At 65.8% G+C, this 56,335-nt stretch carries 55 protein-coding genes and 1 pseudogene (1 of these 56 cut by a window edge); 28 read left to right on the top strand and 28 right to left on the bottom strand.

Going from position 1 to position 56,335, the window contains the following annotated elements:
• From A9975_RS06570 to A9975_RS06540, 7 genes are all read left to right on the top strand, one after another.
• Positions 1–442, top strand: partial view of a MotA/TolQ/ExbB proton channel family protein gene (locus A9975_RS06570; RefSeq protein ID WP_006157938.1) — the 3' portion only. Its footprint begins 179 nt before the window's first position; the window shows 442 of its 621 coding nt (coding positions 180–621); its start codon lies beyond the left edge, outside the window; its stop codon occupies positions 440–442.
• 6 nt (positions 443–448) lie between these two features.
• A complete protein-coding gene (locus A9975_RS06565) occupies positions 449–877 on the top strand; it encodes a biopolymer transporter ExbD (protein WP_043344052.1) in 429 nt (142 codons plus the stop codon).
• 215 nt (positions 878–1,092) lie between these two features.
• Positions 1,093–2,202 carry a tetraacyldisaccharide 4'-kinase gene (gene lpxK / locus A9975_RS06560; protein ID WP_183031927.1) on the top strand — a complete coding sequence of 370 codons (1,110 nt, stop codon included), beginning with the start codon at positions 1,093–1,095 and terminating at the stop codon, positions 2,200–2,202.
• A complete protein-coding gene (locus A9975_RS06555) occupies positions 2,183–2,371 on the top strand; it encodes a Trm112 family protein (RefSeq protein WP_035860825.1) in 189 nt (62 codons plus the stop codon). Before lpxK ends, A9975_RS06555 begins: the two co-directional genes overlap by 20 nt.
• A 12-nt stretch (positions 2,372–2,383) precedes the next feature.
• The gene (kdsB, locus tag A9975_RS06550) at positions 2,384–3,193 is read left to right on the top strand and encodes a 3-deoxy-manno-octulosonate cytidylyltransferase (protein ID WP_183031926.1); all 810 of its coding nucleotides are present in this window, start codon (positions 2,384–2,386) and stop codon (positions 3,191–3,193) included.
• Positions 3,194–3,553: 360 nt separating this feature from the next.
• Positions 3,554–4,219: an adenylate kinase gene (gene adk, locus A9975_RS06545; RefSeq protein ID WP_183031925.1), complete on the top strand. Its 666-nt coding sequence runs from the start codon at positions 3,554–3,556 to the stop codon at positions 4,217–4,219.
• Positions 4,220–4,399: 180 nt separating this feature from the next.
• Positions 4,400–5,158, top strand: coding sequence for a 3-hydroxyacyl-CoA dehydrogenase (locus tag A9975_RS06540; protein ID WP_183031924.1), 759 nt, complete (start codon positions 4,400–4,402; stop codon positions 5,156–5,158).
• A 27-nt stretch (positions 5,159–5,185) separates the two neighbouring features.
• Here A9975_RS06540 and A9975_RS06535 read toward each other — a convergent pair whose 3' ends face one another.
• Positions 5,186–5,995, bottom strand: coding sequence for a helix-turn-helix transcriptional regulator (locus A9975_RS06535; RefSeq protein WP_183031923.1), 810 nt, complete (start codon positions 5,993–5,995; stop codon positions 5,186–5,188).
• Between the two features lie 203 nt (positions 5,996–6,198).
• On the opposite strand from A9975_RS06535, the gene A9975_RS06530 reads away from it, so the two are divergent.
• Positions 6,199–6,957 (top strand): class I SAM-dependent methyltransferase, encoded by a 759-nt coding sequence (locus tag A9975_RS06530; protein ID WP_183031922.1) that lies wholly within the window; start codon positions 6,199–6,201, stop codon positions 6,955–6,957.
• A 64-nt stretch (positions 6,958–7,021) separates the two neighbouring features.
• Here the strand turns inward: A9975_RS06530 and A9975_RS06525 are convergent, their stop codons facing one another.
• Complete coding sequence (locus tag A9975_RS06525; RefSeq protein ID WP_183031921.1) at positions 7,022–7,930, bottom strand: LysR family transcriptional regulator; 909 nt, start codon at positions 7,928–7,930, stop codon at positions 7,022–7,024.
• 95 nt (positions 7,931–8,025) lie between these two features.
• On the opposite strand from A9975_RS06525, the gene A9975_RS06520 reads away from it, so the two are divergent.
• Positions 8,026–9,048, top strand: a complete 1,023-nt coding sequence (locus A9975_RS06520) for a bile acid:sodium symporter family protein (RefSeq protein WP_043344030.1) — start codon at positions 8,026–8,028, stop codon at positions 9,046–9,048.
• Between the two features lie 77 nt (positions 9,049–9,125).
• On the opposite strand, the gene A9975_RS06515 is transcribed toward A9975_RS06520, so the two are convergent.
• The gene (locus A9975_RS06515; protein ID WP_150988779.1) at positions 9,126–10,631 is read right to left on the bottom strand and encodes an N-acetylmuramoyl-L-alanine amidase; all 1,506 of its coding nucleotides are present in this window, start codon (positions 10,629–10,631) and stop codon (positions 9,126–9,128) included.
• Positions 10,625–11,137 carry a tRNA (adenosine(37)-N6)-threonylcarbamoyltransferase complex ATPase subunit type 1 TsaE gene (gene tsaE / locus A9975_RS06510; protein ID WP_183031920.1) on the bottom strand — a complete coding sequence of 171 codons (513 nt, stop codon included), beginning with the start codon at positions 11,135–11,137 and terminating at the stop codon, positions 10,625–10,627. The genes A9975_RS06515 and tsaE overlap by 7 nt, the downstream gene beginning before the upstream one ends.
• A gap of 16 nt (positions 11,138–11,153) precedes the next feature.
• Here tsaE and queG point away from each other — a divergent pair, with 16 nt between their 5' ends.
• Positions 11,154–12,374, top strand: coding sequence for a tRNA epoxyqueuosine(34) reductase QueG (gene queG / locus A9975_RS06505; RefSeq protein WP_183031919.1), 1,221 nt, complete (start codon positions 11,154–11,156; stop codon positions 12,372–12,374).
• Between the two features lie 4 nt (positions 12,375–12,378).
• Here the strand turns inward: queG and A9975_RS06500 are convergent, their stop codons facing one another.
• Positions 12,379–13,272, bottom strand: coding sequence for an AEC family transporter (locus A9975_RS06500; RefSeq protein WP_183031918.1), 894 nt, complete (start codon positions 13,270–13,272; stop codon positions 12,379–12,381).
• 122 nt (positions 13,273–13,394) lie between these two features.
• On the opposite strand from A9975_RS06500, the gene A9975_RS06495 reads away from it, so the two are divergent.
• A complete protein-coding gene (locus tag A9975_RS06495) occupies positions 13,395–14,021 on the top strand; it encodes a chalcone isomerase family protein (RefSeq protein WP_370564016.1) in 627 nt (208 codons plus the stop codon).
• A 137-nt stretch (positions 14,022–14,158) separates the two neighbouring features.
• Entirely contained in the window at positions 14,159–15,127 is a 969-nt protein-coding gene (locus A9975_RS06490) for a tripartite tricarboxylate transporter substrate binding protein BugE (protein WP_183031917.1), read from the top strand.
• 269 nt (positions 15,128–15,396) lie between these two features.
• Here A9975_RS06490 and A9975_RS06485 read toward each other — a convergent pair whose 3' ends face one another.
• The 7 genes from A9975_RS06485 to A9975_RS06455 form a co-directional block, all read right to left on the bottom strand.
• Positions 15,397–16,335, bottom strand: a complete 939-nt coding sequence (locus tag A9975_RS06485; RefSeq protein WP_183031916.1) for a carbohydrate kinase — start codon at positions 16,333–16,335, stop codon at positions 15,397–15,399.
• Between the two features lie 44 nt (positions 16,336–16,379).
• The gene (gene pgi, locus A9975_RS06480; RefSeq protein WP_255503098.1) at positions 16,380–18,056 is read right to left on the bottom strand and encodes a glucose-6-phosphate isomerase; all 1,677 of its coding nucleotides are present in this window, start codon (positions 18,054–18,056) and stop codon (positions 16,380–16,382) included.
• Positions 18,057–18,157: 101 nt separating this feature from the next.
• A complete protein-coding gene (gene zwf / locus A9975_RS06475; protein ID WP_183031915.1) occupies positions 18,158–19,648 on the bottom strand; it encodes a glucose-6-phosphate dehydrogenase in 1,491 nt (496 codons plus the stop codon).
• An 89-nt stretch (positions 19,649–19,737) separates the two neighbouring features.
• Positions 19,738–20,676, bottom strand: coding sequence for an ABC transporter substrate-binding protein (locus tag A9975_RS06470; RefSeq protein WP_370564041.1), 939 nt, complete (start codon positions 20,674–20,676; stop codon positions 19,738–19,740).
• Between the two features lie 78 nt (positions 20,677–20,754).
• Complete coding sequence (locus A9975_RS06465) at positions 20,755–21,768, bottom strand: ribose ABC transporter permease (protein ID WP_183031913.1); 1,014 nt, start codon at positions 21,766–21,768, stop codon at positions 20,755–20,757.
• Positions 21,769–21,858: 90 nt separating this feature from the next.
• Positions 21,859–23,484: a sugar ABC transporter ATP-binding protein gene (locus A9975_RS06460; RefSeq protein WP_183031960.1), complete on the bottom strand. Its 1,626-nt coding sequence runs from the start codon at positions 23,482–23,484 to the stop codon at positions 21,859–21,861.
• A 37-nt stretch (positions 23,485–23,521) separates the two neighbouring features.
• Positions 23,522–24,781 (bottom strand): ROK family transcriptional regulator, encoded by a 1,260-nt coding sequence (locus tag A9975_RS06455; protein ID WP_183031912.1) that lies wholly within the window; start codon positions 24,779–24,781, stop codon positions 23,522–23,524.
• A gap of 249 nt (positions 24,782–25,030) precedes the next feature.
• On the opposite strand from A9975_RS06455, the gene A9975_RS06450 reads away from it, so the two are divergent.
• The 5 genes and pseudogenes from A9975_RS06450 to A9975_RS06430 all read left to right on the top strand — a co-directional run bounded on the left by A9975_RS06450 (position 25,031) and on the right by A9975_RS06430 (position 29,045).
• Positions 25,031–25,510 (top strand): methylated-DNA--[protein]-cysteine S-methyltransferase, encoded by a 480-nt coding sequence (locus A9975_RS06450; protein WP_183031911.1) that lies wholly within the window; start codon positions 25,031–25,033, stop codon positions 25,508–25,510.
• A complete protein-coding gene (gene xerD / locus A9975_RS06445) occupies positions 25,507–26,520 on the top strand; it encodes a site-specific tyrosine recombinase XerD (RefSeq protein WP_255503097.1) in 1,014 nt (337 codons plus the stop codon). The genes A9975_RS06450 and xerD overlap by 4 nt, the downstream gene beginning before the upstream one ends.
• Positions 26,521–26,555: 35 nt before the next feature.
• Positions 26,556–27,047: an aminoacyl-tRNA deacylase gene (locus tag A9975_RS06440; RefSeq protein ID WP_183031910.1), complete on the top strand. Its 492-nt coding sequence runs from the start codon at positions 26,556–26,558 to the stop codon at positions 27,045–27,047.
• A 967-nt stretch (positions 27,048–28,014) separates the two neighbouring features.
• Positions 28,015–28,221: pseudogene (locus A9975_RS37980) on the top strand (transposase); the annotation flags it as partial.
• A gap of 281 nt (positions 28,222–28,502) precedes the next feature.
• On the top strand, positions 28,503–29,045 hold the full coding sequence (locus A9975_RS06430; RefSeq protein ID WP_255503096.1) for a hypothetical protein: 543 nt from the start codon (positions 28,503–28,505) through the stop codon (positions 29,043–29,045).
• Between the two features lie 39 nt (positions 29,046–29,084).
• Here A9975_RS06430 and A9975_RS06425 read toward each other — a convergent pair whose 3' ends face one another.
• The 5 genes from A9975_RS06425 to A9975_RS06405 all read right to left on the bottom strand — a co-directional run bounded on the left by A9975_RS06425 (position 29,085) and on the right by A9975_RS06405 (position 37,205).
• Positions 29,085–29,624 (bottom strand): SRPBCC family protein, encoded by a 540-nt coding sequence (locus A9975_RS06425; RefSeq protein ID WP_183031958.1) that lies wholly within the window; start codon positions 29,622–29,624, stop codon positions 29,085–29,087.
• Positions 29,625–29,880: 256 nt separating this feature from the next.
• A complete protein-coding gene (locus A9975_RS06420; protein WP_255503095.1) occupies positions 29,881–31,404 on the bottom strand; it encodes an efflux transporter outer membrane subunit in 1,524 nt (507 codons plus the stop codon).
• 35 nt (positions 31,405–31,439) lie between these two features.
• Complete coding sequence (locus A9975_RS06415) at positions 31,440–34,631, bottom strand: efflux RND transporter permease subunit (RefSeq protein WP_183031907.1); 3,192 nt, start codon at positions 34,629–34,631, stop codon at positions 31,440–31,442.
• A 225-nt stretch (positions 34,632–34,856) separates the two neighbouring features.
• Positions 34,857–36,137, bottom strand: a complete 1,281-nt coding sequence (locus tag A9975_RS06410) for an efflux RND transporter periplasmic adaptor subunit (RefSeq protein ID WP_183031906.1) — start codon at positions 36,135–36,137, stop codon at positions 34,857–34,859.
• 144 nt (positions 36,138–36,281) lie between these two features.
• Positions 36,282–37,205: an alpha/beta hydrolase gene (locus A9975_RS06405; RefSeq protein WP_183031905.1), complete on the bottom strand. Its 924-nt coding sequence runs from the start codon at positions 37,203–37,205 to the stop codon at positions 36,282–36,284.
• 295 nt (positions 37,206–37,500) lie between these two features.
• Between A9975_RS06405 and A9975_RS06400 the strand changes: the two genes are divergently transcribed.
• On the top strand, positions 37,501–38,457 hold the full coding sequence (locus A9975_RS06400; RefSeq protein ID WP_183031904.1) for a LysR family transcriptional regulator: 957 nt from the start codon (positions 37,501–37,503) through the stop codon (positions 38,455–38,457).
• A gap of 33 nt (positions 38,458–38,490) precedes the next feature.
• Here the strand turns inward: A9975_RS06400 and A9975_RS06395 are convergent, their stop codons facing one another.
• Entirely contained in the window at positions 38,491–38,964 is a 474-nt protein-coding gene (locus A9975_RS06395; protein ID WP_183031903.1) for a RidA family protein, read from the bottom strand.
• 171 nt (positions 38,965–39,135) lie between these two features.
• Between A9975_RS06395 and A9975_RS06390 the strand changes: the two genes are divergently transcribed.
• The 3 genes from A9975_RS06390 (at position 39,136) to pstS (ending at position 42,043) form a co-directional block, all read left to right on the top strand.
• Complete coding sequence (locus A9975_RS06390) at positions 39,136–39,795, top strand: metalloregulator ArsR/SmtB family transcription factor (RefSeq protein WP_183031902.1); 660 nt, start codon at positions 39,136–39,138, stop codon at positions 39,793–39,795.
• A 139-nt stretch (positions 39,796–39,934) separates the two neighbouring features.
• The gene (locus A9975_RS06385; protein ID WP_255503094.1) at positions 39,935–40,753 is read left to right on the top strand and encodes an alpha/beta hydrolase; all 819 of its coding nucleotides are present in this window, start codon (positions 39,935–39,937) and stop codon (positions 40,751–40,753) included.
• A 246-nt stretch (positions 40,754–40,999) separates the two neighbouring features.
• Positions 41,000–42,043, top strand: a complete 1,044-nt coding sequence (gene pstS / locus A9975_RS06380; protein WP_183031901.1) for a phosphate ABC transporter substrate-binding protein PstS — start codon at positions 41,000–41,002, stop codon at positions 42,041–42,043.
• A gap of 54 nt (positions 42,044–42,097) precedes the next feature.
• Here pstS and A9975_RS06375 read toward each other — a convergent pair whose 3' ends face one another.
• Together A9975_RS06375 and A9975_RS06370 are read right to left on the bottom strand one after the other, a co-directional pair.
• Positions 42,098–42,352: a hypothetical protein gene (locus tag A9975_RS06375; RefSeq protein ID WP_183031900.1), complete on the bottom strand. Its 255-nt coding sequence runs from the start codon at positions 42,350–42,352 to the stop codon at positions 42,098–42,100.
• A gap of 89 nt (positions 42,353–42,441) precedes the next feature.
• Positions 42,442–43,218, bottom strand: coding sequence for a CDP-diacylglycerol diphosphatase (locus tag A9975_RS06370; protein ID WP_183031899.1), 777 nt, complete (start codon positions 43,216–43,218; stop codon positions 42,442–42,444).
• Positions 43,219–43,671: 453 nt separating this feature from the next.
• Here A9975_RS06370 and A9975_RS06365 point away from each other — a divergent pair, with 453 nt between their 5' ends.
• Both A9975_RS06365 and yjjJ read left to right on the top strand, forming a co-directional pair.
• Positions 43,672–43,893 carry a DUF3562 domain-containing protein gene (locus tag A9975_RS06365; protein WP_183031898.1) on the top strand — a complete coding sequence of 74 codons (222 nt, stop codon included), beginning with the start codon at positions 43,672–43,674 and terminating at the stop codon, positions 43,891–43,893.
• Between the two features lie 360 nt (positions 43,894–44,253).
• Positions 44,254–45,579 carry a type II toxin-antitoxin system HipA family toxin YjjJ gene (gene yjjJ / locus A9975_RS06360; RefSeq protein WP_183031897.1) on the top strand — a complete coding sequence of 442 codons (1,326 nt, stop codon included), beginning with the start codon at positions 44,254–44,256 and terminating at the stop codon, positions 45,577–45,579.
• Positions 45,580–45,642: 63 nt separating this feature from the next.
• Here the strand turns inward: yjjJ and A9975_RS06355 are convergent, their stop codons facing one another.
• The gene (locus A9975_RS06355) at positions 45,643–45,978 is read right to left on the bottom strand and encodes an alpha/beta fold hydrolase (protein ID WP_183031896.1); all 336 of its coding nucleotides are present in this window, start codon (positions 45,976–45,978) and stop codon (positions 45,643–45,645) included.
• A gap of 395 nt (positions 45,979–46,373) precedes the next feature.
• Here A9975_RS06355 and A9975_RS06350 point away from each other — a divergent pair, with 395 nt between their 5' ends.
• The gene (locus A9975_RS06350; protein WP_183031895.1) at positions 46,374–46,883 is read left to right on the top strand and encodes a M48 family metallopeptidase; all 510 of its coding nucleotides are present in this window, start codon (positions 46,374–46,376) and stop codon (positions 46,881–46,883) included.
• Positions 46,884–46,999: 116 nt separating this feature from the next.
• Here A9975_RS06350 and A9975_RS06345 read toward each other — a convergent pair whose 3' ends face one another.
• Both A9975_RS06345 and A9975_RS06340 read right to left on the bottom strand, forming a co-directional pair.
• Positions 47,000–48,028: an SGNH/GDSL hydrolase family protein gene (locus tag A9975_RS06345; protein ID WP_183031894.1), complete on the bottom strand. Its 1,029-nt coding sequence runs from the start codon at positions 48,026–48,028 to the stop codon at positions 47,000–47,002.
• Positions 48,029–48,430: 402 nt separating this feature from the next.
• The gene (locus A9975_RS06340) at positions 48,431–49,000 is read right to left on the bottom strand and encodes a TetR/AcrR family transcriptional regulator (RefSeq protein WP_255503092.1); all 570 of its coding nucleotides are present in this window, start codon (positions 48,998–49,000) and stop codon (positions 48,431–48,433) included.
• A 174-nt stretch (positions 49,001–49,174) separates the two neighbouring features.
• Between A9975_RS06340 and A9975_RS06335 the strand changes: the two genes are divergently transcribed.
• The 4 genes from A9975_RS06335 (at position 49,175) to A9975_RS06320 (ending at position 53,699) form a co-directional block, all read left to right on the top strand.
• The gene (locus A9975_RS06335; protein ID WP_183031893.1) at positions 49,175–50,230 is read left to right on the top strand and encodes a sugar phosphate isomerase/epimerase; all 1,056 of its coding nucleotides are present in this window, start codon (positions 49,175–49,177) and stop codon (positions 50,228–50,230) included.
• A gap of 47 nt (positions 50,231–50,277) precedes the next feature.
• The gene (locus tag A9975_RS06330) at positions 50,278–51,159 is read left to right on the top strand and encodes an alpha/beta fold hydrolase (RefSeq protein WP_255503091.1); all 882 of its coding nucleotides are present in this window, start codon (positions 50,278–50,280) and stop codon (positions 51,157–51,159) included.
• Entirely contained in the window at positions 51,149–52,087 is a 939-nt protein-coding gene (locus A9975_RS06325) for an alpha/beta hydrolase (protein WP_183031891.1), read from the top strand. Before A9975_RS06330 ends, A9975_RS06325 begins: the two co-directional genes overlap by 11 nt.
• A 277-nt stretch (positions 52,088–52,364) precedes the next feature.
• Entirely contained in the window at positions 52,365–53,699 is a 1,335-nt protein-coding gene (locus A9975_RS06320) for an MFS transporter (RefSeq protein ID WP_183031890.1), read from the top strand.
• Here the strand turns inward: A9975_RS06320 and A9975_RS38495 are convergent.
• The 5 genes from A9975_RS38495 to A9975_RS06295 form a co-directional block, all read right to left on the bottom strand.
• Positions 53,632–53,907, bottom strand: coding sequence for a DJ-1/PfpI family protein (locus A9975_RS38495; protein ID WP_370564038.1), 276 nt, complete (start codon positions 53,905–53,907; stop codon positions 53,632–53,634). The two genes, A9975_RS06320 and A9975_RS38495, sit on opposite strands and share 68 nt — an antisense overlap.
• Before the next feature lie 135 nt (positions 53,908–54,042).
• The gene (locus tag A9975_RS06310; protein WP_183031889.1) at positions 54,043–54,567 is read right to left on the bottom strand and encodes an AAA family ATPase; all 525 of its coding nucleotides are present in this window, start codon (positions 54,565–54,567) and stop codon (positions 54,043–54,045) included.
• Between the two features lie 38 nt (positions 54,568–54,605).
• On the bottom strand, positions 54,606–55,337 hold the full coding sequence (locus A9975_RS06305; RefSeq protein WP_183031888.1) for a hypothetical protein: 732 nt from the start codon (positions 55,335–55,337) through the stop codon (positions 54,606–54,608).
• Positions 55,338–55,496: 159 nt separating this feature from the next.
• Positions 55,497–55,835 (bottom strand): hypothetical protein, encoded by a 339-nt coding sequence (locus A9975_RS37750; protein ID WP_220810648.1) that lies wholly within the window; start codon positions 55,833–55,835, stop codon positions 55,497–55,499.
• Positions 55,836–56,129: 294 nt separating this feature from the next.
• Positions 56,130–56,335 (bottom strand): IS3 family transposase (locus A9975_RS06295; RefSeq protein WP_183031472.1); only part of this gene is annotated, 206 nt, incomplete at its 5' end.

Raw genomic sequence — 56,335 nt, 5'->3', positions numbered from 1 at the left:
GGTCAACACGCTGGAGCAGAACTCCCCGCTGGGCCGCGTGCTGGCCGCTGGCCTGCGCCATGTGGTGCTGCAGCCCCATACGTCCCGCGATGCCGCCAAGGAAGTGGTCGAGGAAGCCGGGCGCGCGGTGGCGCACGAGCTGGAGCGCTACCTGAACGCACTAGGCACGATCGCCTCGGTGGCGCCGCTGATGGGCCTGCTGGGCACCGTGATCGGCATGATCGAGATCTTCGGCAGCCAGGGCGGCGCCGGCGCCAGCCCCGAGCAGCTGGCACATGGCATCTCGGTGGCGCTCTATAACACCGCCTTCGGCCTGATCATCGCGATTCCGGCACTGATCTTCTGGCGCTATTTCCGCCGGCGCGTGGACGACTACGTGGCCGAGCTGGAATTCCGCGCCACCGCCTTCCTGGACGCCATCCTGCCGCAGCGCCGCGCCTGATACGCCATGCACTTCCGATCCCGCCAGCGGCGTGAAGAACCGGAGATCAACCTCATCCCGTTGATCGACGTCCTGCTCGTGATCCTGATCTTCCTGATGATCACGACCACGTACTCGCGCTATACCGAGCTGCAGATCCAGCTGCCGACCGCCGACGCCGAAAAGGCGCAGCAGCGCCCCGGCGAGATCGTGGTATCCGTATCCGCCAAGGGTGTCTATTCGATCAACAAGCAGGTCATGGACCAGCAGGACGTGACCAGCCTGGCCCAGCGCCTGCGCGAAGTAGCCGGCCCGGCCGATGGCCAGCCGCCCGTGCTGATCGTCAATGCGGACGCACAGGCCACGCACCAGTCCGTGATCAACGTCATGGAAGCCGCCCGCTTGGCCGGGCTGCCCCGCCTGACCTTCGCCACGCAGAGCTCGCAGGCGCGCTGAGCGGCCCGGCGCGGGGATGCAATCCCCCGCCGCGAGCCGCACCTTGCGGCGGGCGCCGCAAGGTGCCCATAATGACCGGGTAGCTCGCTTGCGTTCCCCCGCCATGAGGCAATGAGGCGATGACGCCATCGTGCCGGCGCGCCGAGCTACCGTCCCCGGCCCCACCCCTGCTCTTTTCAACGCAGCCTTACCGCCCAGCCCTGCCTACCACGCCCATGCCCGCTCCCCGCAACGCCCTTGCCGACTTCGTGACCGCCCAGTGGCAACGCCGCGGCTGGTTCGCCTGGCTGATGCTGCCGCTGTCGTGGGTGTTCGGCCTGGTCAGCGGCTGGCGGCGCCTGGCATACCGGCGCGGCTGGTACAGCTCGACGCGCCTGCCAATGCCAGTGGTGGTGGTCGGCAACGTCACCGTGGGCGGCACCGGCAAGACCCCCGCGGTGATCGCGCTGGCCCATGCACTGGCCGAGTCCGGCCTGCGCCCGGGCGTGGTCTCGCGCGGCTACGGCGTCAAGCTCAAGCATCCGCGCCGGGTCAAGCCGACCTCGCAGGCCAAGGACGTGGGTGACGAGCCGCTCTTGATCGCGCGCGCCACCGACGTGCCGGTCTGGGTCTTCCCCGACCGGGCGCTGTGCGCGCAGACGATGCTGGTCTCGCATCCCGGCGTCAACGTGCTGCTGCTCGACGATGGCCTGCAGCACTACAAGCTGCAACGCGACTTCGAGATCGTGATGTTCGATTCGCGCATGGGCGGCAACGGCCTGCTGCTGCCAGCCGGCCCGCTGCGCGAATCGCTCTCGCGCCGTCGCGACGCCACCCTGATCAACGACCCGGACTTCCGCCCCAGCCCGGACCAGCCGGATGTCTATGGCATGCGCCTGGTGCTGGACGACGCCTGGCAACTGGCTGACCCGACCATGGCCAAGCCGCTGTCGGCATTTGCCGGGCAACGCGTGCTGGCCGCCGCCGGCATCGGCAACCCCGAGCGCTTCTTCGCCAGCCTGCGCGCAGCCGGCCTCGCGCCGGACACCATGCCCCTGCCGGACCACTATGACTTCGCCGAAGACCCGTTCGCCGGCGATCCTGTCGCGCAGGCGGCCAATGCGATCCTGATCACCGAGAAGGATGCCGTAAAATGCGAGCGCCTCAGTGACCCGCTGGACCCGCGGATCTGGGTCGTCCCCACCACGCCCGTGATCGACGCGGGCCTGATCGAAAAAATTCGCCGCGCCGTCGCCGCGCATGCCCAGGCCGCTCCCACAGCGCCGGGCGCCGCGACCGCCGCTGGCCACACCAAGGAAACCCGAGATGGACAACCGGCTGCTTGAAATCCTGGTCTGCCCGCTGTGCAAGAGCAAGCTGGAATATGACCGCGCCGCCCAGGAACTGATCTGCCAGGTCGACAAACTGGCCTATCCGATCCGCGACGGCATTCCCATCATGCTGGCCGATGAAGCACGCCAGACCGTGCCGGGCCGGCTGGTCTCGCCGGAATAAGCGGCTAGCACCATGTCGCTGCCCGCTTTTACCGTCGTCATCCCGGCGCGCCTGGCTTCCACCCGGCTGCCCAACAAGCCGCTGGCCGATATCGGCGGCAAGCCCATGATCGTGCGCGTGGCCGAGCGCGCCCATGCCTCGTCGGCGCAGCGCACGGTGGTCGCCACCGACGCGCCCGAAGTGGCGGCAGCCTGCGCGGCGCACGGCATCGAAGCCGTGATCACGCGTGCCGACCACCCCTCGGGCACCGACCGCCTGGCCGAAGTGGCTACCTTGCTAGGCCTGCCGGACGACGCCATCGTGGTCAATGTGCAGGGCGATGAGCCGCTGATCGAGCCCAGCCTGATCGACGAGGTGGCACTGCACCTGGCTCACCATGCCGATTGCGCCATCGCCACCGCCGCGCATCCGATCAGCGAGATTGCCGAGGTGTTCAACCCCAATGTGGTGAAAGTGGTGTGCGACGCCGCCGGCCGCGCGCTGTATTTCTCCCGCGCGCCGATCCCCTGGGCCCGCGACGCCTGGGCCGGCGTGCCGGCCGCGGCGGCAGCCACCGCCCAGGTGGCCTTGCCAGCCATGCCGGTACTGCGCCACATTGGCCTGTATGCTTACCGCGCCGGATTCCTGCGGCGCTTTCCCACGCTGGCGCTGTCGCCGGTGGAGCAGACGGAAGCGCTGGAGCAGTTGCGTGCGATGTGGCATGGCGAGCGCATCGGCGTGCTGGAAACAGCGGCTGTGCCCGCGCCTGGCGTTGACACGCAGGCCGACCTGGACCGCGTGCGTGCGCTGTGGGCGCAGGCCATGGCGCAGGAAGGCCCCTGAGAGCACTTGGCGACGGCCGCCGGCTGCGGCGGTCATCGCATGACTTACGACATAAGTCATGATAGATGTCACCGCAGCGGCAAGCCGATTTCGCGCCGCCTCATGGCATAATGCTTGACGATACAGAGCCGTCGGGCGCCCGGGCGCCCGGCCAAGGCTCGGTGGGGAGATGAAAAGTGAGCCCGACCGGTACCCGCCCGCCGCCAGCGGCAGAGGCGTCAGCGTGCCGGCCGTCAACAGACCAGACTCCGACCTGAGGCGCGCCGTCCCGACGGCGTTGGTAAGCCTCGCGTCAAGTTTCGGCGTTACCCTCCTTCCATTCCCCCTGCCATACAAGATTCAAAACTCTGAGGACCCGTAATGCGTTTGATCCTGTTGGGCGCGCCTGGCGCCGGCAAAGGCACGCAAGCCCAGTTCATCTGCGAGAAGTTCGGCATCCCCCAAATCTCCACCGGCGACATGCTGCGCGCCGCGGTGAAGGCTGGCACGCCGCTAGGCGTGGCCGCCAAGAAGGTGATGGACGCAGGTGGCCTGGTGTCGGACGACATCATCATCGGCCTGGTCAAGGACCGCCTGCAGGCGGCCGATTGCAAGGACGGCTATCTGTTCGATGGCTTCCCGCGCACCATTCCGCAGGCCGAGGCCATGAAAGAAGCCGGCGTGGCGATCGACTACGTGCTGGAAATCGACGTGCCGTTCGATGCCATCATCGAGCGCATGAGCGGGCGCCGCGTGCACGTGGCATCGGGCCGCACCTACCACGTCAAGTACAACCCGCCCAAGGTGGAAGGCGTGGACGACATCACCGGCGAAGCGCTGATCCAGCGCGACGACGACAAGGAAGAGACCGTCAAGAAGCGCCTCGACGTCTACTCCCAGCAAACCCGTCCGCTGGTGGATTACTACTCCAAGTGGGCCGCCAATGGCGACGCCACCGCCAAGGTAGCACCGCCGCAGTACCGCAAGATCGCGGGCGTTGGCAGCGTGGAAGACATCACTTCGCGTGTGTTCGAAGCACTGAAGTAAGCCGCGCGCCTCCGGCGCCGCAGGTGGAAAAGGCGACCCTCGGGTCGCCTTTTTTTATTGCCGCCACCATCCGCGGAGATAGCATCGCTGAATTGACGTTTACGTAAACGTTATGCCAACATGCCGTACCTGCTCCGCCAGAAAACCAAAAGACCACACATCCAAGCGAGGAAGACAAAGATGGAAATCCGCGACAACGTATTTATCGTCACCGGCGGCGCCTCCGGGCTCGGCGAGGGCAGCGCCCGCATGCTGGCCGCCGCGGGCGGCAAGGTGGTGATCGCCGACCTCAACGAAGCCGCCGGCACCGCGCTGGCCGCCGAGCTGGGCGGGAAGTTCGTGCGCTGCGACGTCAGCAGCGAGGCCGACGGGCAAGCCACCGTGGCGGCAGCCACCGCGCTGGGCCGCCTGGCCGGGCTGGTCAATTGCGCCGGCATTGCCACCGCCAACAAGACGGTGGGCAAGAACGGCCCGCACCCGCTCGACGCCTTCGACAAGACCATCCGCGTCAACCTGATCGGCACCTTCAACATGATCCGGCTGGCTGCCGCGGCCATGGTGCAGAACACGCCCGACGCGGAAGGCGAGCGTGGCGTGATCATCAACACGGCATCGGTGGCGGCCTTCGACGGCCAGATCGGGCAGGCCGCTTACGCGGCCTCCAAGGGTGGCGTGGTCGCCATGACGCTGGCCATCGCGCGCGACCTGTCGCGCGACGGCGTGCGCTGCATGACGATTGCCCCGGGGCTGTTCGAGACGCCGATGCTGCTGGGCATGCCGCAGGAAGTGCAGGACGCGCTCGGCAAGATGGTGCCGTTCCCGCCGCGCCTGGGCCGCCCGGCCGAGTACGCGAAGCTGGTGGGATCCATCATCACCAACCCCATGCTCAACGGCGAAGTGATCCGGCTCGACGGCGCCATCCGCATGCAGCCGAAGTAACGCCGTCCGGGCCGTTGCCGGCGGCTTTCACGCCGGCATCAGCATCACCAGCGTCAGGCCCGGCGCGGCGGCCGGCACCAGCGTGAGCTGCTCGAAATGCAACAGCCCGCGCAATGGATGCTGAAAGCCGCGGCGCCCGCCCTGCCGCTCTTCCACATCCTGCGACATCCAGTCAGCCCGGAACACCGGGCTCTGGGCAATGAGCCCCTCCACCAGCGCGCGCATCGGCGGATCGTCGGCATGGCGGATGCTGTGCGCGCGAAACTCCGACACCAGCCGTGCCGCCCGGTGCGGCCAGTCCTCCACCAAGGCCTGCAAACCCGGCGACAGGAACATGCTGCGCAGCAGGTTGCGGTCTTCGCTGGCGGGATCGAGCCAGCCCACGAACAGGTCGGCTGCGGCGGCATTCCAAGCCAGCGCGCTCCATTGCCGGTCAAGCAGGTAGGCCGGGCCGTTGATGGCCTCCACGCTGGCGAGGACGGCTGCTGGCGCGTGTTCGTCCTGCGCCTGCATAGGGTCGCGCCGGCCTGCCAGCTCGAACAGGTAGGCCCGTTCCGCGCGCGACAGCCGCAGTGCGCCGGCCAGGCTGGCCAGCGCGCGGGCCGATAGCGCCACCGGCCTGCCTTGTTCCAGCCACGTCACCCAGGTAGCGCTCAGGCCGGCGAGCTGCGCCAGCTCCTCGCGGCGCAAGCCCGGCGTGCGCCGCCGCCGGCCGGGTGCCAGGCCAACTTCGGCCGGGGCCAGGCGCTCGCGGTGCGCCCGCAGGAAGCGGCCCAGCACGGCTTCGCGCGTGAGTTCGTGTGGCTTGGCGGGATCGGGGGGCGCGTATTCTGTCATGGAGGGCTGAGCGGGCAATGCAGGTAGCCAGGCAAAAGCTCGAAAGCTCAAAAGCTGGTGCGTTTTATACCAGGATAAAACCCTGACTTGTACCGGGAAAACAGGCTGCTACAGTACGTCGAACCCGTTACGCGGGCAAGCCCCCGCCACCAATCCCCCGGTCACCAGAACCCACTAGCGGCCATTGCCGCCAGGAGAGCCACATGCAACAACAAGAACTCGTTGCCGCCCAGTTCGGCGCCACCGCCAGCGCCTACCTCACCAGCGCGGTCCACGCCCAGGGCGCGGACCTGCAGCAGCTTGCACAGGAACTGGCGGCGCTGCCGGCGGCGCGGGTGCTCGACCTGGGTTGCGGTGCGGGCCACGCCAGCTTTGCCGCAGCGGGGGTCGCAGCGCAAGTGACGGCTTACGATCTGTCGGCGGAAATGCTGGCGGTAGTGGAAGGCGCGGCGCGCGACAAGGGGCTGGCGAACATCCGTACCCGCCAGGGCGCCGCGGAATCGCTGCCCTTTGACGATGCCAGCTTCGACGCGGTGATCTCGCGCATGAGCGCGCACCACTGGCGCAACGTGCCGGCGGCGCTGGCGGAGATGTACCGGGTGCTCAAGCCGGACGGCAAGGTCGTGCTGATCGATATCGCCGGCTCGGATGACCCGCTGCCCGACACCTGGCTGCAAGCGGTGGAGTTGCTGCGCGATCCGTCGCATATCCGTGACTACACCGCTACCGAGTGGAAAGCGATGCTGGAGACTGCGGGCTTCACGGCCAGCGTTTCGCCTGCCTGGCGCATCGAACTGGAGTTCGCCACCTGGGTGCAGCGCATGCGCACGCCGCCCGTGGCGGTAGCCGCCATCCAGCACCTGTGGCAACTGGCACCGGCCGAAGTACGCGACCACTACCTCGTCAAGGCCGACGGGAGTTTTGCGCTGGAAGCGGTGATGGTCACGGCAACGCGCGCTTAAGCCGCTAAGCCGCTAAGCCGCTAAGCCGCTAAGCTGCTCAGCAGCCAAGCCAGGCGGGCGTCCGTCATTGCGCCATGGCCGGCTCGTCCGGCAATGGCAGGCTCTGCACCATCTGCCACACGGCGGCGGCAGAGGGCGACAAGGAGCGGTCCTCCCGGCAGACCATGACAATGCGCCGCTCCTCGCGCGGCGTGAGCGGCCGCCAGACCAGAGGAGACGCCGCCGGCAACGGCAGCGAGAACGAGGGCAGGACCGAAGCGCCGATGCCGGCCTCGACCATGCCAAACACGCTGGCCGAATGCCCCAGCTCCTGCACCACGCTGGGCGCCACGCCATGGCTGGCGAAAATGCGGTCGATCAGGGGCCGGCTGCCCGAGGCGAAATCCAGCAGCACCAGCGGCATGCCGTCCAGCGCGGACCACGGCACCGAGTCGGCATTGGCCAGCGGGTGATCGCGCCGGCACACAAAGCAAAACGGATCGGTCGCCAGCGGCGCGATGGTCAAGCCTTCATGCGCCAAAGGATCGATCAAGACGCCAAAGTCCACGGCCCCCGCGCGGATCTGCTCGAGGCCATCGGCCTGCACGTTGTCGCGCACGCTGAGGCGGATATCCGGATACTGGCGCGCGCAGGTCGACACATACAGCGGCATCAGCCGCGCGGAAATCGTGGGTGCACTGGCAATCACAACCCGGCCACGATAGCGCTCGCCAAGCTGGCGCGTTTCTTCCAGCGTATCGTCGAGCTGGCCAAGCAGGCGCTCGATGGCAGGCGCCAGGGCCTGGCCCGCGTCGGTCACCAGCACCTCCCGCGTGGTGCGGTCGAGCAAGCGCACGCCAAGTGCCTCTTCCAGCTCGGCAACGCCCCGGCTGACCGCGGGCTGCGTCAGGCCAACCGCGTCCGCGGCCCGGCTGAAACTGCCATGCCCGACCACGGCGAGGAAGACCCGCAACTGGCGCAATGTGTAATTCATGCGTCTATGAGATGAATGGATGCGATAAATGAATTTGCATTCTAGGCTTCGGTGGCGTCCAATGCTAGGCGAAACCCTTATCCAACCTTGCTGTCATGTCCGCCATCCTCTCACCCTTCAAGAAAATCTACGACCTGATCGACGGGTTCGTATTGATCATGCTGAGCGCCATCGGCATTGCGCTGCTGGCCCCGCAAATCGGCGCCGGCGACGGCCCGCTGCACCTGGGCATGGTCACCAACCTGGGCGTGGCCCTGGTGTTCTTCCTGCACGGCGCCGCGCTGTCGCGCGACAAGCTGGTGGCCGGCGCGCGCCACTGGCGCCTGCATGCCTTCGTGCAGAGCTTCACCTACATCGTCTTCCCGGTGGTCGGGCTGGCGTTGATGTTTGGCCTGCGCAACATGCTGCCTGCCGAGCTGCTGCTGGGCGTGTTCTACCTGTGCGCGCTGCCGTCCACCGTGTCGTCGTCCGTGGCGATGACCTCGATGGCGCGCGGCAACGTGCCCGGCGCAATCTTCAATGCCACCATCTCGGGCCTGATCGGCATGGCCGTCACGCCGCTGCTGATGGGCCTGGTGATCAGCGCCAGCGGCGCCTCGATGCCGCTGGGCAAGGCGCTGACCGGCGTGGCGCTGCAACTGCTGCTGCCGTTCGCGCTCGGCCAGCTGGCCCGCCCGCTGATCGGCAGCTGGCTGGCCAAGAAAAAGCAGATTACCAACAAGATCGACCGCGGCGTGATCGTGCTGATCGTGTATTCGTCGTTCTGCGACGCCACCGCCGCCGGCCTGTGGCACAAGTACAGCTGGGAAACCATCGGTGCCGTGATGGCGCTCGCCGCCGTGTTGCTGGTGGTGATCCTGGCCACCACCACCTTTACCGCGCGCCGCCTCGGCTTCTCGGTGGAAGATGAGATCACCGCGGTGTTCTGCGGCTCCAAGAAGAGCCTGGCCAATGGCATCCCGATGGCCAAGATCTTGTTTGCCGGCCACCCGGCGCTGGGCCTGCTGGTGCTGCCGCTGATGGTCTACCACCAGTTGCAACTGATCGTGTGCTCGGTGATTGCCTCGCGTTACGCCAGCCGCGACGCGCTGCCCGACGGGGCTACCGCCCGCGCCTGAGTCTCGGCGCGCGGCACGGCAAACGGAAAACGGCCGGCAACGATGTTGCCGGCCGTTTTGCTTTCAGGCGCCGCCGCTTACACCGACGGATTCTTCGCCAGCGGCGGATTGCGCGCGAAGTAGTTCTTGATGCCACGCAGGATGGCGTTGGCCAGTTGCTCCTGGTGGCTCTCGTCGTTGAGCTTGCGCTCTTCCTCGGGATTGCTGATGAAAGCGGTCTCGACCAGGATCGACGGGATATCCGGCGCCTTGAGCACGGCAAAGCCCGCCTGCTCCACGCTGCCTTTGTGCAGCCGGTTGACGCCGCCGATCTCCGCCAGCACGGCCTTGCCCACCTGCAAGCTGTCGTTGATCTGCGCGGTCGTGGACAAGTCCAGCAGCACCCGCGCCACCTGCGCATCCTTGTTGCCCATGTTGGCGCCGCCGATCAGGTCTGAGGCGTTCTCCTTGTTGGCCATCCAGCGCGCGGCGGTGCTGGACGCGCCGCGCTCGGACAAGGCGAACACCGAGGCGCCCTTGGCTTCCGGCGAGAGGAAAGCATCGGCGTGGATGGACACGAACAGGTCGGCCTGCACCCGGCGCGCCTTCTGCACGCGCACGTTGAGCGGCACGAAGAAGTCCGCGTCGCGCGTCATCATGGCGCGCATATTGGGCTGGGAGTCGATCTTGGCGCGCAGCCGCTGCGCGATCTGCAGCACCACGTCTTTCTCGCGCGAGCCGGACGCACCGGTGGCGCCGGGATCCTCGCCGCCATGGCCGGGATCGATCGCGACGGTCAGCAGGCGGCGCATCTTGAAGGAACGGTCCGCCGGCGGGTTGTTGGCAGGCAGGGCCGCAGGCGGGTTGTTCTGCGCCAGCGGCGGCGCCGACGGCACCGCTGGTGAGGAAGGTGCCGGCGGCCTGGGCTTGACGGCTGCCATCGGCGGCAGGGCCGGCACCGGGTTGGCGCCCTTGTCCTCGAACTTGCGCACCAGTGCGCCAATGGCGTCTTCCTCGCCGGAGGCGGGCGCGCCGGACACGCCGTCCGCGCCGGCCGGGGGCTGCGTGGCGGCAAACCTGCGCTGCTTGTCCTCGGTGTCGCGCACCAGCGTCCACAAGGGATCCGGCGGATTGACGGGGTACAGGTCAAACACCAGGCGATTGCGGTAACTGCCGATCGGCGCCAGCGTGAACACCTGCGGCGAGACGTTTTCCTTCAGGTCGAACACCAGCCGCACCACGCGCGGCCGGTTCTGGCCCACGCGCACGGTCTGGATATAAGGATCGTTGGAGGTGATCTTGGCCACCAGCTCGCGCAGGGTGGGCGAGAGATCGAGGCCATCGATGTCCACCACCAGCCGGTCGGGGCCGTGGATCATCTGGTGGACGGCGGCTAGCGGCTCATCGGATTCGATGGTGACGCGGGTGTATTCCTCGGCGGGCCAGACCCGCACCGCGACGATGCCGGCGCCAAAGGCGATCTGTGGCCCGGCCAGCGTGAGCACCACGCTGCCGGCGCCGGCCTTGAGGCACTGCGCCAGCCATTTGCGGCGGGCCAGCTGGATATCGTCGGGTCGGTCGGTGGCGAGTCGCTTGATCAGCATGCGCAAAGCAGGATAAGTCCAGTCTGAGTATAGGCACGAAGCGTAACGATACGGCGTTCGGCCGCGTCGTCGGCGTCGCTGATGTCCGATTGGAGCAACAAGTGAAGGTCCGGTTCCCCAAGCAAGCGCCCGGCTTTCTCCGGCCATTCCACCAGGCTCACGGCCGGTTCGGCAAAACAATCACGAAAACCGGCATCGGCCCACTCCTCCGGATCGGCGAATCGGTACAGGTCAAAGTGGTAGGCGGTCAGCGGCGAGCCATCGGCGCGCGTGACCGAATACGGCTCGCACAGCGTGTAGGTGGGGCTGCGCACCTTGCCCGCGTGGCCTAGCGCGCGCAGGATGGCGCGCGACAGCGTGGTCTTGCCGGCGCCAAGGTCACCCGAGAGCTGCAGGTGCACGGTCTGGGGCGGCAGGTTGCGCACGGCCTCGGCCAGCGCCGCGCCCAGCCGGGCGGTGGCCGCTTCGTCGGGCAGGTTGAGTGTGCGTTCTTGGAGCAGGGGCATTGCGTACAATTCGGGAATGATCGACCGAGCAGCCCAGGCGCCAACCGCCTCGCCCCCTCCCGCCAGCAGCGCCGCCCACGGGGCAGCGCCTGGCCTTGCGCCGCCCCTGGCGTCGTCCGTTGTGCATGCAGGCACGGACGACGCCGGGCTGGAGGCGCTGGTGGGCTCGATCCGGGCCTGGGGCACGGAACTCGGCTTCGATGCGCTCAGCATTGCCGACGTGGATCTGAGCCGGGCTGAAGCAGGATTGTTGGCGTGGCTGGCGCAGGGCTACCACGGCGACATGGATTATATGGCGAACCACGGCTTGCGGCGCGCCCGTCCCGCCGAACTCGTGCCCGGCACGGTGCGCGCCATCGTGGCACGCATGCCGTACCTGCCCGCCGCGCTCCCGCACGACTGGCGCGCCCATGAACTCGCCCGGCTCGACGACCCCGCCACCGCCGTGGTCTCGCTTTACGCGCGGGGCCGCGATTATCACAAGGTGCTGCGCAACCGCCTGCAGCAGCTCGCCAGCCGCATCGAAGCCGCCATCGGCCCGTTCGGCTATCGTGTGTTCACCGACTCGGCGCCGGTGATGGAGGTGGCGCTGGCCGCGCAGGGCGGGCTGGGCTGGCGCGGCAAGCACACGCTGCTGCTCGACCGCGATGGCGGCTCGATGTTCTTCCTCGGCGAGATCCTGGTCGATGTGCCCTTCCCCGCCGATGCGCCGGAGCCAGGCCACTGCGGCAATTGCCGCCGCTGCATCGATATCTGCCCGACCCAGGCCATCCTGGAGCCCTACCGGATCGACGCGCGCCGCTGCATCTCCTACCTGACCATCGAGCACAAGGGCGCCATCCCCGAGGCACTGCGCGCGCCAATGGGCAACCGCGTGTACGGCTGCGACGACTGCCAGCTGGCGTGCCCGTGGAACAAGTTCGCCCACCGCGCCACGCTGCCGGACTTCGACGTGCGCAATGGCTTCGACGCGCCCGACATGGCCGAGCTGTTCGGCTGGACGGAGGCGCAATTCAACCAGCGGCTGGAAGGCAGCCCGATCCGCCGCATCGGCCATGAACGCTGGCTGCGCAACCTGGCGGTGGGGCTGGGCAACAGCCTGCGCGCGGCGATGGCCAGCGGCGACACGGCGCTGGCCACGCGCATCCGCGCGGCGCTCGGCGCGCGCCAGGCCGAGGCCAGCCCGCTGGTGCGCGAGCATATCGACTGGGCGCTGGCCCACGCGCCCGCTAACTGACGAGTTAACTGACCAGAGACAGCCAGAACGGCGTGGTGACGATGGCCGCCACGGTCATCACCGAGATCGTCGCCGCCACCATCGGCCCGTTGCCGCCCATGCGCACGGCCAGGATATACGCGCTCGAGGCCGTCGGCAGCGAGGCGAACAGCACCGCGATCTGCGACTGCAGCTCGGTCAGCGGCAGCATGCGCCCCACTGCCCAGGCAAAGCAGGGCATGGCCACCAGCTTGACGCCGCTCCACCATGCCACCGGCCCGACCGCCCCCGTCACCCCGCTCATCTGCAGGCCCGCGCCGACCGTCATCAGCCCCAGCGCGGTGGACGCGGAGCCCAGCCGGGCCAGCGTCATGCCCACCACCTCGGGCGGGTGCAGGCCCACCAGGTTGGTCAGCAAGCCCCCTGCGGTGGCGAGGATCAGCGGGTTGCGCGCCAGCTCGCGCCACAGGCGGGTCTCGCCGTGACGGGCCAGCGCCCATACCGCGGCCACATTGCACAGCGGCACCGTGCAGCCGACGATCACCGCCATCATGGCCAGCCCCTCGCTGCCGCCCAGGCGCGCGGCCAGCGCCAGCCCGATATAGGAATTGAAGCGGAATGCAGTCTGCAGGCCGGAGGCGAAATCGAGCGGCGCCAGCCGCATCGTCCATTTGACGGCGTAGCCGCCCACCATGCCGAAGGCGGTGGTCAACAGCGCCAGGCCGAGCATGGCCGACGTGGAGGAGAAATCGAATTTGGCGCTGTTGGTGGACTGCAACAGCAGCGCGGGGAAGAGCACGAAGTACACCAGGCGCTCCACGCCGGCCCAGAACGCGCGGTCGAACGGGGAATAGCGCACCAGCAGCCAGCCGATCAGGATCAGGCTGAAATCCGGCACCAACAAGAGAGCAGAAGACATCGGTTGGTTCTAGTTATTGTGATGGCCGCTGCGCACGCCAAGTGCAGCCTAGGGCAGATACCAATTGGTATTGTTTCAGAAATCGCGGACTATGACACGTTCCGTCGTACCGCCCAGCCTTTATGTTTTCCCGTCGTACCCCGTTCGCGTGCGAACCGCTCGTCCGCCGCGCAAGCCTGCTGGCGCTCACCCTCTGCGTGGGCGCCGCCCTGGCTATGGCGCCGGAGCCCGCGCGCGCCAACGAAATCGAGGGCATGCGGATCGACGACGCCACCCGGGTCGGCGGCAAGGAGCTGCAGTTGAACGGCACCGGCCTGCGCTCGATGTTCATCATCAAGGGCTATGTGGCCGCCCTTTACCTGCCGGAGAAGGCGCGCAACGCGACCGTGGTGCTGGGCGCCCACGGCCCAAAGCGCCTGCAGATCCGGCCGCTGCGCGAGGTGCCATCCGATGCCTTTATCAAGGCCCTGAACGAAGGGATCCGCGAAAACCACAGCGAGGTCCAGTTCCAGAGGCTGTCCGAGCGCCTGCTCCAACTGCGCCAGGCCATGGAGCAGATGGGCACCGCCCGCAAGGGCGATGTGATCAATTTTGACTTTTCGCCCGATGGCGGCACCGTGATCGCCATCAACGGCACGCCGCGCGGCAAGCCGATCCCGGGCGAGGATTTCTACCAGGCCGTGCTGCGCATCTTCCTTGGCGACCATCCGGTCGACCGGGATCTCAAGCGCGGGCTCCTGGGCGGTTAGCCCCCGGGCGGCCTCCAGGCCCGCCCGCCAGAACTCACGCCGCCGGCTTCAAAGCCCCGCCACCGCGGATGCGTCGCCGGCGTTCTTTACCTTGGGCGGATATCCCCGCCCGGTCCTTTGACGGGAGACACGATCTCATGCAAACCAGCAAAATCGCCCTGGCCCTAGGCCTGGCAGCAGCGGCCTCCGTGGCGCAGGCGCAAAGCTTCCCGACCAAGCCGATCCGGCTGATCATCCCGTTTGCGCCCGGCGGCACGACGGACATCGTGGGCCGCGGCGCGGCCGACCAGATGAGCCGCATCCTGGGCCAGCCCGTAGTGGTGGAAAACCGCGCCGGCGGGGGCGGCTCGATCGGCGCCGACGCCATCGCCAAGGCCGCGCCCGATGGCTACACCATCGGCATTTCCACGGTCTCCACCATGGCGGTCAACCCGGCCTGCAACCCCAAGCTGTCGTACGACCCGATCAAGGACTTCAAGCCCGTCACCAACCTGGCCAACGTGGCCAACGTCATCGCGGTCAACCCGAACTTCCCGGCCAAGGACTACAAGGAGTTCCTGGCCGTGCTCAAGGCCAACCCGGGCAAGTATTCGTACGCGACCTCCGGCACCTGCGCCTTCGGCCACATGCTGGGCGAGCAGTTCAAGGTCTCGACCAAGACCTTCATGGTCCATATCCCCTACCGCGGCGCGGGCCCGGCGCTGAACGACGTGCTGGCCGGCCAGGTGCCGATCATGGTCGACAACCTGCCCTCCTCGATGCCCTACATCAAGGCCGGCAAGCTGCGCCCGATCGTGGTGGCCTGGAACAAGCGCCTCGACTCCCTGCCGAACGTGCCGACCTTCGGCGAGCTCGGCCTGAAGGAGCCGAACGACCCGGCCTGGTACGGCCTGGTGGCCCCGGCCGGCACGCCTGACGAAGTCATCAAGAAGCTGAACGAAGCCGCGGTCAAGGCACTGCAGGACAAGGACTTCCAGCAGCGCCTGCGCACTGCCGGCGCGGAACCTTCGGGCAACACCCCGGCAGAGCATGCGGCGGAGATCAAGAAGGAATTCGAGAAGATGAAGACGCTGGTGAAGGTGCAGAACATCAAGCTGGAGCAGTGATCTCGGTGTCAAACCCGCGTCACTAGCCGAAGCCGGCGAGCGGGCCAAAGCCGCGCGCCATGACGACGGCTCTCCCTCTCCCCTCATGGGGAGAGGGCCGGGGAGAGGGGTGGCTTAGCTAGGAGCCACTTGAAACGAAGCCCGCGGTGTTTTCCAGCACGACGGCGTAACGAGCGCCCGCCCTCTCCCCCAGCCCCTCTCCCGCACGCGGGAGAGGGGTGCATGGCAGCGAACACGGCAGGGAGCACGGCAACGCCGATCCAACGCGATCAGCCCAAAGAGGCCAAAACCACCGCCTCCCCCAGCAGCACACTCACCTCAGCCGCCGTCGGCGAATACGCCCCCGCACGCGTGGCCGCCACCGCCGCGGTAGCGGCAGCCCATCGCGCCTGCCGCGCCAGCGTCGCCTCGGGGTCCAGCAGCAATCCCGCCATCCATCCGCCCATTGCAGCGTCGCCGCAGCCAACGGTATCCACCACATCGACGGCGAAAACCGGCTGCTCACAAGCACCATCCCCGTGCAACAGCGTCATGCCGTCCGCGCCGCGCGTCAGCAGCACGCGTGCCTGCGGCGCCAGCGCCCTGAGCGCGGCAAGCGCGGCGTGTTCGTCCAGTGCGGGGTACAGGCCGCGCAGGTCTTCGTCCGATACCTTGATGTAGTCGGCCAGGCCAGCCATATGCGCAAAGACGGCCTGATACTCCGGCGCGCGCATGGGCGTGCGGAAGTTGGGATCGAAGGCGATGCGCTTGCCCGCGGCGCTGGCCTGCGTGGCTTCCGTGCACAGGCGCGCGGCGAGCGGCTGGCGCGCGAGGCTGAGCGAGCCGAAGTGCACGGTGCGCGCGGCCTGGCGCCAGCCCGCCGGCAAGCGCTCGGGATCGAAGTAGAGGTCGGCGCTGTCGTCGCCGACGAAGAAGTACTGCGGCGGGTGCTGCGCGCCGACAAACGCCAGCAGCGGCGAGCGCTCCACGCGCTGCAGGAAGCGCAGGTCCAGGCCGGCCTCGGCACTGGCCTCGGCTAGCTGGTCGCCCAGCGTGTCGGCGCTGATCGCCCCGGCAAAGGCGGTGGGCACGCCCAGCCGCGCGCCCACGCGGGCCACATTCCAGCACGAGCCGCCGGGCAGGCCGAGCCAGTCCTGCCCGCCCTGGTGGACCATATCGGTCAATGCCTCGCCGAAGACGACGTAGGCTGGCCATGATGTCGTTGTCATTGCATCCTCTTTCTCGTATTTCCCAGTGCGTGCGCTGCCGCGCGTCAGCCTTGCCAGGCCGATGCAGCGGCCAATGCGCGCCGGATCAGGCCGGCGGTGGAAGCATCATGCGGGCGGGCTGGCCCGCCGTCGAGCTCGCAGGCGATCGGCGCGGCAAGCTGCTTGCCGAGCTCCACGCCCCACTGGTCGAACGAGTTGATATTCCACAGCACGCCCTGCACGAAGGTGCGGTGCTCCGAGAGCGCGATCAATGCGCCCAGGTGATACGGATCGAGCCGCTGCAGCAACAGCGTGTTGCTGGGGCGGTTGCCCTCGAACACCATGTGCGGCACCAGCGCTTCGTCCTGCACGCCGAGCGCCCTGACCTCTTGCGCGGTGCGCCCGCGCAGCAATGCCTCGCCTTGCGCAAAACAGTTGGCGAGCAGCTTGCCGTGGTGGCCCGGCATCGGGTGCACCGGCTCCAGCGCGGCGATGAAATCCACCGGCATCCAGTGCGAGCCCTGGTGCACCATCTGGAAGTAGGCGTGCTGTCCGTTGGTGCCGGTGGTGCCCCACACCACCGGCGCGGTGCCTTGCGCGGCGGCGGTGCCATCGAGCTGCACGGACTTGCCGTTGCTCTCCATCTCGAGCTGCTGCAAGAAGGCCGGCAGCAGTTCGAGCGGCTCGCAGTACGGCGCCACGCAGCGGCTGCCGGTGCCCAGGAAGCTGCGATACCACACGTCGAGCAGGCCGAGGATCATCGGCATGTTTTGCGGCGCGTCGGCCTCGGCAAAATGCCGGTCCATGGCGCGGGCGCCGTCGAGCAACTGGCGAAAGCGCGCAAAGCCAACAGCCAGCGCAATCGACAACCCCACCGCGGACCACAGCGAGAAGCGCCCGCCCACCCAGTCCCAGAACGGGAACATATTGGCGGGGTCGATACCGAACGCGGCCACCGCTTGCCGGTTGGTGGAAACCGCGACGAAGTGGCTGGCCAACTGTGCCTGCGGCACGCCGTGGCGCAGGAACCAGGTGCACGCGGTGTGCGCGTTGGCCATGGTCTCCAGCGTGGTGAAGGTCTTGGAGCAAACCACCACCAGCGTGCTGGCGGCGTCCAGCCGCGCGAGCACGGCGGCCAGATCGCTGCCATCCACATTGGCGACAAAATGCAGGCGCGGCCCTTCGGTGTCCAGGTGCGCGAGCGCGCGGCAGACCATGCGCGGGCCGAGGTCCGAGCCGCCGATGCCGATATTGATCACGTCGGTGATCCGGCGGCCATTCCAGCCGCGCCACGTGCCGCCGCGCACCGCGTCGGCAAAACGCTCCATCTGAGAGAGCACCGCAGCCACGTCGTCGGCCACCGCCACGCCCTGCGCGTGAAAGCCGTCCTGCGGCCACGCGCGCAGCGCCATATGCAGCGCGGCGCGGCGCTCAGTGGTGTTGACGGCTTCGCCGCGGTACATGGCATCGCGCCGCGCGCTCACGCCGGCCTCGTCGGCCAGCGCGAAGAGCAGCGCCATGGTGGTGTCGGTGACACGGTTCTTGGCGTAGTCCAGCGTCAGGCCAGCCGCCTCGGCCACGAAGCCGGCGCTACGGGCTTCGCCCTGCTGGCCGTCGAACCAGTCGCGCAGGTGAGCATGGCGAATGGTTTGCGCATGCGCTTGCAGCCGCTGCCAGGTCGGCAGGGAACGAGACCTTTCGGACCTCGGGGACGTCGGGGACACCGGGAACATCGCGGACATCGAATCAACTCCTGTACTCGCCGCCGCGCGGGCAACTGCTGGCGCGGCGCCATGCTTCAGACTGGCTTCACAAGGCGTCTTACAGACGTCTCACAGAGACCTCACAGCTCTTCATGCCACACCGCGCCATCGCGCGAGGGCAGCGCGCTCGACGCCGCCGGCCCCCAGGTGCCGGCGGTGTAGAGCTTGGGCGCGAGATTGCTCTGCGCCCAGGCCTGCTGGATCGGCGCGACCCAGCGCCAGGCCTGTGCCTGCTCGTCGCGCCGCACGAACAGCCCGAGCCGCCCCCGGATCACGTCAAGCAGCAGCCGCTCGTAAGCGCCGGTCTTGCGCTCGTGGCGATTGCCCTGCCCGCGCGGCAGCATGCGTTGCAGGTCCAGCGTGGCGGGCTGCAGCGCCTGCGTGTCGCCGGGATGCTTGACCAGGAAATGCAGGCGGATGCTTTCCTCCGGCTGCAGGGTGATCACCAGCCGGTTGCCGGGCTCGTGGTCCAGCGGACGCGGGAACAGCGAATACGGCACGTCGCGGAACTGGATCACGATCTCGGCCAGGCGCGATTGCATGCGCTTGCCGGTGCGCAGGTAGAACGGCACGCCGGCCCAGCGCCAGTTGGCGATCTCCGCCTTGATCGCGACGAAGGTCTCGGTCTGGCTGTCGGGCGCGACGGCCGGCTCGTTCACATAGCCCGGCACGGCGTCGCCGGCCGCCGCGCCACGGCAGTATTGCCCGCGCACCACCTTCTCGGCGACCTCGTTCAACTCGATGGGCTTGAGCGCCTTGAGGATCTTCAGCTTCTCATCGCGGATCGCGTCCTCCGACAAGCTGGCAGGCGGCTCCATCGCCACCATGCACAGCAGTTGCAGCAGGTGGTTCTGCACCATGTCGCGCAGCGCGCCGATGCCGTCGTAGAATGCACCGCGCTTTTCCACGCCGATTTCCTCGGCGATGGTGATCTGCACGTCGCGCACCCATTCGCGCCGCCACAGCGGTTCGAACAGTACGTTGCCAAAGCGCATCGCCATCAGGTTCTGCACCGACTCCTTACCCAGGTAATGGTCGATGCGGTAGATCTGGTCTTCGGCGAAGTGTTGCGCCACCGCGGAGTTGATCGCGTCGGACGACGCCAGATCGTGGCCCAGCGGCTTTTCCAGCACGATGCGCACGCCCGCGTGGTTCAGGCCGGTGCGGGCCAGTTGCTCGCAGATCGGCACGAACAGGTGCGGGCCGGTGGCCAGGTAGAACACCACCACCGGCGCGGCGCGGGCACGGACCAGCTCGGCGAGTGCATCGAACCCCTCCGGCGCGTTGGCGTCCACCTGCAGGTAGAGGATGCGCGCGACAAAGGCCTGCCAGACTTCGGCCGCCGCGGCGGCCGGCAGCGCCGGACGCACCTTGGACTCCAGCATGGCCAGGTAGGCATCCTGGCCGAGCGGCTGGCTGCCGAGTGCGAGGATGCGCCCGCGCGGGTGCAGCGAGCCCACGCAGTGCGCGTCGAACAGCGCCGGCAGCAGCTTGCGTGTGGCCAGGTCGCCGGTGCCGCCGAACAGCACGAAGTCGAATTCGGGGACTGCGCCTACAGCATTGTTTGGCATGGTTTCACCAGTCGGATGGTCGGTTGGTAGGTTGGTAGGTTCATCGGCTATCAGGGAATTCGGTTGTAAGTTGAGCGCGGGCCGCCCGGCTAGCGCGGCGCCGCCCAGCCCTTGTACTCGTTCACATTGGCTCGCGTCACCAGTGTGGGCGGCAACAACACGGTGCGGTTTACGGGCGCCTGGCCATGCATCAGCCCCACGCCGATCTCCACCGCGGTGCGGGCGATGGCCCACGGGTCCTGGCTGGCCGAGGCCTGCACCAGCGTGTTGGCCTTGAGCGCGGCCTCGATATCGGGCGCGCCGTCGACAGACGCGATCAGGATGCCACGGCGGTTCAGCTGACGCGCGGCCAGGTCGGCGCCGACAGCCTGCGGGTCGTTGATGGTGAAGACCGCGTCGATCCTGGGGAAGCGGGTCAGGTAAAGCTGCATGACATTGAGACCGCCCTCGCGCGAGCCCTTGCCATCCTGGTCATCGGAGAGCACGTGGATGCCAGGGTGCTTGCCCAGCACCGTCTTGCAGCCCTTCACGCGATCCAGCACGGCAGACACCGGCGGGCCATTCTGGATGATGAGGTTCCCGCGCCCGCCCATCTGCTCGGCGAGGAAGGCGCAGGCCAGTTCGCCGGCCTGCGTGTTGTCGGTCTGCACGGTGGCGTCGGCGCCCGCCGCCGCCACGTCTACCGCCACCACCACGATGCCGGCCTTGCGGGCCTTCTTCACCGCGGGCTCGATGGCGCGCGCGTCGGCCGCGTTGATCAGGATCAGGTCCACCTTCGACACGATAAAGCTATCGATATGCGAGAACTGCTTGTTGAGGTCATAGTCGGCGGACAGCACCGTGACCTTGGCATCCGGGTTGATCTTCTTGGCGGCGGCTTCGGCGCCGTGCGCCAGCGCGACGAAGTACGGGTTGCCGAGCGAGCCGAGCGTGACGCCGACTTTTTTCAGCGGCCGTTGCGCGGCCGCGCCCGCCGATGCGGCGTCGGGCGCGCTCTGTGCGGCTGCGCCGGCGCACAGCAGGCTCATTGCCGCCATCGCCAGTGCCGCCAGGTATTGCTTGGACATATCGTGTCTCCAGTAGCCGGTGGTCAGGTCACGCACGCCTCACGTGCGCGCCGAGCCCTTGCGGCGATAGCTGTCGAGCGCCACCGCGCCAATGATCACCAGCCCCTTGATGATGTATTGCCAGATATCGGACACGCCCAGCAGCACCAGTCCGTTGGACAGCACCGCGATGATCAGCGCCCCGACCAGCGTGCCGACGATGGAGCCGGTGCCGCCCACAAAGCTGGTGCCGCCCAGGATGACCGCGGCGATGGCATCGAGCTCGTACGACTGGCCAAGCTGCAGCCCGTTGGCCGCGTACAGGCGCGCGGAAGACATCACGCCGCCCAGCCCCGCCAGCAGCCCGGACACCGCGTACACGAACAGCAGCACGACCCACACCTTGATGCCGGACAGGCGCGCCGCCTCGGCATTGCCGCCCACCGCGTAGATCTGCAAGCCCAGCACGGTACGGCGCAGCACAAACCACGACACCGCCACCACGGCAAAGGCGATGATCACCAGCCAGGGCACGCCCAATACTTCGCCGTTGCCGATAAAGGCAAAGCCGATATCCGGGTTGTAGATCGTGCTGTCGTTGCCGACCAGCCGCGCCAGCCCGCGCACCGCCGTCAGCGTGCCCAGTGTGACGATGAACGGCGGCAGTTTCATGAAAGCGACCAGCGCGCCGTTGACGATGCCGAACAGCAGGCCGCACAAAAGCGCGGCCGGCACGCTCAGCATGCCGAGCTGCGGCATCAGCGACACCAGCATCGCCACCACCGCCGAGATCGACAGGATGGAGCCCACCGACAAATCGATGCCGCCGGTCAGGATCACGAAGGTCATGCCCGCGGCCAGCACCATGTTGATGGAGGCTTGCTGCGCAATGATCGACAGGTTCTGCCAGCCGGCGAAGTTCTCGGTCAGCACCGAGAAGCCGACGCACAGCAGCACCAGCACGGGCAGCATGCCAAGCGCGCGCAGGCGCTCCTGGGTGGTGAGGCGGCCAAGGGTGGCCGCGGGCAATGCAGCGCCAGTGGAAGCGGCGGGACGCGTAATGGATTCATGCATGGTTGTCTCCTGCGCCGGCGGCTGCGCAACGTTGCGGGCCGGCGTCGATGGTTCTGTCTCTTGCGGGCGGCGCACAGGCTGCGCCCTGCCTCACTGCAGCGTGATGCCGGTTGCGTGGCCGGCGGCAGCGTGCGGCCGCGCAGCCCACGCGGGCGCCGGCTGCGCGGCCGCGCCGGTGGCCAGCGCGATGATGCGTTCCTGAGTCTCGGCCGCGCTGCCGGCGGGGCGCACCTCGCCGGCCAGCACGCCCTCGCGCATGACCAGCACGCGGTCGCACAGGCCCACCACTTCGGGCAGCTCGCTGGAGATCATCAGGATCGCCACGCCGCTCTGGGCCAGCGCGTTGATCAGCCGGTAGATCTCCGACTTGGCGCCGATGTCCACGCCACGCGTGGGCTCATCCAGGATCAGCACGCGCGGCTGGATTTCCAGCAGCCGCGACAGCATCACCTTCTGCTGGTTGCCGCCGGACAGCGCGCCCACGTTGACCTGCGCATGCGCCACGCGGATGCCCAGCGTGTCGATGGCCTCGGCCGTGCGGCGGCGCGCGGCGCGCCGGTTCAGGCGGCCCAGGCCTAGTGCGTCGCGCGCGGCCACGATCAGGTTGATGTTCTCGTGCACGCTCTGGTCCAGGAACAAGCCCTGCAGCTTGCGGTCTTCGGTCAGGTAGGCAATGCCGGCATCGATGGCCTGGCGCGGGCCGCCGGCCGGTAGCGTGACCAGCCCGCCGGCGCCGGCCGGGTTGGCCGGGTCGGCAATCCGGACCTCGCCGCGCGTGCGCACGTCGGCGCCGAAGACCAGCCGCGCCAGCTCCGTGCGGCCCGCGCCGACCAGGCCCGCCAGCCCCAGCACCTCGCCGGCGCGCAGGTCAAAGCTGCAGCCCCTGACGCGCCGGCCATCGGCGACGTCGCGCACGGACAGCATCACCTCGCGCTCGACCGCCTGGCCGTGCGTCTTGGTGTAAAAGCCTGACAGGTCGCGCCCCACCATCATCTTGACCAGCGCCGCCTGCGACAGGTGCGCGCGGTCCAGCGTGCCGACGAAGCAGCCGTCGCGCAACACGGTCACGCGATCGGCCAGCTCATCGATCTCGGCCATGCGGTGGCTGATATAGAGAATCGCCATGCCTTCGCCGCGCAACTGGCGGATCAGCGCGAACAGGCGATCCGTCTCGTGCGTGGACAGCGGCGTGGTGGGCTCGTCCATCACCAGGATGCGCGCCTCGAAGTGCACGGCCCGTGCGATCTCCACCAGTTGGCGCTGCGCGATCGACAGGCTCGCCACGTTCGCCGCGGGCGAGAAATCCGCGCCGAGCCTGGCCAGCGTGGGCGCGCAGGCGCGCACCATGTCGCCGCGCGCCACCAGCCCGCGCCGCTGCAGGGCGCGGCCCAGGTAGATGTTCTCGGCCACGCTCAGGTTGGGCGCCAGGCTCAGCTCCTGGTAGATCACCGCCACGCCAAGGTCGCGCGCCGATTGCGGCCCATCGATCTGCACCCGTTGCCCGCCGATATGGCATTCGCCGCCGGGGTCCGCGGTGTAGGCGCCGGACAGGATCTTCATCAGCGTCGACTTGCCGGCGCCGTTCTCGCCCATCAGGGCGTGGACCTCGCCGGCGTAGGCCGTGAGCTCGACGTTGCGCAGCGCGCGCACGCCGGGGAAGGTCTTGCAGATATTGCGCAGCGCCAGCAGCGGCGCCTTGGTGGACGTATCGGACAAAGCAGCCGAAGTTGCTGAAATAGCCGAAGCGGACAGATCAGACGATGGCATGGTTGGCCTCCGGAATCATGGCGGATGCGCCTTTGAGCATGTCGGCCCGCGGCGAGAAATTCATGAACATCGGCAGCGAGGCGGCACCGACCGCGCCGGCGTTGGCGCCAAAGCAGCCACGCACCACGCGTGGCGCTCGCCGTGCCTCGGGCGCGCCGTCGTCCAGTTCGCCTTGCAGGCGCTCGATCAGCGCCTGCACCAGGCCACCGTCGATATCGGCGTCAAGGATGATCAGCGGCACGTCGAGCACCGCCAGCGCGGATTGCATGGCGGGCGCCAGCGCATCGATGCAGTCGTCCAGCCACTGCGCCACCGCCGGGTGCTGGACGCGCACCTGCGCTTCCAGGTCGGCGTGGCCGTCGATGGCCACGCCGTGGTAGCGCAGGTGGCGCGTCAGCGCGTTGAGCGAGGCGCGCGCCAGCAGGATGTCGCGCCGCTTGCCAGTGCGCGGCGCGGAGGCCAGGGTGCTGGGCTGCACCGGCATCATGCCGATGTCGCCGGCATTGCCCGACACGCCGCGCACGCAGTCACCGTTGAGCGCCACGCCGCCGCCGATGGCCGGGCCGACGAAGACATAGAGGAAGCTCTGCGCGTGATGGCTGCCGTAGAACAGCTCGGCCACGGCGGCGGCGGTGCCGTCGTTCTCGCCAAACACCGGCAGGCCGGTGGCATCCGACAGCGCCGCGGCAAAGTCCACGGCATCCCAGGCGCGGAAGGTGGCCTGCGATGCCTCGTCCTGCAGGTCCAGCTCGCGCAGCCAGGCGCCCAGGTTGTAAGGCTGGGCCACGCCGATGCCAAGCAGGCGCTTGCGCTCGGCCGGCGTGAGCAGCGCGCGCAGTTCGGCCACGTCTTCGCGCACCAGCGCCAGTGCTTGCTCCGGGTGGGGCAGGACCATCTGGTGGGCACGGCTGGCGAGGATCTCGCCGCCAAAGTCCACCATCACGCACTCGATGCTGCCGCGGTCCAGCCGGACCCCGATGCCGAACGCGCCCTTGGGCTGCAGGCGGATCAGGCTGGCCGGCTGGCCGCGCTGCCCGTCCTGGCGGCGGCCGGCCACATGGATCAGGCCATCCTCGGTGAGCGTCTGCACGATGCTGCCCACTGCCGTGTTGGTGAGCTGCGCGATGCGGGCGAGATCCGCCTTGGACGCCTCCCCGGCATGCCGCAGCGCCAGCAGCAGGGCACGCTCGTTGTACAGCCGCAAACTGGCGGAATTCACGCCGCGGCCGGCCTTGGCACTGTTCATGTCGTCTCCGAATGCTGTTATGAGTGCCGCCTGCGTCATGTTACGCACCGGGTGGCGGCGGTGGTGCGCCTGGCTGCGGCATTAATTAATTCATATTGAATTAAATAATAAGCGAGACCAGAACTCAAGGAAGGGGAAACCCCAGTCAAACTGGTTGCATGGCCCCTGGCGATGCGCCCCGCACGCCACCGCGCATCCCGGCGCCGCCGCCATGCTCTAAAATCCAGGCTCGCGCTTCCCACCCCTGCCATGGACTCCATCTTCGACGCCATCCTCCCAGCCCCTTTCGGCAAGATCGGCGTGCGCACCGACGGCGAATTCGTCCGCGAGATCGTCTACCTGCCCGCGAGCATGCGGCTCGTCGAGCCGGCCAACGCGGTCACGCAACGCCTGGCGCGGCAGCTGGAGGCCTACTACGCCGATCCGGATGCACGCTTCGATATTGCGCTGGCGCCGGTCGGCAGCGCGTTCCAGCGCCGGGTCTGGCAAGCGATCTCGAACGTGCCGCGTGGCAAGGTCACCACCTATGGCGCGGTGGCGCGGCAGATCGCCAGCGCGCCGCGCGCGGTCGGGCAGGCATGCGGCGCAAATTTCTTCCCGCTGGTGATTCCCTGCCATCGCGTGGTTGGCGCCAGCGGCATCGGCGGCTTTGCCAACCATGACGGCGACGGCTTCTTCCTTGACATCAAACGCTGGCTGCTGCGCCATGAAGGGGTGATGCTGGCATGAACGACATTGCGCAGACTGACGGCGGTGACGACGGCGACGACAGCGGCCATTTCGACGACATCGAAGACGGCAACGCCGCCATCGACACCGTCGGCACCGAGGACAGCCCTGCCCTGCTCGCCGACCTGGCCCTGGTCGACCGCTTCTGCGACGCGCTGTGGCTCGAAGACGGCCTCGCGCAGAACACCATCGACGCCTACCGGCGCGACCTGGCGCTGCTGTCGCGCTGGCTGCACGCATCGGGCACCTGCGCGCTGCTGGCGGTGGACGACACCGCCCTCAACGGCTACTTCGCCTCGCGCCACCTGGAAACCCGCGCCTCGTCCGCCAACCGGCGGCTGACCGTGTTCAAGCGCTTTTTCCAGTGGGCGCTGCGCGAGCACATGATCACGGCCGACCCCTGCCTGCTGCTGCGCCCGGCCAAGCAGCCGCCGCGCTTTCCCAAGACGCTGACCGAAGCCCAGGTCGAGGCGCTGCTGGAGACACCCGACACCGCCACGCCGCTTGGCCTGCGCGACCGCACCATGCTGGAGCTGATGTATGCCAGCGGCCTGCGTGTGTCCGAACTGACGCAGATGAAGACCATCGAGATCAGCCTGAACGAAGGCGTGGCGCGCGTGGTCGGCGGCAAGGGCAACAAGGAGCGCCTGGTGCCGTTTGGCACCGAAGCCGGCGACTGGCTGCGCCGCTACCTGGCCGAAGGCCGGCCTGCGCTGTTGGGCGAGCGTGCCTGCGAAGCGCTGTTCGTCACCCAACGCGGCGACGGCATGACGCGCCAGGCCTTCTGGCACCTGATCAAGCGCCACGCGCGCGAAGCCGAGATCTACGCGCCGCTGTCACCGCACACCTTGCGGCATGCCTTTGCCACCCATCTGCTCAACCACGGCGCGGACCTGCGCGTGGTGCAGTTGCTGCTGGGGCACGCCGATATCTCCACCACGCAGATCTACACGCACGTGGCGCGCGAGCGCCTGCGCGAGCTGCACCAGCACCACCATCCGCGCGGCTAGGTTGCCCGTGCGGTCATTGCGATCCGTCATCCATCATGAGCAAGTCCAAACACGTTTCGGAAACCCCGGCCACCCAGTTCCTCAAGCGGCATGGCGTTGCCTTTGGCGAGCATGCCTATGACTACGTCGAGCATGGCGGCACGGGGGAGTCCGCCCGCCAGCTCGGCGTGGACGAGCATGCGGTGATCAAGACCCTGGTCATGGAAGACGAGCGTGCGCAGCCGCTGATCGTGCTGATGCATGGCGACTGTTCGGTGTCTACCAAGAACCTGGCGCGGCAAACCGGGCACAAGAGCGTGCAGCCCTGCAAGCCCGAGGTGGCGCAGCGGCATAGCGGGTATCTGGTGGGCGGGACGTCGCCGTTCGGGACGCGCAAGCGGATGCCGGTTTTTGTTGAGGCAGGTGTGTTGGCGCTGGAGCGGATCTATATCAATGGGGGCCGCAGGGGGTATCTGGTTAGTATTGATCCGCAGGTTTTGAAGACGTTGGTGGGGGCGGAGGTGGTGGAGTGTGGGTTGAGGGATTGAGGGGATGGGATGATGGGATGATGGGTTGGTTAGCTGGCGTTTTTGGTCGGTTTTGCTGCGGCGTTGGCTTTTGCACCCAAGGGCCATACGACATCCCCCTGCGGGGGCTGCCGGTCACTTTTCTTTGACCGGCAAAGAAAACTAACGAAAAGAAAACCGCCCTGCCGGGAGCAGAGCAATAAGGCTTGTGGGCCTCGGCGGTTGCGTCGTACGGCCCGGAGTGTTGGCTAGCGAATCCTACCGGCCCCAAGGACATCATTTCTGCATGACCTATGGGTTACGTCGTGCAGCCCCTGACCTCGCTTGCGGTGACCATTCACACATCTGCCGTTCGCGGGGCGAAGTGCTGCGCCGTTTCGGGGGTGGCTGGTTTCGTGGTTTTGTCGCGGAGGGCGAGCGCCGTGGGGGGGAGGTCTGAGCACGGCCCTCGCGGACGAGCCACGGTGCCCACCACGAAACCAGGGGAGTTGGTAGCAAGGTGCCGCTCGCGCCGGTACGGCAGGGCATCAAATGGCCGGGCGTCCGCCGCCAGAGACAAAACCACGAAACCACCAAGGCAGGCAGGATCGTGGCGCTGCGCACCGCGAACGGCAGATGCCCGAACGCGCACCGAGCAAAGCGATCAGGGGCACCACCACGTGACCATTGGGTCATGCTATAGAGATGACCTACAAGCCGGTTGGACACGCCAGCCAACACTCCGGGCCGTACGACGCAACCACCGAGGCAAAAACAGCCTGATTGCTCTGCTCCCGGCAGGGCGGCTTTCTTTTCGTTAGTTTTCTTTGCCGGTCAAAGAAAAGTGACCGGCAGCCCCCGCAGGGGGATGTCGTATGGCCCTTGGGTGCAAAAACCATCGCCGCTCAAAGAAACAGCAACCAACCCCGCAAGGGCGATGTTGAGCTTCCCCCGAAATTTCGCCTTCCAAGAGGTGAGGTATAACCTCAACTAGTTGGAAGGAAGCGAAATGCGAAAGATACCGAAACAGGAATTCACTGCGGAGTTCAAGGAACAGGCGGTCAGGCAACTGCGTGCCGGGAAGACGACAGGAGAGCTGGCTGCGGAATTGGGCGTGTCTGATCAGACACTGCGCAACTGGCGCAAGGCCGCCGAGGCGGGCAAGCTCAATGGGGCCGGTGCCAAGCCTGTGACTCCTGAACAAATGGAGCTTTCGGGCGAAGCTGATCTCGCCATTCCGGAGCAACCGAATATGCCTCGCCTCGCACAATTGATGAACCAACATATCAGCCAAAATCGGAGGGATGATTGGGATGACGTCTATGCCTACGTCCGTCAGCAACAAAACGCCATCGTGCTGGAAGTCCGCGCCATCGTGAGCCAATCCACCCAAGTTAAGCAGCCCCAAAAAAACCGCGATTGAGCGGCGCAAGGTATTGACAGGCAAGCAGGGCGGCGGCCAATAGAGGAACGTTTCTCTATCTTCGCTTGGCTCTCATGCTCCTGCCTAATCTGTTCGCTGCGCTTTCCCAATACCTGCATACCAAGGTCTTTCAAGACCATGCCCGCCATCCTGAGTGTCCCGCCGCTTTCACCCGTCATCGCAAGCTCACCCTGCCCACCCTGATCGCATTCATGCTTGGCAACTTGCGCATGGGCATGCAAGCCGAACTCGATCAATTCTTTGCCGCTCTCGCCCGCCAGAACACCTTGCGCCGCTGCGTCAGTGAACAAGCCTTCGCCCAGGCTCGGAGCAAACTCAGCAGTGATATCTGCGCTCACCTCAATGACTGGCTGCTTGAGCACATATCCAACCAGTTGCCACGCTGGCACGGCTTTCGGCTAATCGCCGCGGATGCCTCACATCTGCGTTTCGCCATCCGCCAAAGCCATCTCCTTCGAGCCGCCACCCGCGATCAACTCGCCTTCGGCCTGTACCTCCCCGGGGCCGAGATCATGCTCGCTGCTTCACTGCACAGCGTGCACGAGAACGAACGCCAGATCCTGCTCGAGCATCTGGACCGCCTGCAATCCGACTAAGCCACGTCCGCCTCGCCACAAACCTCATCGACATGCCGCCTACAAGGCTTGCTGAGGCTTAACTTGGGTGGATTGGGGCTTGCGGGCTTCCAGCACCGCCCGCAGCCGCGTCACCGCCTCGGCCGACTCGGCCTCGATGCGCTTGCGCAGGACCAGCCAATTGGTCAGCGCAAACAGCAGGTTCGGCGCGGCGTAGCTGAATTCGCGCCGGAAATGCGTGCCCTCCGGCGTCTGGGCGAGCGTGTAGCGGACCGCGCCCGCCTCGCGCCCGTCGATGGTGCCCTGGATCATCCACGCCGAGGACGGGCTGCGCTCCACCGCGGTCCACACCACCTGGCCGCGCCGCCCGGCTACCGAGAAGGTCTCGGTGACCTGCTCGCCTGGCAGGAGCGAATGACCGGCCGAGGCACCGGTCACGGCGAGCGAGGATGGATGCCAGTTGGGCCAGTTGGCGGGCGTGGAAACGTAGTCGAACACCACGGCATCGGGCTGCGCGATCGTCGCCTCGTTGACGATATGCGTGACGGGGCGCCACGACTGCGGCAAGGGGAGCAACAGGACAGCCGCCGCGCCCGCCAAAACCAGGAACCCGACGATCAGGGTCCGCCGCTTGGGGGTCCGCCTTCTGTGGGTTCGCCGCCTGCTCATGATGGGGGCCTGGACAATCTATGCGCCGGCGGGCTGCGGTGCGGGCTGCGGCCTGCGGCCTTTCCGGCTGGAGTGGCCGCGATGCTTTTAGTGTAGTCAGATTTGTTCGCCGCGTTGGCGCGGCAACGACAAAACGCGGCAGCCGCGCGAGGGCGGATGCCGCGTTTTGAAGGCTTGGCGCCAGAACCTAGTGGTTCACGGCCAGCGGGCCAGTGCCCGCCTGCGCCACACTGGGTGCGGCATCCGGCAACAGCCCCCACCCACCGCCCAGCCGGCGCACCAGCGCCACCGTGGCGGAGGCACGCAGCCCGGCCACCTGGTTGGCCTCGCGCTGCGACTGCAGCACCGTACGATCCGCATCGATCACCGTCAGGTAATCCACCGCGCCCGCCTCGTAGCGGCTGCGCGAGATCTTGGCCGCGCGGCGTGCGCCGCCCAGTGCGCCGTCCAATGCGCCGGCCTGCTGGCTCAGCCAGCGTACGTCCGCCAGGCTGTCTTCCACCTCGCGCATCGCGCTCAGCACGCTCTGGCGATAGCTCGCCACCGCTTCCTCGTGCTGCGCGCGCGCCGCCGCCAGGTTGGCCTTGTTGCGGCCCCCGTCGAAGATCGGCGCGGCGATCGTGCTGCCCACCAGCGGCCCCAGCATCCACGCGCGTGAGGACCACTTGAACAGGTTCGACAAGTCGTTCGACTCAAAGCCAAACAAGCCGGTGAGCGTGATGCGCGGATAGAACGCGGCCTTCGCCACGCCGATGCGCGCGTTGGCCGCCGCCATCAGGCGCTCGGCCTGGGCGATGTCGGGGCGGCGCTCCAGCAGGTCGGAGGGCAGCCCCGCCGGCACGGCGATCAGCGCGGCGTCCAGCGGGCGCGCGGCCAGCGTGAAGGCGGCCGGCGGCGCGCCCGTCAGCACCGCCAGCGCGTGCTCCTGGTTGGCGCGGCGGCGTTCGATGCCGGCGAGATCCGCGCGGGCCGTACCCAGCTCGGCTTCGGCGCGCGCGGGATCCAGATCCGTGGTCTCGCCTTCGTCGAACCGGCGCTTGAGCAGCTTGAGCGCGTCCTCGCGCAAGGTGATGGTGGCGTTGAGCAGGTCGCGCTCGCTGTCGAGCGTGCGCAGTGCGAAGTAGGCTTGCGCAACGTCCGCCTGCAGCGCGAGCAACACCGAGCGATACAGGTCTTCGGCAGCGTCGCCTTCCGCCCGCGCCGCCTTGACGTTGTCCGCCACGCGGCCGAACAGGTCCAGCTCATAGCTGGCGATGGCGCGCGCCTTGAGCACCGTCTGCGGCGCCACCCGCGTGCCGTCGGGCAACCCCTGCGAGGCGGCCGAGAGCTGGGTGCGGGTCGGGTCCAGGCCCACGCTCAACTGCGGGTACTGGTCGGCCTCGGCCACGCCGGTGAAGGCGCGGGCCTGCTTGAGCCGCGCCGCGGCGATCGCCAGGTCCTGGTTGGACTCGGTGGCCGTGGCAATCAGGCGGTCGAGATCGGCGTCGCCGAAGATCTTCCACCATTCACCGCGCTGCGCGCCTTCTGCCGGCGTGGCCACCTTCCATTGCGTGCCTTCGGCTTGCGCGGCCATCGCTTCCTTGTAGGCCGGCGTGGCGGCGGTCGCGCTTTCCGGCACCTTGTAGGGCGGCGCTAGCGAGCAGCCCGCCAGGATCAGGGCCACGGCCAGCGTGGCCAGTCGCGGCAGCGCCGCGGGCAGTAGCGATGTCATCTTGGATGTCAAAGTTGCGTTCATGTCGATCACCCTTACTCAGCAGAGGCGATAGCCTTGTGGCTCGCCGACGGCGCGTCCGACACCTTGCGGCGCTCGCCACGGGTCGCCAGCATACGCAGCGCCACGTAGAACACCGGCGTCAGGAACAGCCCGAAGAAGGTCACGCCCAGCATGCCGGCGAACACCGCCACGCCCATCGCATGGCGCATCTCGGCACCCGCGCCGGTGGACACCACCAGCGGCACCACGCCCATGATGAACGCGAACGACGTCATCAAGATCGGGCGCAGACGCAGGCGGCTGGCTTCAATTGCGGCGGCCACGATGGAGCGGCCTTCATGCTCCAGCTCCCGCGCAAACTCCACGATCAGGATCGCGTTCTTCGCTGACAACCCCACCAGCACGATGAAACCAATCTGCGTGAAGATGTTGTTGTCGCCCTTGGTCAGCCACACGCCAGTCATGGCGGCCAGCAGGCTCAGGGGCACGATCAGGATCACGGCCAGCGGCAAGGTCAGGCTTTCGTACTGCGCGGCCAGCACCAGGAACACCAGCAGCACGCACAGCGGGAAGATCCATACCCCCGCGTTGCCGGCTAGGATGTCCTGGTAGGTCAGGTCGGTCCACTCGAACTTGATGCCCTTGGGCAGCGTCTCGGCCGCAATGCGCTCGGCCGCGGCTTGGGCCTGGCCCGAGGAGAAGCCCGGGGCCGGGCCGCCGTTCATGTCGGCTGCGGTGAAGCCGTTGTAGCGGATCACGCTGTCCGGGCCAAAGCCCTGGTTGACGGTGAGCAGCGACGACAGCGGCACCATGTCGCCAGCGCTGTTGCGCGTCTTAAGTTGCAGGATGTCCTCGGCGTGGGCGCGGAACTGCGCATCCGCCTGGACCTTGACCTGGTAGGTCCGGCCAAACTTGTTGAAGTCGTTGACATAGGCCGAGCCGAGGTAGGTCTGCAGCGTGTCGAACACGTCCGTCACCGGCACGCCCAGCTGCTTGGCCATCACCCGATCGAGCTTCACATCCAGCTGCGGCACGTTGACCTGGTAGTTGGTGAAGATACCGGCCAGCTCCGGCGTGGCGCGCGCCTTGTTGGTAAAGGCGTTGGTCGCGTCGAACAGGGCGTCGTAACCCAGCGCGGCACGGTCCTCGATCATCATCTTGAAGCCGCCGATGGTGCCCAGCCCCTGAACCGGCGGCGGCGGGAACACGGCGATAAAGGCGTCCTGGATCGCGGCGTACTTGCCGTTGAGCTGCGCCGCGATGGCGTTGCCCGACAGTTCCTTGGTCTTGCGTTCTTCAAACGGCTTGAGCGAGACGAAGACGATGCCGGCGCTCGGGCTGTTGGTGAAGCCATTGATCGACAGGCCCGGGAAGGCAATCGCCGATTCCACGCCCGGCTGCTTGAGCGCGATGTCCGACATCTGGCGGATCACGTCTTCGGTACGGTCCAGCGTGGCGCCGTCAGGCAGCTTGGCAAAACTCACCAGGTACTGCTTGTCCTGCGCCGGCACAAAGCCCTTGGGCACCAGCTGGAACACACCCCAGGTCAGCGCCAGCATCACGGCGTAGACGCCGAACACCGCCGTCTTGCGCGAGATCACGCCCTTCACACCCTTGCCGTAATGATCGGCGCTGGCGCCAAAGAAACGGTTGAAGCGGCCAAAGAAGCCACCCAGCACGCGATCCATGCCGCGCGAGAGCCAGTCCTTCGGCGCATCGTGGCCGCGCAGCAGCAGCGCGGACAAGGCCGGCGACAGCGTCAGCGAATTGAAGGCCGAGATGATGGTCGAGATGGCGATGGTCAGCGCGAACTGCTTGTAGAACTGACCGGTCAGGCCCGTCATGAAGGCCAGCGGCACGAACACGGCGATCAGCGTCAGCGCGATCGCGATGATCGGGCCGCTCACCTCACGCATGGCCTTGTAGGTGGCCTCTTTTGGAGATAACCCCTCGGCGATATTACGCTCGACGTTCTCCACCACCACGATCGCATCGTCCACGACGATCCCGATGGCGAGCACCAGCCCGAAGAGTGACAACGCATTGATCGAGAAGCCAAAGGCATGCATCAGCCCGAACGTCCCCACGATCGACACCGGCACGGCCAGCAGCGGAATCACCGAGGCGCGCCACGTCTGCAGGAACAGGATCACCACCAGCACCACCAGGGCGATCGCCTCGAACAACGTGTGGGTCACGGCCTCGATGCTATGGCGCACGAACTGCGTCGGGTCATAGACGATGCTGTAGTCCACGCCATCGGGGAAGTTCTGCTTGAGCTCCTCCATGGTCTTGCGCACGTCGTCCGAGATCTGGATGGCGTTGGAGCCCGGGGCCTGGAAGATCGGAATGGCCACCGCGGACTTGTTGTCCAGCAGCGAGCGCAGCGCGTACTCCGACGCACCCAGCTCGATGCGCGACACGTCCTTCAGGTAGGTCACGCCGCCGTCGGGCGAGGTCGCCACGATGATGTCGCCGAAGGCCTCCACCGTTTCCAGGCGGCCCTGCGCGTTCACGGACAGCTGCAGGTCAGCGCCCGGCAGCGCGGGCGAGGCGCCGATCACACCAGCGGCCACCTGCACGTTCTGCTCGCGGATGGCCTTGACCACGTCGGCAGCCACCAGCTTGCGCTCGGCCATCTTCTCGGGGTTCAGCCATACGCGCATGGAATAGTCACCCGAGCCGAACAGCTGCACCTGGCCCACGCCCTGGATCCGCGCCAGGCGGTCCTTGACGTTGATCACCGCGTAGTTGCGCAGGTAGGTCATGTCGTAGCGGTCGTTCGGCGAGACCAGGTGGACCACCATGGTCAGGTCGGGCGAGCTTTTCACCGTGGTGATGCCCAGGCGGCGCACGTCCTCCGGCAGGCGCGGCTCGGCTTGCGCCACGCGGTTCTGCACAAGCTGCTGGGCCTTGTCCGGATCAGTGCCGAGCTTGAAGGTGACGGTCAGCGTCAGCAGGCCATCGCTATTGGCTTGCGACGACATGTAAAGCATGTCCTCGACGCCGTTGATCTGCTCCTCCAGCGGAGACGCCACGGTAGCGGCAATCACCTTGGGGTTGGCGCCCGGATACTGCGCGCGCACCACCACGGACGGCGGCACCACCTCGGGATACTCCGAGATGGGTAGCTTGAACATCGAGATGGCGCCGATCAGGAAGATCAGCACCGATAGCACGCCGGCAAAGATAGGCCGGTCGATAAAGAATTTCGAGAGATTCATCTCAGTCTCGGCAGTCTTGGCGAAAGGGCTCCCCCTGGCGGCCTGAATGGCAGGCGCCATGTGGAGCGGGGAAGCTAAAAAATGGTTTTGCCTCGGGGGAGAGGTACGTTCAAAGCCGGCGCACCATGGATGCGCCCGCCCTCTACCCCGCCCCCCCTCCCGCCATGCGGGAGGGGGGAGCAAACCCTTGACGGATTCAGCGCATGCGGTTCATGCCGGATCGGCTCAGGTCACCGGCTTTGCGTCGGTCGCCTTATCCGTGGTTTTCTCCGTGGCCGCTTGCTTGCGGTCAGCCGATTCGCCGCGTTGATCCAGTTCGCGCTTGAACGCCATATCGACCGGCTTGGGCGCGACCGTGATGCCGGGGCGCACGCGCTGCAGGCCATTGACCACGATCTTCTCGTCGGCCTTCAAACCCTGGCGGATCACGCGCAGCCCTTCATACGACGGCCCAAGCGTGACTTCGCGATAGGCCAGCTTGTTGGCGCCATCCAGCACCAGCACAAACTTCTTGCCCTGGTCGGTGCCGATGGCGCGGTCGTTGATCAGCACCACCGGGTGCGGCGTGCCGCCGCCGAGCTTGATGCGTGCATACAGCCCCGGCAGCAGGCGGCCGTCCGGGTTGTCGAACACGGCGCGCACGCGGATGGTGCCGCTCTTGGTATCGAGCCGGTTGTCCAGCGACTGGATATGGCCCTCGCGCGGATAGTCCTCGTCGTTGGCCAGGCCCAGGAACACCGGGAGCTTTGACTGGCCGCCTTCGCCACCGGACGCACCGGACGCTCCAGACGCTTTGTCCGCCGTATAGCGCAGGTAGGTCTGCTCGTCGAGCTCGAAGCTGGCGTACACCGGCGAGACCGACACCACCGTGGTCAGCACCGGCGTGCCGGCACCGGCCGCCACCAGGTTGCCCACCGTGATCTCGGCGCGCGATACCCGCCCGCTGACCGGCGCGGTGATGCGGGTATAGGCCAGGTTAAGGCGAGCCACATCCAGCGAGGCCTGTGCGGCACGCACATTGGCGATGGCTTCGCGCGAACCGTTGTCGCGCTCGTCGAACTCGCGGCGCGATACCGCGTTGTCCTGCACCAGACGCTGCGCGCGGGCCAGTTCGGTCTGCGCGTGGCCGGCACGCACTTGCGCGGCAGCCAGCGCGGCTTCCGCGCGCGCTACCTCCGCGGCATAAGGACGCGGGTCGATGGTGAATAGCGGATCGCCCTTCTTTACCAGTGCGCCTTCACGGAAGTGCACGGCGTCGATGGTGCCGCCAACGCGGGCGCGAATCTCAACCCGGTCCACGGCTTCCAGACGGCCGGAGAACTCATCCCATTCGGTGATGGTCTTGCCAAGGGCCGCTGCCACGTCCACGGTGGTGGGTGCTGCCGGGCCAGGCACGGCCTGCGCCTCGCCGGCGTGCCAGGGCTTGAAGATCGAGGTGGCCAGGCCAGCGCCGAGCACTGCGACGATAGCCAGGGCAATCATGGTGCGTCGAGTTTGCTGATTCATTTTCTTGACTCCGTATTCCGTCTGCGGGTTTTCTTCAACTGGAAAGCAAAAAATAGGACGAACGCCCCCGCCGGAGCGCGCAAAGGAAGCGCGCCCGGTACGCCTGCTGCTCGCAGGCCGGCTTGGCTTATTGGTAACGCGGGATCAGCCGGGCGGGCTGGCTCCTGTCTGGCGTTCGGCCTTGGGTGAGGCGTCGTCGTCGCCGGCAAGATAGCCTTGCAGGTAACGCGCGCCTTCGTTTATCCACACCTGACATCGGTCGTGGGACACTTCCACGCCGGCGCCACAGGCGCCGGCCATGATCTGGACCTGCGCCGGCACCCTGGCCGTCTGCAGGCGGCTGACGAAGGCTTCGCCTTCGGCGCGCAAGGCATCTTCTTCCGCCACCTGCACAAAGGTGGGCGGCAGGCCGGCCAGCCGCGAGGCCAGCGCCGGGGCCGCGTAGGGATGCACGCTGGCGGCCGGGGTCGGCAGGTAATCGCGGTAGTAGCCCGCCAGGCGCTGGAGCATTTCCAGCGGCACGCTGCGCCCGCCCTGCCCGACCGAGCACGAGGCGTGCTGCAGGCACGGATCGGTAACCGGGCGGATCAGCCACTGCGCGCGCGGCTCAGGCAAGCCGCGGTCGCGCAGCATCTGCGACAGCGCGATCGCCAGGTTGCCGCCGGCTTCTTCGCCCACCAGGGCAAAGCGCTGCTTATCCACCTTCAGGCGCCGCGCATGGCGCAGTACCCATTCGGCGGTATGAAACACGTCCTCCGGCGCCGCCGGGAACGGAAAATCGGGGGCCAGCGAATACGCCGGGGTGACCACCACCGCAGGCACGGTAACAGCCAGCGAGCGCGCCAGGCGCTGGGATTTGTCCGGGCTGCCTTCCACAAAGCCGCCCGCATGCAGGTAGATCAGCCACGGCAGCAACGGTGCGGCCTTACCCTCCGGATAGCCCGGCGGGTAATTCAGGCGCACCGCGATAGTGCGCCCGCAGCTCTCCACCGCGTGCTCTGTCACGCGCCCCTCGGCCAGTTCGGCTGCTAAGGCTGCTGCTGCGGCTTTCGATTGCGAGGGCGACATGTCGATCACGTGCGGCGCGATGGCGACGCATCCATTGCATATTGCGATGCAGCGAATTATGGTGGTTGATGAAGGTGGGATAAAGCGAGGCTTTACCAATGCACTGTTTCTCCGGTGAAATAATCGGGCATGTGGCGTCCGGGAAACCCTTTGCTGTGCAAGGTCATCCATTTTGTGCTCCACTCCCGCACTTGCGCATCCGCGCAAGCCGTCATGAGCCACGCCGGGCCGCACCCCACCCGGGTGCCTGCCCCGCCGGCCAGACCTGCCTGTTTCCTTACCCAGGGGAGTGAACATGGATCGTCTCGTATCAATGCAGGCCTTCACCCGCGTGGTGGATGGCGGCAGCTTTGCACGCGCGGCCGAGGCCATGGACCTGCCTAAAGCCACCCTCACCCGGCTGATCCAGAACCTGGAAACCCATCTCGGCGTGAAGCTGCTGCACCGGACCACCCGGCGCATCAGCGTGACCACCGACGGCGCCGCCTATTACGAGCGCTGCGTGCGGATCCTGGCGGACGTGGAAGAGGCCGAGCAATCCCTCACCCACCAGAACAACACGCCGCGCGGCACGCTGTGCGTGGACACCACCGCCGGGCTGGCGCAACTGGTGCTGATCCCCAAGCTGCACGAGTTCTTTGCCGCCTACCCCGAGCTCAAGATGGAACTCACCATCAACGGCAAGCCCATCGACCTGCTCAAGGAAGGCGTGGATGTGGTGCTGCGCGTGGGCGACCCGGTCGACGACACCATGGTGGCGCGCCGCATTGGCCAGCTGCGGCTGGGGCTCTACGCCTCGCCGGTCTATCTCAAGCGCAACGGCACGCCCACCCAGCCCAGCGAGCTGATGCAGCATCGGGCCGTGAACTACCTGTCCAACCGCACCGGCCGCGAAGTACCGTGGCCACTCGGGCAAGGCGAGCAGCGCACGGAAATGCTGCTGCCCTCGTCCATTTCCACCAACGACGGCGACGTCTACCTGAGCTGCGCGCTGGAAAGCCACGGCATCGCCCGCATCTCGCGTGCCATGGCCCTGCCCTATGTGGAAAGCGGCCGGCTGGTCGAAGTCCTGCCCGACTGGCCCACGGACTCGTTGCCGATCGCCGCGATGTACCCGCAGAACCGCCACCTGTCGGCCAAGGTGCGCGTGTTCGTCAACTGGGTGGCCGAGCTGTTCGCGCACCATCCGCAGTTTGGCGAGACCCAGGCGGGGCAGCCTCAGCCGTCCCGCCAACCCAAGCTGGCGGCCTGAGCGCAACACGGGCGAACTGCGCACTGGCACCGGCTACACCGCGCCGGAGGATGCGGCGGACGCAGAGGAGGTTGTGCCCTCCGCCACGGCCAGCGCCTCCACCTCGAACAACATCCCGTCAAGCGCCAGCCGCGGCACCGGAATCAAGGTGCACGCCGGCTTGGGCGCATCGCCCCAGGCCCGCGCCACCGCTGCCGCCAGCACGGCCAGGCGTGCCTCGTCGTGATCCACCACCAGCACGGTCAGCTTGGCCACATGGCGCAGTTGCGCGCCCGCAGCGGCCAGCGCCACGCCCAGGTTGTCGAACGCCTGGCGCACCTGCGCCTCGAAACTGTCCGGCAGGCTGCCATCCGCAAGCTCCCCACCCTGCCCGGCCACGCAGACAAGGCCCGCGCCGGGCGCGACCATCGCCACATGGGAGTAACCGTTGGCGCTGGGATCATAGAGACCAAGCGGATTAAGCATGGTGAGCTGACGCGATGCGTGTTGGGTACGAGTGGCTTGCATGGGACGAGTTCCTTGATAGACAGCACTGAGTCAGCACTGAGTCAGCACCGAGACAGCGTTGAGACAGCGTTGAGACAGCAATAATCGGCTTGGCCGGATGCAGGGCAGGCTCGACATTGCCGCCCGCCTGCCCTAATATCCAAGACAGTTTTTGGATATTAGGGCGCGCCCATGAATTATGCAAACAATAACTTGGATAACCCTACGGGGTCTCCGGGTGATCGCATCCTGTTCCTGCTGAAGACCAAGGGCGCGGCATCGACCACGCAGATCGCCCAGGCGCTGGGCGGCACAGCCGAGGCCGCGCGCCAGCAGGTGCAGAAGCTGCTCGCCGCCGGGCTGGTCGAGGGCCGCCAGCAAAGCGCCAGCGGCGCAGGCCGGCCGCGCCAGGACTGGGCCCTCACCGCCAGCGGGCACGGCCGCTTTCCCGATACCCACGCGCAACTCACCATCCAGTTGATCGGATCGGTGCGGCAGTTGTTCGGCGAGCAAGGCATGGACAAGCTGATCGGCCAGCGCGAGTCTGAAACCCGCGCGCAATATCTCGCGGCAGTCGCCGGCCAGGGCGAGTTGCAGCAGCGGCTGGCCACGCTCGCCGCGCTGCGCCACGCCGAAGGCTACATGGCGCGCCTTGAGCAAGACGGCAAGGACTGGCTGCTGATCGAAGACCATTGCCCGATCTGCGCCGCTGCGCAGACCTGCCAGGGGTTCTGCCGCGCCGAGCTGCGGATCTTCCAGGAGGTCATCGGGGCGCAAGCCACCGTCACTCGCGAAGAGCATCTGCTGAGCAATGCGCGGCGCTGCGTATATCGGGTCAGCACCGCGGCATAGGTTGCATAGGTTGCATCGGCGACAAAGCTGGTGTTAGCGTGGATTGGTCACTCCCTGCAGCCAGTGCTATCTTGCTGCGCAGCCACGGGCGCCGTGCCCCGCCAGCCAATTCGAAACGCGAACCCCGGAGAGACAGCCCATGCCTTGCCGCCAAGCAAACACGCCGCCGCGATGGCTGCGCCAGGCCATGCTCTGCCTCACGCAGCTGCTCGGCACCCTGGCTGCATGCGCACAGACCGCGCCACAGGTGGTTGACATCCCGACCCGCCCGGGCGTGACGCAACGCTTCCTGTATCTGGCGCCCGCACAGCCCACGGCGGCGGTGATCCTCTACGCAGGTGGGCATGGTGGCCTGAACATCTACCCCAACGGTAGCGTTGCCTGGGGCGCCGGCAATTTCCTGGTGCGCTCGCGCCAGCTCTTCGTCGACAACGGGCTCGCGGTTGTCGTCATCGATGCGCCGAGCGACCGCCTGTCCTGGCCCTACCTGACCGGCTTGCGCCTGTCGGCCGAGCATGCCGAAGACACCAAGGCGGTGATCGCCTGGATGCGCAGCCACACCAACCTGCCCGTCTGGCTGGTCGGCACCAGCCGCGGCACCCAGTCGGTGGCGTCCACCGCGATCCGTCTGGCGGACAATGGCGGCCCCGATGGCATCGTGCTGAGCGCCACCATCCTGCGCGACGATCGCGGCCAACAGGTGCCGGCGATGGCCCTCGACAAACTCAAGATACCCGTGCTCGTGGTCCATCACGAACAGGATGGCTGCAAGCAGTGCCCCTACAACGACGTGCAAGGACTGATGGACAAGCTGGCCAAAGCGCCCAAGGCCGGACTGATCCACTTCGCCGGCGGCAAAAGCATAGGAGACCCGTGCGAGGCCATGTCCTATCACGGGTTCAACGGGATCGAGCCGCAAGTGGTGAAGGCCGTGGCGGAGTGGATGGCGGAAAAGTGAGGACTCGGCAAGCCATCATGACAACTCAGCGACAACATCATGACAACGCGATGACGCACCGTTGCGCCTCCTCGTCGGGCTTGCAAAACGCCTTGCCGGTAACAAGGCAGCGAGTGCTAGGATAAGTATGTGACCTCCCCGGCGGACCGCGCCGTTGAAGCGTTACATGCAGTACGTCCAATACGTCCAATACGGGCGTACCTGCACCAAGTGCGCCGTTCACTGACATGCCTGGGAGATTGCAAAATGACTCCGACCCTCTTTTGGCAAAATGTGAAGCGCAGCGCCACGCTCACCAGTCTGCTCGCCAGCCTGTTCGCCAGCTGCGCGCTGTCCGCGCACGCGGGCGATATCACCGGCGCTGGCTCCACCTTCGTCTATCCGCTGATGGTGAAATGGGCGGCCACCTACTACGCCAAGACCGGCCAGCAGGTGAACTACCAGCCCACCGGCTCGGGCAACGGCATCCGGCAGATCAAGGCGGCCAATGTCACGTTCGGCGCCTCCGACATGCCGCTCAAGCCAGATGAATTGCGCGCAGCCGGACTGGTCCAGTTTCCGGTGGTTGTCGGTGGCGTGGTGCCGATTGTCAACCTGGATGGCGTGGCCCCGGGCCAGATCCGCTTTACCGGCCAACTGCTGGCTGATATCTACCTGGGCAAGATCGCCAACTGGGATGATCCCGCCATCGGCGCGATCAACCCCGGCATCCACTTCCCCAATCAAAAGATCCTGGTCGTGCATCGCAGCGACAGCTCCGGCACAACCTTCAACTGGGCCGATTACCTGTCCAAGGTCAGCGACGAATGGAAAGGCAGCGTGGGCTCGGGCACCACTGTCAAATGGCCGGCAGGTGTCGGCGCCAACGGCAACGAGGGCGTGGCCACCTACATCAAGAATGTCAAAGGGGCGATCGGCTATGTCGAGCTGACTTACGCACTGCAACGCAAGCTGCCCTACACGGCGGTGCGAAACCGGGACGGTGCGTTCATCGAGCCCGCGCGGGAGAGCTTCAGCGCAGCGGTAGCATCCGCGGACTGGAACCAGCACCCCGACTTTTATCAGGTCATCACGGACGCGCCCGGCATGCAGGCGTGGCCAATTACCGGCGCCGTGTTCGTGATCATGCCAAGGGCCCCGAAGGATCCCGCCAGCGCCAAAGCCGCGCTCGCGTTCTTCCGTTGGGCACTGAATGACGGACAGGCCGATGCCGCGGCAGAACACTACGTGGCGCTACCGCCTGTGCTGGTCAAGCAGATCGAAGCCTACTGGGTGGACAACCTGAAGTGAGTGCGAGCAGTGAGTTCGGGAAGCCCTGCGCTGCAGCGGTTTCCCGGTTTCCGCTCAGTGCTCCGTATCGCCGGCGTGGGCGCTCCAGTCGATATGGTCCGAGAGATAGTGCCTGTATGCGTACTCGACATCGGCATCGGCGTCTTCATGGGCCTGGAGCGGATTGTCCCTGCACATGGGGCAAGTGTGGCGTGATGACGCTTGCGTCTGCGTGCCCTCCATCATGGTCACAAACCCTCTGTAACGCCCCCAGGGCAATTCCTCGACTGAAGTGACGAGGAACAAATCGCCGCGCTGATACGTTGCCATGGCTGCACTCCTGCATGCTGAACGGGGACATTCATTCTAGCAACGGCTTGCGCGAGCGCAACCCCGGTTTGGCAGCCTCGAAGCCGAGGTTACTCAAGCGCCGCTGGCGCGTCCTCTTGCGCACCCTCCTGCGCCAGCTTGCACTGGCGATCCAGGAAATCGCTGGCGTGGCCGTTGCTGCCAGCCTCACGATCGACCGGCTGGTCCACGATGACAAAGCCGCCCGTGCCCGCGGCATCCGCCACATAGGTGACAAACACGCCCCGGTCCGGCACGACTGACGCCGCCTCGCCAAGCCGATGCTTGATGAGCAGGAATGGATTGACGGACATCGCTCCCCCCGGCGAAGGCACGAACACCGCCTGCACCGGCTTGCCCATGAACCGCAGCGCCGTCCAGGTGGTCCCGATACGCGCACTTGCGCCGGCGACAAAGTCCCTGGCATCCCGGCTGATGCAGTCCAGGTGGATATGCATCTGCTCCTGGCTGCGCGCTGCCTTTGCATTGATCGCCAGGCCCAGGATGCCATCGGGCAACGGCCGCCCGCGTGCCTGCCCGACAAACCGCCTGGCGTCCCAGCCGAATGCCCACGGGTTCGCCCCGCCGTCCTCCCAGACACCACGTTCCTCCACACCAGTCACGCGATGATCCGGAATGACGAGAAAATGCGAGCGGCCGATAGCATCCTTGTAGAGCACCAGGCCTTTTTCACGATCCACCACCACGCAATCGGGGTGACGCGGCGCGCCGGGTGCCAGGCAGCGCGCCTGCACGTTACGCCACAGCCCGTCCTTGGCAAACAACGCAAGAAGCCCGACGTCCGCATCGGCCCAGGCACTCGGCGCCATGCAAAGCACCAGCAGCATGGCCAATCGCCGCGCCGTGGCACCAAAAACAAAAAGAGCCATCAACCTGATGGCTCCACACCCCGCTAACAAACAAGCAAAACACACCCCTTCCCCAACATCCCCGGCATTCTTGGACGCACGGTGAGACAACCAAGCGAGGGAGAGGCCAACCGACTCACTACGACGATCCAGGCCTGGGGCAGTCGTGGGTATTGGCATTCAGAACTTATCCACCTGAGTCGGTATAGCCTGCATTGTGCAGGACAAATATGGCAACACGATGGCGTGTATTACGACGCTGCATTCCTATACTTAAGAACGCGCCCCACGATTGTCAGGCAAGTGCCTGAGCAAGCCCTTTCGCCCTTTCGCACTCAAGCGACAGGCGACACGCGCCAGCACAGCGCCGCATCATGCACTGCATCCTCCTGCCGGGTGGCAGGCAATATGAAAACCGAATCACAGTCCTCAATGATCGCCAGGATATCCGAAGCCCTGAAAGTCCCGGTGGAGGAAGTGGAGCGCGCGTATTTCGCCGCCTGGCACGAGCTTCAGGCCGGCGCCAAGATTCACGACTACCTGCCACTGTTTGCCGCCAGGCGCGTGACGGAGGCGTTTCGGAAACAACAGCCATCTTCAGCGCTGCCGCCACCCCCTGTTCCGGCATCGGTCGCGCCGCCGCGCTACGTTTAGCAGCCGAAGGGGCCGAAGTCATCGTTGGCGCGCGCCGCACCTGAGCAAGAGTGATGGTGGAGCGGCGTTCCTGGGACCGTCGACTTTCTGCTTACCAAACGCCACTTTGTGCGATTCTCTCCGCTTGTCCGCGTAGCACGGACACGGACAAGAAACGCGCGAGCCTCAAACGGCGCACACGCGCTCCACCGCTATCGATCAGCCCCTATCGAGAGGGCTCTCCTCTTCCTCGTTGTTCGCGTCCGCCTGTCGCTACCCACCTGTATCTATTCGCAAGGCATTGCGCCAAGTAAGAAAAAAACTTCCAACCCATTGATATATAATGAATTATTGAAGTGAAGATCAATTCAATATCTATTCATGCCCACCCAACCGTCCGCCCTGCTGGAAGTCCTTAGCGAAGGACCCGCCAACGCTGCCAGCTTGTGCCTGCGGCTGAAGATCAGCCAGCCCACGCTGTCCCGCCGTATCGCAGAAGCTGGCGACCGCATTGCTCGTGTTGGCAGCGCACGGGCTGTGCGGTATCTGGCATGCCGGATTGTGGCTGGGCGGACGCAATTTGCCCTGTACCGTGTTACGGCTGCAGGTCGGATTGAACAGTGGGGCGAGTTGCTGCCGGTCCATCCAGGCTTTGTCCTACGCCAAAGTGGCCAAGACGACTGCTTGCTGGAAGGCTTGCCATGGTGGCTACAGGACATGCGCCCGCAAGGCTTTATCGGGCGGCACTGGGTGCGCCACCGTGCCGCTGCGCTAGGTTTGCCAGATGACCTGCTGAATTGGAGCGACGACCATGTGCTGACCGCGCTGGCGGCGGGAGAGCATGATGTGCCCGGCAATCTGCTGCTGGGTGACGCAAGCCGCTCCGCCTGGCTGGCACACCAGCCGGACAGCATCGCCACGAGTGACCGCGCACAGCACTACCCGCGCCTTGCCGCTCAATCAATGGCGGGCGAATTGGTAGGCTCAAGTGCCGGCGGGGAGCAACCCAAATTCGCCGTGCACGTGAATGGGCATGCAGTCCTCGTCAAGTTTAGTGCCGCGCAGGACAACGCGATTAGTCAGCGTTGGCGCGACTTGCTGCTGGCGGAGCATCTCGCCCTGCAACAGTTGGCCAATCACGGCCTATCCGCTGCAAATAGCGAAGTGCTGGATGTTAGCGGCCAGCGTTTCCTGCAGCTATCGCGCTTCGACCGCACCGAGCAGGGTGGTCGGCGTGGCGTGGTGTCACTGGCCACCTTGGACGCGGAATTCGTCGGGCGAGCTCGCGCGACCTGGCCGGAACTCACCGAAGCACTACTCAAGCAGGGCCGCATTACGACGCCAGCGCATCAGGATGTCTGCCGGCTATATGCCTTCGGCCGCCTTATCGGCAACAGTGATATGCACAACGGCAACCTTGCCTTTCTGCATGAAGGCACCATGCCCCTGTCGCAGGCTCCTGCTTATGACATGCTGCCCATGGCCCTGGCCCCCGACCGCAGCGGCACAATGCGCGACAGCCTGCCCACATTCACACTGCCCACTCAGCCGCCGGCCAGGGTATGGCACGAAATGCTGCCGTTGGCCCGCGCATACTGGCGGCGCCTCGCCGAGCACCCGCTGGCCAGTTCAGAATTTGCGGAAATTGCCGGACGGCAGCAGGCCTGGCTCGACGAAGCCGGTCGGCAGCTCGAGCGGCTGGCCTGAGGGCACTCGGCAAATCGCCCTTCAAGGCTCGGCTCGAAGGGCGTCATGCGCTTTGCGCCGTGCTTAGTTTCTCGCAGTGGCGGCCTGCTCGATAAGGGCCGCGACAGCAGCAGGCTTCGACTCGTACACGGCATGGCTGCCCCGGGTTTCAACCACCGTGGCGCCGGCGCGCCTGGACATCGCGCGCTGGGCCTCCGGCGGAATCATCTTGTCGTCCTTGGTGACGAGGTACCAGCTCGGCTTTGTCTTCCAGGCGGGAGCGGTGGCAGCGCCATTCAGTGCGTCGGGGCCCCACGGAATCTGGGAGTCGGCCATTTCAGGACCGTGTAGACGCCCTCCCAGCCGGAGCCGTCCACGAAGCCGCCATGCACGAGCACGATGGCCGTCTGGCTCTCGCAACCGACGGCGCGGCCGATGGTAGGATTGTCATTTCGCCTGCCCCTCCTTTCTGTGTTGCCATAGTCTTTGCGCGGCGACCAGGTGGACCAAAGGGCCGCAGCGTGTAGCAGTATCGCGACGGCAAGCGCCGGCGTATTGAAGGGCTGCCGAATAATGTCCGAATAGTTTCCAAAGTTTCCAAAATTGATTTCCAACATTGTTGCGGCGCGGGGTCATATGCAAGGACAGCGTTTCACCTTTGGGCCGTTCTTACTCAATCTCGACAACGGGACGCTGCAGCGCAAGGGGGAGCGCGTGGCGCTCGGGCGCAGGGGCATCCTGCTGCTGGCCACGCTGCCCAGGCGCTGGTCGACAAAGCGATCGAGCGCGATCCGGGCGAACCGTTCGCGCACGGCGTGGCCGCCTTGGTCGCGATGTACCGGAAAGACTTCAGCCGCTGGGCTCGCGAAGCCGACGAAGCGCTCTCGCTCAACCCGAACTTCGCCCCGGCGCTGTCTCTGCGCGCAACGCTGAACATCTATTCGGGCCACCCTCGGGAGGCGATCCACGACCTGGAACGGGCCATGCGGCTCGATCCTTACTTCACCCATGGCTATCTGCACCATCTCGGCGTGGCCCATATCGTTGCCGGCGACTATGAAACGGCCGTAGCGATCCTGCGCGAGCGCATCCTCCTTGTCCCTCAGACCGACATGAGCCGGGCTTATCTCGCCTCGGCACTTGGCAACCTTGGCTATCTTGAAGAAGCGCGTAGCGTCTGGGGCGAGCTCATCGCCATCAACCCGTCCTACTCGTTCGCCGTCGGCATCGCTCGCATGCCATTCAGGCATCCGGAGGATCTGGCCCGCATCGCGAAAGGTCTGGATAGAGCGGGCTTGCTTGCGTCCTCCAGCACCGTGCCCTGAGTCCTGAGCCCTGAGCCCTGAGCCATCACCCGCTGCTCGACGCGAAAGCAAGACTAGATCCGACCCAACCTGCCAGAACCCGACGATTCTGTTGTCGAGTCACCTTTCTTCCAGGCTCAATGACCAAGACCGCTCTTGGCGATCTGCTGCTCCACGAACTGGGCGAACAATGTATGCAGACGCGTCGTCGGATGAAGATTGTCCGCGAACATGTAGGTCTGATCGGCATTGGCCGTCACGTAGGTAGCCGGCGAGCATAGCAAGGCCGTGTCGTGAGGCGTTTTCGCAGGGTCGCAGGCGGCGCCGGTGTTTGATACGACGAAGCCATTGGCCTGAAAGTTCGCAATGATCTGGTTCTCCCATGTATAGGAATCGACCTGGATGACCTTGCCTTGCAGGCCAGCGGCCTGCAAGGCAGAGTTCAAGCTAGTGTTGAAGATTTGCGATAGCTGGGTCAGGTTTGCCCCGCCGTCGGTAGAGGCAATGCCTTCGGGCGATAGTCCGACATTCGGGACATTGACCACGACGACATGCGTGGCGCCGTTCTGGATGATCTGTCCAACAATTTGCGCCAGGGTGGTTGCCGCCGTCTGCACGGTCGGCGCCGCGGCCGGCAGCGCCCCGGCGCGAAGCACGTCATTCGAGCCCCCCCAGACCAGCACCACCTGATTGGCGTTGAAGCTCCCGTGTGCGGATAGATAGCTCGAAACCTGCTGGTTGACAGGCATTTCGACATTGCCGATCACGTCAGTCAGAAAATTGTTCAGGTTTGCCGGCGTTGCCACCGTGGCGCCGCCCTGCGCATAGCCGAGGCCGCCGTGGGCACTCAACTGATGCGTGATGCCGATCGTAAACGCAGCGCTTAGCGTATCGCCATAGTATTGCGCCACATCCTGAGTCCACACTTGCCCAGGATTGGTTGTGAATCGCCCTCCGCCGACCGCGCTAGCGATCGGCGCAAAGGTCCCCACATCAGACAGGCTGTCGCCAAACGAGACCACTTGCAGAGCAATGCCGCCCGCTGGGCCGGACGCGCCACTGCTGCTACTCGAGCCGCCTCCGCCTCCATCCCCGCCGCATGCGGCAACCAGTAAAATCACCACGGCAAGAATCGCGGCACGTACCTGATCGATGCTTCTTTGCATGGTCTCCCCCGCAGGTTGGCCGGGCAACCGCCCCCACGTGGCGGGCCGATCGCCTGCCGCATATCGCTCTTGCGATAGGTACCTTGTCTGGCTGACGAGTGCAAAGCGCACATGGCTGCCTTACCGCTGATCGGCGGCCCATCCGTAGCCCAGCAGTAGCTAGACAAGCGAAGGCCCCTGCGAGATGCCGCATGACCCATTGATTATAGTGACCTGAACGGGCCGTGCAGTCGGTACGGTGCCGGACATGGTGCAGCGAGCACCACTGCACGGCCGTCGCCCCTGGTGTGTTGCGTCAGCCGCTTGAAACCCCAGCCACCATCGAAAACAAACTGTTGGCTAGCCAGTCGACGCATGCGCCTCAAGCCGAGGATTCGCCGGGTCGCACCAGGTTCTTCCGAATCAACTTTGAGAGTCGGCTTTGCCAGGGGCTGCGGCTGCATCCAGGGCCAGCATTGCGGGCGCGATCATCGCCTGCAAGCGGGCGCGGCTGACGCCGTCGCGGGCCTGCACGGAGATGCCGTGCAGCAGCGCGCCGTAGAGATCGCCAAGCGCGGCGATGTCGGTGTCCTGCCGCAGCTCACCGCTTTGCACCGCCGCATGCAGCCGGTCAACGATGGACTGCGTGCGCTGGCGGCGATGCTCCGCCAGCCAGTCGGCCACCGGTTCGTTCTCAAGTGCGCAACTGCTGGCCGCGGACACCACCAGGCAGCCATGCGGACGGCCGCGTTTGGTGTAGGTCCGCGCCGCGTCGTTGAGCAAGCGTTCGATGGCCTGCCTGGCCGACTCCTCTTCCTGCATGGCGCGATCCGCGAAACCACCTTCGCCTGCTTCGTATAGCGCCACCGCTTCCCGGAACAACGCTTCCTTGCTGCCGAACGCCGCGTAGATGCGCGCCGAAGCCAGGCCCAGCGCCTCGACCAGCGTCGACATCGAAGCGCCTTCATACCCTCGCTCCCAGAACACGGTCATGGCCGTATTCAGGGCTTGGTCTCGATCAAATTCTCTGGGGCGTCCGGCCATGTTCTGCTCGTGAGTGAATGCTGTTGCGGCGTGCATTTTACCGTCGCGGCGCCGAACACGGTTGACTTCCTCATCCTTGCCATCTATTCTTTGTCGCTCAACAAACAATAGACGGTTCAATCCATGCAAACCATCAAAGGCCCAAGTCTCCACCTCGCCCAGTTCAGCGACACGCAAGCGCCGTTCAACACGCTGCCCGCCATCGCCAAATGGGCCGCCGACATCGGCTTCAAGGCATTGCAGATTCCGGCGTGGGACGAGCGCCTGTTCGACGTGAAGACCGCGGCGCAAAGCCAGACTTACTGCGATGATGTCAAAGGCATGCTGGCCGGGCACGGCCTGGTCATCAGCGAACTGACCACGCATATCTTCGGGCAGCTGGTGGCGGTGCATCCCGCCTACGATGCAATGTGCGACAACTTCGCGCCGCCCGCGCTACGCGGCAATCCGCAGGCGCGCTCCGCATGGGCGCTGGAGCGCCTCCAGCTTGCCGCCAAGGCGTCGCGCCGGCTTGGCCTGACCGAGATGGGCACCTTCTCCGGCTCGTTCGCCTGGCCTTACCTGTTCCCTTTCCCGCAGCGCCCGGAAGGCTTGATCGAAGCCGCCTTCGAAGAACTCGCCAAACGCTGGTTGCCGGTGCTCAATGCCTGCGACGCGCAGGGCGTCAACCTTTGCTATGAGATTCACCCCAGCGAAGACCTGCACGACGGCGCCACCTTCGAGCGCTTCCTCGGCCTGGTTGGCGACCATCCGCGCTGCCACATCCTGTTCGATCCCAGTCACTTCGTGCTGCAACAGCTGAACTACCTGGACTACATCGACTTGTACCGCGACCGCATCCGCATGTTCCACGTCAAGGATGCCGAGTTCAACCCAAGCGGGCGGCAAGGCATCTATGGCGGCTATACGTCATGGACCGAGCGCGCCGGACGCTTCCGCTCGCTGGGCGATGGCCAGGTCGATTTCAAGTCGATCTTCTCCAAGCTCGCGCAATACGACTACCAAGGCTGGGCCACGCTTGAGTGGGAGTGCTGCCTGAAAGACCAGGAAGACGGCGCGCGCGAAGGCGTGGATTTCATCAACCGCCACATCATCCGCGTGACGTCGCGCATCTTCGACGACTTTGCTGGCGCCACCGTCAACAAGGCCCAGATCGACAGCATGCTCGGCATCGCCTGACACCAACATCGCACCCATCGCATCCATTGCATCCAATGAAGACACCCATGCAAGACAACGCCCAACACACACACACCTATGTGCGCATCGACGGCCACCGCGTGCACTGCGTTACCGCAGGCAGCGGCCAGCCGGTTCTGCTGATTCCCGGCTGGCCGCAGACGTGGTTCGCCTGGCGCCATGTGATGGCGGCAGTCGCGCAACGCGGCTTCCTCGCCGTCGCCGTCGACCCGCCGGGTACAGGGCACTCCGACCGGCCGCCCACGGGCTACGACACCGGCGCCACCGCCCACACATTGCACCGCGTGATGGCCGCGCTGGGCCACGATCGCTATCAGGTGGTCGGCCACGATGTGGGCATGTGGGTGGCCTACGCCCTGGCCAGCGACCATCCCGACGCCGTCACGCGGCTGGCGCTTACCGAGGCCGTGATCCCCGGACTTGCGCCTGCGCCGAGCATCTTCGCCCCGCCTGCCGAGAACAAGTTCCTGTGGCACTTCATGTTCAACCAGGTTGCCGATCTGCCCGAGACGCTGATCGCCGGGCGCGAAGCCGCCTACCTGAATTTCATGTTCGACCAGTGGTCCCATCGCCGCGACCGCGTGGCCGTGGACACTTACATCGCGGCCTATTCGGCGCCGGGCGGCCTGCGCGGCGGTTTCGGCTACTACCGCGCGATTCCGGAAACGGTGCGGCAGAACCGCGAACGCGCAAAGCGCAAGCTGGCGATGCCGGTGCTAGCCATCGGCGCGGAGCATGCGACCAACGACGCGCCGCAGGTGACCCTGCGCGACAACGCCATCGACCTGCGCGGCGTGGTGGTCCCGGACTGCGGCCACTTCATCATGGAGGAGGCACCAGAGGCATTCATGGCGGAACTGCTGCCGTTCCTGGAAGCGCAGCAGGGAGGGCATACGCATGGCCGTTGATGTGGATATCGCTCGCTTCCTGGCCGCGTTGCCAGCAAGCGGCGGTGAGACGTCGCTAGCGGAAATGCGCCACGCCACCGAACGCGACTTGCCCGCGCTGCACGGCCCCTTGCAGGACGTGGCCGCGATCAAGATGTTCAGCGTGACAACCGATGACGGCCACGAGATCAGGATTCGCGGCTACTGGCCGACGGCGTCGCGGCAAGCTGACGCGCCGCTGCCCGCCATCGTGTTCGCGCACGGCGGAGGCTGGTTTCTCTGCTCGCTGGCGCTTTACGACAACCCCTGCCGTGCCTTGGCCAACGCCACCGGCTGCGTGGTGCTGTCGGTGGACTACAGGCTCGCGCCCGAGCACAAGTTTCCTGTGCCGCTGGAGGACGTGTATCGCGCGGTGGAGTGGGCATTCGACAAGGCCGCGGAACTCGGCATCGATCCAAAGCGGATCGCGGTAGGCGGCGACAGCGCCGGCGGCAACCTTGCAGCCGCCGCAGCCCTGCTGGCACGCGAGCGCAATGGCCCCGCCATCGCACATCAGTTGCTGTTATATCCCGCGTTGGACAGCGCGATGGACTCGGACTCCTACGCCGAATTTGCCGAGGGCTACTACCTGACGCGGGATGTCATGGCGTTCTGCTGGTCGGCCTACCTGCGCGGACCGGCGGACAAAGGCTCGCCATATGCGTCGCCGCTGCGCGCAGAGCGGCTCGATGGCCTGCCGCCCGCCACCATTCTGGTCTGCGAGTACGACCCACTGCGCGACGAAGGCGAGGCCTATGCCCGCCGGCTCGCCGACGCCGGCGTCATCGTGCAACAGACTCGCCTGCCAGGCATGGTGCATGCCTGTATTCACCTGCTCGGCGTGGCGCCTGCTGCGCAATGCCTGTTCGATCGCGGCGGCGCCATGATGAAAGCGGCGCTACGGGCGTAGCCTTCGGATACCACTCAGGCGCGCAACGCGCCTGACGCCTGCGGATGAACCTGGTGGACGCTGGGCAGGCCAACGCGCCGCCCGCGAGCAGTGCTCCACATCGCTCGCGGGCGGCATTCTCCGCGCGAATGCGGCAGGGCTCGGAACATCGGGTCCCATTTTTGCCTACACGTTTCCCGCACTGGCGCTGTATTCTTTAACCATGCCCGGTGGCGCAGCCCGCACATTCACGGGCTCACCTTCGATTGGTTTTCCTAGGACGTGTACGTGGTCCCCCATGTCCAAGAACTTCAAACGCGCCTCTACGAAAACGCCGGCCACGTCCGCTCGTCATGGTGCCGAAGGCAGCGACAGAATCCTGCTGTATTTCGGCTGGCTAACCCTGTTCATCTATCTGGCAACGCCCGCCGGTCTCCTGGTTGATATACAGACATCGTACATACTCAAGAACCAGTTGCATGCAACGGCGACGCAGATCTCCACATTCCGGCTGGTTACGGGCATACCCGTGTACATCGCGTTCGTTTTTGGCCTCGCGCGCGACCAATGGAACCCGCTGGGATTGCGCGATCGTGGCTTCTTCCTGATTTTCGCTCCGGTGACCGCGGTGGCATTCATCTGGATAGCGTTTTCAGGTTTCTCATACGCGCGACTGGTCATCGGGATGCTGCTGGCAATGCTGTCGTCCCGATTTGTCGCCGCAGCCTATCAGGGCTTGATCGCACTGGTGGGCCAGGAGAAGCGCATGTCCGGGCGCCTGAGCGCCCTATGCAACGTGGTCAGCTCCGTCCCTGTCGTTGCGGGCGCGTTCGCTTCCGGGTACATCTCGGATCATCTCGCCGCGAAAGAAGCCTTCATCCTGGTCGCGACGGTCACGATATTGATTGCCGTGCTGGGGCTCTGGAAGCCCGTTTCCGTCTTCGGCCAACTCTACGATCAGCCGCAAGCCAGAGGCGCAGATCTGGTTGGGAATGTCAGGCGGCTGGCGAAACATAAGGCTGTCTATCCGGCTGTTCTCATCTGCTTCCTGTGGAATTTTGCGCCAGGATCGGCCACTCCGCTGCAGTTCTATCTGAGCAATGCGCTGCACGCGTCGGATTCCGTCTACTCGTACTACAGCGGGATCTTTGCCGCCGCGTTCATCCCGACATTCTTGCTGTATGGCTTTCTGTGCAAGAAAGTACCGCTGAACAAGCTGCTGTGGTGGGGAACGATCGTCGCAGTGCCGCAGATGATTCCGCTGGCATTCATTCACTCTGCCAATCTCGCCCTTGTATTGGCGGCACCGATAGGGCTCATGGGCGGCGTAGCCACGGCAGCGTACCTCGATCTCGCGATGCGGTCCTGTCCGCCTGGCCTGCAAGGCACCTTGATGATGCTGGTGGATGGCGTTCTCGCGCTCTCGGCGCGTGCCGGCGATCTACTGGGCTCATGGATCTATAACAGCAGCCCAACGCACGGATTCACCTATTGCGTGATCGCGACAACCGTGGTGTACGCACTGATCCTGCCCTTGATCCCGCTGGCGCCGAAGGAGTTGATTGCTACCAAGGATGGCGAACAGAACCCGGGAGTCGAGGCCGAGGTGCTGAGCGAGATTCGGGAAGCGTAAGCGAGCAACTAGTCCCGCCTGCCCCGTCTGGCGAATGGAGAACGCTTAAAGCAAAGTCGATCCCCGAGGTTACTCCAGCACCAGTCATCCTGTTTCGCTCACGCACAACGCGCTCGAGGACGGGTTCTGCTCCGAGCAGACTCAACTGATCGATGGAGGACCAATGGCAAGTTGCACGGTAGCCCGTGAGGAGGCCAGCCGTCGCCAGCTAGCCCTCGATCGCCCCGACTCAGCTTCGAGATTCCGTAGTAGACCCACAAGGGACAGATACACCGCTACAAAGTGGTCGTTGGGGCCGTCGTGTTATCCAAGGATGCCCCAGAGAAACGAATTTTCTCGAATGCTATGGCAATCGACTCGTCGGAGGCACCAGCGAAAGACGATGAGTGATAGTTTCAACGGTCTGCTCAACGGAAACGTTAGCTGTGTCGACTACAAGATGGTCCGAATCCCATGTGTCATATTGACGTTCAAGCACGCTCTTCCATGTGGGCAGCTTGTGGCCTGGGATATCTGCCTGTCGCTCCTCGACCCTCAGACGGTGCGCCGTTGTATCAGAACAAATCAGCTCAATCTCGAAGATTTGCACACCTGCTTCGAGCGCCACGCTTGCCCAGGCGCTACGCGTCACATGCAACGAATTGACCGAGTCCGCGACGACGGTCATCCCCAGGCGCAAATTATCTTTTGCAACGGCATATGCAGCAAGATAGCCGGCAGGTCCGATATCAGCCCTGTCGCTCCCGGCCGCAATCAGCGCCTGTTCCAACGTATCGATACGCAGATATACCGCGGCGAGCTTGCGTGCAAGTGCTTGCGCTACCGTTGTCTTTCCGGTACCCGGTAGTCCTCCGAAGGCAATCAACATTTCCGACGCTCCCTGTATTCGAATGTAAGACGCAGCAGCTAGCAATCGGGCGGTATCCCGTAGCAGGCGTAGAACGCCGCGATCGGGGCTTCGACGGCGAGCGCCTGCAGTGGGAAGGCGAGTGCCAGGTCTTGAACGTTCGTCAGTCTCGATAGCCGTTTTTTGAAGTCCTGCACAACCTCGAATCTGAGCGAGCCGTAGCGATCGAGAAATTGTCCCCACAGCGATACGTGGCGATACCGCGGTTCCGCGACCCTGGCGCTCGCGACGTACGCTGCGGGAAAGCACCGCTGATATGCAGGAAGGTGATAGAGCCACGAGGTGCCCACCACGCGTGTCACTTGTCGCCTGTTGCGTTTGACGTCGCCGAAGAGTGACCGCAGTTCAGCAAGCCGTGCAGGCAGGCGCTCCCGGCTCAATGGAGATGCCGCGGCGGATTCCGCATTCCGGAAGTGAATTCGCACACATTCCGCGTCCTGCATCGCATATGAAAAACAGCCGGTTTCCGGGACCGTCGCAGACATCCGCGAATCTTCACCTTGCGCTAGATAGAAGCGATAGGTCCAGTCGCAAATATCCGATGTACGGGTCAGTCCATCGACGTACAAACGCCAAACGGGATGACACGGGTCAAAATCCCTACCTAGCCCAAACCGAATGTAGAAGTTCGTGTAATCGAGCAACGCTCGGTCGACGGGCATTTCGACAAGAGCTGCAACGGTTCGAGCGAAGTCAAGCTGCAGCCCGAAAAAATCCCTGCTGTATGCCATCGGCGCCGCTCCCCCGAGCAAGAATCATCAATCGCCCAGCATTCTATCCGAGTAACTGCTCAAGGCGGCTGCTGCCAATCCAGGCCAAACACCGGTCATTGACGTGCTGATTGGCTTTGACGCACTCAGCGCGCGTGCCTCGCCTGGCTACGACGATCTTTAGCTTACATGCCGAGGTGCTTCTTGTAGAAAAGGCACAAATTGCTCAAGCGGGTTGCCCGTAGCATCGGGTTGGTCATACAAGTCGTAGTGGCTGGCGCCTTCGACGATCTGCAGGGCCTTCTGCGTGGAGCGGGCGCGGCGGCTAGCCCCAACGCTAGCTTCCGGGTCGGGCTGGTTAATGATTTCGGATAGATCATATTGCTCAATCCAGCGCTGCATATCGCGCGCCGAAACCTTGCCGAACATGGCCAGATTCGGCTGGCCATGGCGCATTAAGGTGATTTCCCTGCTCACTGTATTCACGTCCTTGCCGTCCAGTGAGTGCAGAAGATACACGCTGCGGGTACTTTAAAAGCGAGATGGTGGGATCCGATTGCGCTGCCGCTCGAGGCGACGGACCATGCAGCGGTGTATTAACTCGACCTCAGAGTGAACGCCAGCAGCAGCACGTTCACGATCAGCAATCCGTAGAGGATCGCCATGCCTGCGGAGATGGCCCGACGCCGTTCATGTCTTGGCGAGGAAGCACGCCGATCTCGCTTGCGTTTCCAAAGCCGGGCCGCGCCAATGCCAACGGCGGCGAGGCCCGCTGAGGTTCCCCTTGTTTTTCGCCTTCCAAGGGTAAGGGAGTCAAGCCGCCATGTCCCGTGGGTGTTCCCAGTCCCGGAGGTACTGGGCCGGGGACACATAGCCGAGCGTGGAGTGTCGGCGGCTCCGATTGTAAAAGATCTCGATGTAGTCAAAGAGATCGTCTTTGGCTTGCTCGTGCGTGGCGTAGCGCTGGCCATGCACCCGCTCGTTTTTCAGACTGTTGAAGAAGCTCTCGCTCGGGGCAT

This window comes from Cupriavidus sp. UME77 (genome assembly GCF_014170355.1).
Taxonomy (GTDB): Bacteria; Pseudomonadota; Gammaproteobacteria; order Burkholderiales; family Burkholderiaceae; genus Cupriavidus; species Cupriavidus basilensis.
The sequence above is the reverse complement of the archived record's forward strand: the minus strand, read 5'-3'. Positions and strand labels throughout refer to the sequence as shown.

Coding starts and splice junctions, on each gene's coding strand:
- A9975_RS06565 (WP_043344052.1), top strand. CDS start 449: ATGCACTTCCGATCCCGCCAGCGGCGTGAAGAACCGGAGATCAACCTC.
- lpxK (WP_183031927.1), top strand. CDS start 1,093: ATGCCCGCTCCCCGCAACGCCCTTGCCGACTTCGTGACCGCCCAGTGG.
- A9975_RS06555 (WP_035860825.1), top strand. CDS start 2,183: ATGGACAACCGGCTGCTTGAAATCCTGGTCTGCCCGCTGTGCAAGAGC.
- kdsB (WP_183031926.1), top strand. CDS start 2,384: ATGTCGCTGCCCGCTTTTACCGTCGTCATCCCGGCGCGCCTGGCTTCC.
- adk (WP_183031925.1), top strand. CDS start 3,554: ATGCGTTTGATCCTGTTGGGCGCGCCTGGCGCCGGCAAAGGCACGCAA.
- A9975_RS06540 (WP_183031924.1), top strand. CDS start 4,400: ATGGAAATCCGCGACAACGTATTTATCGTCACCGGCGGCGCCTCCGGG.
- A9975_RS06535 (WP_183031923.1), bottom strand. CDS start 5,995: ATGACAGAATACGCGCCCCCCGATCCCGCCAAGCCACACGAACTCACG.
- A9975_RS06530 (WP_183031922.1), top strand. CDS start 6,199: ATGCAACAACAAGAACTCGTTGCCGCCCAGTTCGGCGCCACCGCCAGC.
- A9975_RS06525 (WP_183031921.1), bottom strand. CDS start 7,930: ATGAATTACACATTGCGCCAGTTGCGGGTCTTCCTCGCCGTGGTCGGG.
- A9975_RS06520 (WP_043344030.1), top strand. CDS start 8,026: ATGTCCGCCATCCTCTCACCCTTCAAGAAAATCTACGACCTGATCGAC.
- A9975_RS06515 (WP_150988779.1), bottom strand. CDS start 10,631: ATGCTGATCAAGCGACTCGCCACCGACCGACCCGACGATATCCAGCTG.
- tsaE (WP_183031920.1), bottom strand. CDS start 11,137: ATGCCCCTGCTCCAAGAACGCACACTCAACCTGCCCGACGAAGCGGCC.
- queG (WP_183031919.1), top strand. CDS start 11,154: ATGATCGACCGAGCAGCCCAGGCGCCAACCGCCTCGCCCCCTCCCGCC.
- A9975_RS06500 (WP_183031918.1), bottom strand. CDS start 13,272: ATGTCTTCTGCTCTCTTGTTGGTGCCGGATTTCAGCCTGATCCTGATC.
- A9975_RS06495 (WP_370564016.1), top strand. CDS start 13,395: ATGTTTTCCCGTCGTACCCCGTTCGCGTGCGAACCGCTCGTCCGCCGC.
- A9975_RS06490 (WP_183031917.1), top strand. CDS start 14,159: ATGCAAACCAGCAAAATCGCCCTGGCCCTAGGCCTGGCAGCAGCGGCC.
- A9975_RS06485 (WP_183031916.1), bottom strand. CDS start 16,335: ATGACAACGACATCATGGCCAGCCTACGTCGTCTTCGGCGAGGCATTG.
- pgi (WP_255503098.1), bottom strand. CDS start 18,056: ATGTCCGCGATGTTCCCGGTGTCCCCGACGTCCCCGAGGTCCGAAAGG.
- zwf (WP_183031915.1), bottom strand. CDS start 19,648: ATGCCAAACAATGCTGTAGGCGCAGTCCCCGAATTCGACTTCGTGCTG.
- A9975_RS06470 (WP_370564041.1), bottom strand. CDS start 20,676: ATGAGCCTGCTGTGCGCCGGCGCAGCCGCACAGAGCGCGCCCGACGCC.
- A9975_RS06465 (WP_183031913.1), bottom strand. CDS start 21,768: ATGCATGAATCCATTACGCGTCCCGCCGCTTCCACTGGCGCTGCATTG.
- A9975_RS06455 (WP_183031912.1), bottom strand. CDS start 24,781: ATGAACAGTGCCAAGGCCGGCCGCGGCGTGAATTCCGCCAGTTTGCGG.
- A9975_RS06450 (WP_183031911.1), top strand. CDS start 25,031: ATGGACTCCATCTTCGACGCCATCCTCCCAGCCCCTTTCGGCAAGATC.
- xerD (WP_255503097.1), top strand. CDS start 25,507: ATGAACGACATTGCGCAGACTGACGGCGGTGACGACGGCGACGACAGC.
- A9975_RS06440 (WP_183031910.1), top strand. CDS start 26,556: ATGAGCAAGTCCAAACACGTTTCGGAAACCCCGGCCACCCAGTTCCTC.
- A9975_RS06430 (WP_255503096.1), top strand. CDS start 28,503: ATGCTCCTGCCTAATCTGTTCGCTGCGCTTTCCCAATACCTGCATACC.
- A9975_RS06420 (WP_255503095.1), bottom strand. CDS start 31,404: ATGACATCGCTACTGCCCGCGGCGCTGCCGCGACTGGCCACGCTGGCC.
- A9975_RS06415 (WP_183031907.1), bottom strand. CDS start 34,631: ATGAATCTCTCGAAATTCTTTATCGACCGGCCTATCTTTGCCGGCGTG.
- A9975_RS06410 (WP_183031906.1), bottom strand. CDS start 36,137: ATGAATCAGCAAACTCGACGCACCATGATTGCCCTGGCTATCGTCGCA.
- A9975_RS06405 (WP_183031905.1), bottom strand. CDS start 37,205: ATGTCGCCCTCGCAATCGAAAGCCGCAGCAGCAGCCTTAGCAGCCGAA.
- A9975_RS06400 (WP_183031904.1), top strand. CDS start 37,501: ATGGATCGTCTCGTATCAATGCAGGCCTTCACCCGCGTGGTGGATGGC.
- A9975_RS06395 (WP_183031903.1), bottom strand. CDS start 38,964: ATGCAAGCCACTCGTACCCAACACGCATCGCGTCAGCTCACCATGCTT.
- A9975_RS06390 (WP_183031902.1), top strand. CDS start 39,136: ATGAATTATGCAAACAATAACTTGGATAACCCTACGGGGTCTCCGGGT.
- A9975_RS06385 (WP_255503094.1), top strand. CDS start 39,935: ATGCCTTGCCGCCAAGCAAACACGCCGCCGCGATGGCTGCGCCAGGCC.
- pstS (WP_183031901.1), top strand. CDS start 41,000: ATGACTCCGACCCTCTTTTGGCAAAATGTGAAGCGCAGCGCCACGCTC.
- A9975_RS06375 (WP_183031900.1), bottom strand. CDS start 42,352: ATGGCAACGTATCAGCGCGGCGATTTGTTCCTCGTCACTTCAGTCGAG.
- A9975_RS06370 (WP_183031899.1), bottom strand. CDS start 43,218: ATGCTGCTGGTGCTTTGCATGGCGCCGAGTGCCTGGGCCGATGCGGAC.
- A9975_RS06365 (WP_183031898.1), top strand. CDS start 43,672: ATGATCGCCAGGATATCCGAAGCCCTGAAAGTCCCGGTGGAGGAAGTG.
- yjjJ (WP_183031897.1), top strand. CDS start 44,254: ATGCCCACCCAACCGTCCGCCCTGCTGGAAGTCCTTAGCGAAGGACCC.
- A9975_RS06345 (WP_183031894.1), bottom strand. CDS start 48,028: ATGCAAAGAAGCATCGATCAGGTACGTGCCGCGATTCTTGCCGTGGTG.
- A9975_RS06340 (WP_255503092.1), bottom strand. CDS start 49,000: ATGACCGTGTTCTGGGAGCGAGGGTATGAAGGCGCTTCGATGTCGACG.
- A9975_RS06335 (WP_183031893.1), top strand. CDS start 49,175: ATGCAAACCATCAAAGGCCCAAGTCTCCACCTCGCCCAGTTCAGCGAC.
- A9975_RS06330 (WP_255503091.1), top strand. CDS start 50,278: ATGCAAGACAACGCCCAACACACACACACCTATGTGCGCATCGACGGC.
- A9975_RS06325 (WP_183031891.1), top strand. CDS start 51,149: ATGGCCGTTGATGTGGATATCGCTCGCTTCCTGGCCGCGTTGCCAGCA.
- A9975_RS06320 (WP_183031890.1), top strand. CDS start 52,365: ATGTCCAAGAACTTCAAACGCGCCTCTACGAAAACGCCGGCCACGTCC.
- A9975_RS06310 (WP_183031889.1), bottom strand. CDS start 54,567: ATGTTGATTGCCTTCGGAGGACTACCGGGTACCGGAAAGACAACGGTA.
- A9975_RS06305 (WP_183031888.1), bottom strand. CDS start 55,337: ATGGCATACAGCAGGGATTTTTTCGGGCTGCAGCTTGACTTCGCTCGA.